The following is a 55,823-nucleotide window of genomic DNA, read 5'->3' on the forward strand; positions in this document are numbered from 1 at the left end:
TAATTATTGAACCGCCGTATACGAGACCCGTATGTACGGTGGTGTGAGAGGCGCACTCCGTTCCTAATTAGGGGCGGAGCCGTCTACTCGATTATAGGCAGGCTTTATTTTAATTTCATGGTTCTTCAATCATTAATAGATGTTTGCTTCACTGTGGTGTAGATTGAGCAAACGAGAACCCAAGTCTTTCATCTTTCCAATCGCATTGTGAAAGTTCTTCAATAAAAGGACAGCCACCCATACAAGTCTTTTGAAAGGCACATGAAGTGCAACCGTTGTTTAGAATATTATTTCTATACTTTTTGAAATAGGTGTTTTTCTGCCAAATATCAATCATCTTTTCCGTTCTTAAATCTCCATACCAATCGGTGTTGGTCATAAAAGAACAAGGCATCATCCTTAAATTTTCATCAACAAAAGCAGAAAACCTTCCTGCATCGCAACCCTCGTAAAATTCTGAATTCACATTCACATATTTTACTACTCCTGAAATACTGCAACTATCAAAGCCAATTTTCAAAGCACCTTTACTTTGATTTACTAAACCATAGAATTCTTTTAATTTTACCTTGTCTTTAAGTAACAATGTCATGTCGGGTTTTCTTCCGATTGGTTTATAGTTCAGGAATATCAGAGAATTTATTCCTTCCAAAAATGCTGGTGGATTTCTTAACCATTCAATTGCTGTATTGATAGTTTGACTATCTGTTACAAAGTGAACATTTGCTTTTATTCCATATTCAAATAGTTTTTCAAGATGTTTTCTGAACTCGGTGTATGGCTCGTAAGCACTAATAGCAACAGAGCCGCATAATTCTTTTGTTGCTTTCAAAATGTCAGGCGTAAGCCCTCTGCCATTTGTGGTGTAACATGGAACAATTCCATGTTCAACAGTAGTCTCAAGTATCTCTATAAAGTCGGGATGTTGATTTGGATTTCCACCGCCTAATGCAACTTGGAAAACATCCATTTCCTTTGCTTGCTCCATGATTAATTTGTAATCGCTAAGCGACATGTGATTTCCTTTTGGTGTTGATTTTCTATAACAAAAAGAACAACCTTGATCACACCAGTTAGTAATACTTATATCGAGTAATTCTGGGCCATGCATAGCCCAAAGAGGTTCGGGATAACCTTTTTCCTCTGCACGCACAAAATATCCAGTCTTTTTATTAAATAAAACTGAATAATGCTGATCTGCATATTTTCTATGAACTATATTTTTATTTTTACCAACCATCTTCTTGAGCATCGATATATAAATTACTACTTTCTATAATGAAATCATCGGTGCAAAAAAAGCATTCAGTTTCATCAGTATCACTACTCAGTTGACCTATATAAACGTTTTTGCCATTTTTTTCTGCTTCAAGAATTTTTGGCAATACTTCCTTGCCACTTTTCCAAAGTCTTTTTTCTATAAATTCTTCAAATGTTGAGTAGGCACCACCATAATGTTTTTCATAATACTCACGGGCTGGCTCCATGTCATCCTTGAAAGCATTAAACAAAGATTGGTAAATGTCAACAAACGTTGAATCATCTTTTACTCCAACTGCTTCAACGAAATCTTTGAAGTTAAATTCGCCATCGCTGATTATCACGAATGAAGTGGATGAACTGTTTGTTACAAAGTCATATCTTATTTTCATTTGCTTGAATTTTTAAGAGTTAATATTTCCATTACTCTGTCATACATTGTATCTGAAAATGTGAATTGGGCAATTCCATAATCACCGTATGAATTATCATCTTTTCTGTATAGTAGGCAGTCAGGATTGTTCTTTCGTTCTTCCATCAATTCAACAATGTGTTTTTCTTTAAGATTGTATTTTCTGTAAAGAAAACTTTCTATTGAGCTATACTCAAACGAATAGTATTTTTTATACTCTTTATCTACATCAATCAACTCAGATGTTACACTGTCATACATTCTTGAAAACATTCTCAATGAATAACCATCTTGAACGCCAGCTTTTTCAATAAAAATTTCCTTTGTCAAATTTTTATTAATCAATAGGAGAGATTTATAAAAGTCATAACTTAATTTCATACGAACTTATAAATTGTTTAATTGCGTTAGTCAATGTTTCATTTTTGCTTTCCAATGCTTTACTAAGGTGTATTTTCCCTTGTTCAGAATGTCGGAAAAAATATTTCTCATAGATAGATTGAATATTCCAACGATCTTTATTGGTGAACATGTAAATCAAGAGTTCAAAGAGTTTTTCATAATAAAATACATCGTCTGCTTCTCTCTTTTCCAAAATGTCATCAAATTGATTAACCAATTGTTCTTGATTTATCAATCTTGAATGTCCCCACCTGTCTGTTCCAAATTTGCTTACGAAACATTCAACATATTGCTTTGTGTCAAACTCACGCAACAACTCAAACAAAAATTCAATGCTTAGATTATTATAGTAGGTAATATCATATCGGATTATGAGATTCCAAATAATGGAATCACTATACCTTTCATTGCCTAACAGTTTTCCTTTAAGAACATTTTTATCCTCATTGGTTACTTGAGAATCTTTAAGAGAGAAAATGCATTTTGAAAATACTGCTTCAAACCAAGGTTGTTTGACAAGGATTTCGTGTAGTTGTTTATCTAAACCTTTCCTTGATACATAAAATAGAAAAGTGCTGCATCCTTCAAGTAATGGAGATTTTTCGTTGACCTGATTTTCAATAAACGAAGTAAATTCTTCTACTGATTTTTTGTAAAGAACTTCAACTAAGTATTGGGAGATTAAAAAATCTCGAAACTCATCAAATGTAAAATTAACAACTTCGGAAGAAGTGAAAATTCCCTTTTCATCAGTTTGAATATCTCTTTTAACAAGAATGTTTTCATCCAAAAATCGGACATACATTTCTCTATCACTAGAGTTGGCAATAATTCTATCCAGAGGAACATTAACATAGGTCTTTTCATGAATCATAAACTCTACAACACTTTGAATAAAATTCCTGATGTCAAAATTACCTGACACTTTAAATTCATCATTGGTTTTTAGCCGCTTGTTTATTTCATCACTTTTAGTTTCATAGTATTTTTCAAAGAGTTCTTGCTTGTAAATGTTTTCAATTCTTTCAAGTTTTTGGTTTTGATATGCCTCACAAAAAATCCTTAACAGAAGAAAATTTTCTACAAGTTGCTCATGTGCTTTGTTGGAAATCCCATTATGCTCAATTTTGAAATGATTGAAATAAATGCGGAGCAGTTTTTTCTTTAAATCATCATCTGGACGCTGACTTAGTAACGAAGTTATTTTTTTCGTCTCCTTTGCAAATGAAGATGCTTCAAGATTAGAAAAGTTTTGTTCGTAATATTCAGTTCGACAACTAAGAACAATTTTCACAAAATCATGTTCAAGCAATTCAGAAACGAAAGTTTCTAAATTCTGACTTAACAATTTTGAGTTATAGTTTTCATTAATGCCGTCAATAACTAAAACGAAAAATTTCCCCTGTTTATAGCAAAGTGTTTTAAGGTTATTTAGGAATTCTTCAAAAGTATAGTTTGGTGAATCGGGAAAAATTCTTTGCAGTAATGACTGTCTTAAATCATTTGGTTTGACTTCTGTTCCAGTAAGAAATGCAGTTGGTATTTCTCTTTTGACTAAAAAGTTTTCAGAAAAATCACAAAGAAAATTTGTCTTTCCCTGACCTGCTGTTTCTGTTATCAATGCAACTCTTGCTCTTAGGAATTCTAAATCATCAATCCTGTCCCTGAATTTGGATTCAAATTTATACTTCTCATTTGATCCAATTTTTATGTCTGTTATTTCTTGACGTTTGTTAACTAAGTAATTGTGCCACTTTGAAATTATTGCTGTGCAGTTGCTTACAGTCATTTCTCCATTCGCTGGCTTTAACTTTTCAAAATCATAATTGAATAGTGAGTGCCTTTTCTTTGCAAGGAAATTGTTGAAGTAGCGGAAATCAAGTATACTACTTTCATGAAAGCATTTTTCTGAATAGAATACTGAATCACATAAGTATCTCAAATTATCTTTTTGATCCCCCGTCTCAATGAAAGTATTTTGAAGGTATTTTCCAGAGTTGATCTGCTTTTTAATTTGTCTGTTTACCTGTGATTTTAATGCTTGTGAAATTTTATCAGGTGTAAGTTTCTTGCTCTCATTATCTGCAACCAAAGATTCAACAGAAGTTTTGATTGAGGCAGTATCCGTTTTTACAGATACAACAAGACCAATAACTTCTTCTATAGCTTGGCTAATATCAAAGATTTGGCTTTTGTAGTTCTCATCAATAAATAGTTTTTTTAAAACCTTGTCAGCATTTACCTTTTCTGTGAATAGCGAATAAAAATCTTCTAGGTCTTTTGGAGTAGGTTGAATGATTTTAGGGAATTTTTTGAAGTCGCCTTTGATTTCGTCTAGAGTCCCTTTTTTGAATAACACGTATAATGTTAAGTGTTCAAAGAATATTTGAGAATGGTAAAAAGGGAACATACCATTGGAACTATCGTATTTATGGTTTTGCTCAAAATCTTCAATGGTTTCGTAGATGATTTTTACTAGCTGTTTTTTGTACTTCTTTTCAGGGAATAGTAATTTTTTGAACCTGCCATAACCTTCCTCCTTAATAAATTGGTCAACACATTTAAGAGAGACATAAGTAATTATTGTAAGTGTTACTGGTTCCATTTAAGTGCGCTAGTTTTATAATTCATTGCTCTAGTGTCGTTTTTTTTGCTTGCCTATAACAATTGTATAATGAACATATGTTCATTATACCGCCAATTTAAGATATAATGAACATATGTTCATTATATCTTTTATATTATTTCGATAATTAAACCAGCTTCATTACAATACCAGAAGGTACCTTTTAAGGCTTTTGTGAGTTTTTCTTATGATGTGTTAAAATTCATTTGTGAAGCAAACATTATTTAAAGTTATCTTCAGTGTAATTTTTTACCGAACCGCAGTCTTAACTAATTATTATTTAATAGCTCTATAGATTTATAGGGAATCTTAACTTCTTTATGGATATTTCTTAGATTAATTGAGATAATACTTATATGTTCTAAATATATAAGATTTATTATCTAAGGAATATCTCGCCTTTGTAATGATTAGAGAAAACCGGCCGAGAAGTGTTGGTTGTTGACAAATGTCTTTAAAACTAATGGAGATAGGTGGTACTAATAAAACTCTTTAGCAACTTTTGATCAACTTCTTTGAAGAAATTCTAGTTGCTTTAATGTTGACACAATGTTTTTTGCTGATTACCTGACTTTGTTAGTTTTTTTTTAGGCAATCAACAAATCAACAATTTTAATCACTTTTAAAATACTCTTTACTAAATGTATAATGCCTTCCCTTATGTGATGTTTCTTCTACTATTGGTTTATTCAATGTAGAGTTAGAAATATGATACTTTATATAAGTGCTATTTTTAGTTTCTAAATTATACTTATTTTTTAGAAGATCAGAAATTTTGAAGGAGGAAACTCTAATATTGTTTTTAAGCAATTTATCCACTAAATCTCCTGCGGAATATTTTAGTTCTTCTTTTTCAAACATGTAAAATTCATCACTAATAATTTGCTCTAACTCTTTATGGAGGTAGGTCTTATTTCCATTCTTTAAAACTCTCAAAGCATCTGTGTAAATTTGATCTTTAGTAAACCACATTCTAGTTTTTTTAGGAGAAATAATTGATCTATTATTTATGAAATCTAAAAAGTAAGGTATTTCGGTATTTAAGTCATCCAATAAATTCGGGTTATCCTCTTCCAAATTAAATGGAATAATTTTTCTGACCCAGTACCTCGTTTCTTCAGCATCTATATATACAAAGTTCTCTTCATTATTAGAACATAATACAAATTTTCCAAAAAAACTGCCTTCTACTTTGTCTTTTCCTTTTGCTTCACTTTTATAAGTTTTAGCAGTTGCTAGATTCTTCAGGCGTTCACTATCTTCTCTTTTGTCGAGTAAGACTTCATCCACAGCAATTATTAATTTGGAAGCCCAATCAGAGTTAAACCTAGATCTAAAATCTTCATTATTATTAATAGTCATGTTATTTTGAAAAATAAGTTTCAACCAATTGATGAATGTTGTTTTACCAGTATTTCGTTCATTACTAACAAGACATAAGATTGGAAGTACCTGGGAGGGGTACTTCCAAAGTATACTTAAATAATCAAGAGCTAAATTGTATTGCTCCTCAAAAATATGTTTTAGAAATTTTTCGGTCTCTCTGAAATCTCCACTATTGGTTTTATGGTTTAATTCTTCGTATTTATTATAAAACCCATCAATTTCAGATTTATAATTAGTGTGAGATGGAATTAAGCAAAAGCCATCATATTTGTTGATACCCTTTATATATTCTTTACCGTGATCTGTACTTATTTCATTTTTAGACCAAGCAACTAAAGTTTTTATATGGTCTCCACTATGTAATGGTATTGTAACATCCTTATAATATGTTGTTCCTATTCTTAAATATTTTTGTTTCATAACTAAAGGTTTATTTTAAGGTGGCCCATTTTACTGTAATCAATAATTGGATTTTTATTTTCAAACAATAAGGCTATATTAACACCATGCATAGAGTGGTCTTCCTTGCACATTTTTATTATTTCTTGCTCTATATCATAAAGTGGGAGTCGAGGTAGATATTCAACTATTTCTATCATGATATTGACTTTTGTAATTAAAGCATTTATCATATTTCTATTAATCTGCTGGTATGTAGTAATGCTAATTAGATCCCGATATAATTCTCTCAGGTGGGTTTCTATTTTATATGTTATAAGTTTTTTATTATTTGACATGTATATTTTTTTTATAAATTATTATTTGGTTGGTGATATCAAAATATGCTCGGGCACCATCAGTTCTTGGCGGCATATTTTTTATAAGCGTCAATTTGCTAATACCAATATTTAATATTTTTTGAATATCGCCTTTAGTAGCAGGTTTGTTTTCTTCCTTAGTTAGTAGATTAGTTGCAATATTGGTAGCTAGGCTTCCTACCGCAGCATTCCCGATTCCAGACCAACTCATTTTGTCCTTTACGGATACTTCTTTTGGTTTTTTAAAGTCTGGTAAGTTTTCCTTTGCTTTTTTTCTTTTTGTAAAAGAGTTTACACGACAACTACTGGAACAGTATTTTTGCTTAAATCTTCTTTTTGGAGTGTATGCTTTTCCACAATATTCACAATTGTATGTATATCTATCCATTTCTCGTTATTTTAACGTTAGACTAACGCTTATTGAAATAGATTTTTTGCTAAATACTCATCTGCTTTTTCGTGAAGGGAAGATTTTGTTTCACGTTTCCCACTTTTTATCCAATCATTAATTTCGGATTTAAGGAAATAGAGTTTTCCTTTTTTGTGGTAGGGTATGGCGTTTTTATGGACAAGACCGTAAATACTTCCTTTAGTCATATTCAATAGTTTTGCCACTTCATCAATAGTTAAAAAAGGATCTTCATGGGTGCTCAACGGAGCTTGAAAATTGCTTCTTAAATTCTTGGAAATCTCATCAGCTAGTACTTTTATTTCCTCAGCTGTTAATCGATAATTTAAAATCATTATAATTTTTTTGTGATTAATAATATGATTCGAAATTAACGAGAGATGCTATCTTTTTAAATATGTGGTGGGTATTCTGGTGGGAAGTAGAATTCTTACTGCTTATGATTTAATATATTGATTATTAAGTTGTTATTGATTTTTTTTAATAGTAAATTCGCCTTTTTTAGCTTAAATTACTTATGTTTTTTAATTTAATTTCCTTAATTCCATTCTTAATTTAGTACTTGTTTGTGCTAATTTATATGGTTTTATTTTTTCTAATAAACTTTTAATCCATTCTCTTTGTATTTCCTTTTTTGCTCTAAACTTGTAGCCGTATAATAGAATTCTATACCCATCATGATTTTTATATTTATCGGTTAAAAGAATTTCATCATCAACGTTTGCGAGAGTAATTATTTTAGCAATTTCAACCATAGTTGGTTTTTTGCTTTCTTCAAAAAATGAAAAGAGTATATGAAGTAATAAGTATTTTTCATTCTTACTGAGTATATCAGTATCTATACTTTCGCTAGCCCTCTTTTCATTCGGAAATAAACTTTCATATGCAGATGTGTAGCCATCAATTTTGTTTTCGTAATCAAATTCGGTACTGAAATTAAAAGAGTCAAGCCTGTCTATAGTATACAGAGTATTTATTACTTTTTTAGAAGTTTCAAGCAATTCAATTACATTCTCTATTGCGACTTTTTTAGCTGTTTTCTGTAGGTAATCTGAATAATCAACAAACATTTTTTTACGCTTAATCTCCAAGTTTTCAAAACGTTCTTTTAAATCATTTTCCAGTACCTTTTTGGTATTATCTAGCTCGTATCTTCTATCTTTTCCTAATAACTCATAAGATGAATTAGAATCAAAAAATTCCCATGAAGAATCATCATGCCATTTTTGACTAGCTCTAAAAATTGATAATTTAAATGCATCCTTAAAAATCCTTGTCATTTCCTTAGAAGATTCTAAACTTTCAAAAGCTAATTTTTTAAATAGCTCATAATCCTTATGATATGCGTCATTATATGTTTGTAGGTAATCCATCTAAATCTAAATTAATACGGTTAGCAGCTTTTATTTTGTTTTTATCCATCACCTTGGTGTAGATCTGAGTTGTTGATAGGTTTTTATGTCCCAATAATTTTGATACGGTATAGATATCTGTGCCATTCGCTAGTTGCAGACTAGCATAGCTATGACGAAAATTATGAAAACTGATATTCTTATTTATTCCAGAAAGCTTTATCCACTCTTTTAAAGGTCTTGTTACCTGACTGTATTTGATATTAGTGAAAACTTGTCCATTGGTTGTATCTTGCTTTTTTAAAATTTCATAAGCATTTTTGGAAATTGGATGATTAGTCAGATTACCAGTTTTTTGTTCTTTTAACCTTATATAATGTCCTTGATGCTTATCATTATATACTGTTTCCCATTTAAGATTTATGATGTCACTAAAACGTAAACCAGTTAAAGCAGCAAAAATGGCCATGTGTTTTATTTTTTCTATTTTGATATTAGTTTTCCATAATAGGACTAGTTCTTCTTCTGTTAGATATTCCCTATGCGTTTGCTCTTCTTTTATATAAATAGCATCTTCTGCTAAGTTTGTAATTAATAAATTGTTTTTATAAGCCTTTTTTAGAACGGTTATAAAATGTTTAAAATAAGTCGAAGCCGTATTTCTTGCCAATTTCCTCGTGTCCTTCACTCGAAGATTATTCGTGTTTAGTAGAAATTCTCTGTAGTTGTCTACATGCTTTTGATTTAAATTGTGTGATTGAATTTTGGTTCCGAAAAATTCTAAAAAATATTTTAAAGACGATTTCCAAGCTAAGTAATTTGAGTGACCAACGGTGTTATGTTTTTCTTCCACTACAGTCTCATAGAAAGCTACAAAATTAATACTTAGGTTTACGTTGTCTTTAAGGCCGTATTCCTTATTTCTAATTTGAACGAGGCGCTTAGCCCTAACAATTTCTGCAAATTCAATGGTTTGTTTATTATGGGTTTTTTCTATTTGATCTTTAGGAGTTGCATGTATTTGTAATTTTAAAAATTCCCTTCTAGATTCTTTACCAGTTTTTGGATTTATAATTGGAGGGAAGTAGTCCAAATATAAGCTGTATTTATTATTAGCTAATTTCTTTTTGCGTACTGTGACATTTGCCATCGTTTAAAAATTTATGAAAGTAATTCGTTAATATCTGACTTTTTAACACGTGTTAATCTTTCAGAAAGATTAGAGGCCTTTAGCTTTCCTGTTTGAATTAATCTGTAAACAGACCTCTTTGAGATGCTTAATAATTTAGCGGTTTCATTTACGGTAAGATAGTCCTTAATCTGTATTATAGATATGGGCTGAGTTTCAATTTTTAAAGTCTTTGTATTTGATTGTTTAATCTTATTGCTACGCATCCTTTTTTTATATGCTCTTTTAGCACAATTATCACCACAAAATCTTGTAACAGTAGTTTTAGCAATGAAGGATGTATTGCAGTTTTCGCAAATTCTCTTTACTCTTATATTTGAGCTCATAATCTTTAAATGCTTACCTTATTATTGTATCGATAGTTATCATTATTGTAATATAAGATAATTTAGGTGCCATAATTTCTCCTAAAAAATCAAATATAATAATATGTGAGATAATGAGGTACAAAAAAGGTACAAAATATACTAAATTTTAAAAAAGTATATTGTATTTTTTAAAATTTATTTTGAGTTAAAGTGCTGATGTCTTGTATATTAGTTTATTTTGCTTTATTATGTTTTATTGCATTACTTTCCAATACAAAAGTTCGCGAAAATATTACCTAAAAGATCATCACTTGATATTTCTCCTGTGATTTCTCCGAAATGAAATAAGGCTTGACGAATATCTATAGCTAATAAATCTCCAGAAAAACCAGCATCCATTCCATATTGTACCTTTTGAATCTCTTCTAAAGCTTTTAAAAGGGAATTGTAATGTCTGGAGTTGGTCACTATCGTTTCGTTGTTTCTCAGCGCTCCTGTATTGATAAGCCCTAATAGTTCTCCTTTTAGATCTTCTACGCCTTCACCTGTTTTTGCAGCAATAAATATAGTTTTTAGCTGTGCAGATAATGTCTCCATTTCTGAAGAAATAAGCGTGGTGGTGTCAGGAGCTATTTTATCCGCTTTATTGATTAATAACAGAATAGATTTTTGAGGAAACTGATTCTTAATTTTTTCAATTTCTATCTTTAAGAGCGCAATTTCTTTGGTGCCTGTCATCAGAGAGCCATCAACCAAATATAAAACTACTTGTGCTTGCTTTATTTTCTCGAATGTCTTTTTTATCCCGATACCTTCAACGATATCTTGGGTTTCACGAATTCCGGCTGTATCAATAAATCGAAATCCGATACCTTCAATAGAAATTTCATCTTCAATGGTATCTCTAGTTGTTCCGGCAATATCAGATACGATAGCGCGATCTTCATTTAATAAGGAGTTTAATAAAGTCGATTTTCCAACATTAGGTTCTCCAACAATAGCTACTGGAATACCATTTTTAATCACATTTCCAACAGCAAAAGAATCAATCAACCGTTTTAAGACTAAGGTAATTCTATTGATAAGATCTTGAAATTGATCTCTATTGGCAAATTCTACATCTTCTTCCGAAAAATCTAATTCTAATTCAATTAAAGAAGCAAAATTCATTAATTCTGCTCGTAGTTCTTTTATTTCATTACTAAAGCCACCACGCATTTGCTGAATAGCAATTTGATGGCTAGCCGCATTATCGGAAGCGATAACATCGGCTACAGCTTCTGCCTGACTTAAATCTATTTTCCCATTTAAAAAGGCACGTAAAGTAAACTCTCCTGCGTCTGCAGTTCTACATCCATTTCTAAGAAATAATTGGATGATTTCCTGTTGTATATACGTAGATCCATGACAAGATATTTCTACGATGTTTTCTCCTGTATATGAATTGGGACCTTTAAATATAGAAACCAATACTTCATCTAAAACACGATTGCCATCTACAATATGTCCTAATACGATGGTATGCGTTTTCTGGTGTACTAATTTTTTACCTTTTCTAGACACAAAATGGTTTGAGGCAATGGTAATAGCATCTATACCAGAAAGGCGAATGATGGCAATGGCACCTGCACCAGAAGGTGTGGCAAGTGCTACTATAGTATCCTGTTGTATCATAATGCAAAAATATAAAATAGTATTTGGTAATCTACTACCAGACGCTAATAACTAGACAAACATTTACCATAGGGGAATATGACTGCAACATATGATTAATTACTCATATGTTGCAGTCAAAAGGTCATTTATGGTTACCAATTGAAATACCTGTAGCTAATTTTGAGAAAATAACTTAAAATTATACTATTATGAAAAAAATGAGTCCCCAAATTCCTTTTTTTGCAATCCTATTAGCGCTGGTAAGTTGTAGCACTAATGATAGCGATATAAATGTAGAAAAAGAAGATGCGATTGAAGCTGTTGTTACAGAAGAACAGCAATCCGAAGAAACTCAAGGAGATGTACGGAAAGGTGGTCCGTTTTTCAACGCAAATCAAAACCCATTACCCAATGGCAAGAAATGGGTAAAGGTAGAGGCTATGTCTGATGAATTTAATGACAGCTCTTTTAATGCCAACAAATGGAAAAATACCGATCCTAACCGATGGATAGGTAGACCTCCAGGACTTTTTATAGAAAGTACTGTATCTGAAAAAAATGGTAACCTTAGATTAACTTGCAAGAAGTTGCCTAGTCCTAGAGTAGTCAATGGAAAAACGTTTACACATGAAGGTTCTAACATAACTTCTCATACAGCAGGGCAAGTAGGCTATTATTTTGAAGCAAGAATGAAAGCAAATAAGACGTTTATGTCGTCTACATTTTGGTTAATTAACAATGCAAACGATACTAATGGCTGTGATAAAAGAACCATAGAATTAGACATTCAGGAATGTGTCGGTCAAATTGTTGGTACTGCAAATTTTGCACAAAACTTCAATAGAACCATACATTCTAATACGCATAGTAGAAATACAACCTGTGCAACAACACCAACAGGTTCTGTAGGAGGCAATAAAGAATTATATAATAAAGTGTATGAGTCTTACCATGTTTACGCAGCCTGGTGGAAAAGTAAAACAGAAATTGTGTTTTATCTAGACGGGAATGAAGTGTATAGTATTACTCCTAAAGCCGATTTTGACTTGCCATTGTACTTAAAATTGGTTACAGAAACCTATGATTGGAATCCTGTTCCATCAGATGGCGGTATGACAGGTACTTGGGGAGATCGCACGACGTTTTATGATTGGGTACGTACTTATAAGTTAGAAAACTTATAAAATTGAAATCTAAAATTACAAGTTTTGAATGCCACTTTATAAAAGTGGCATTTTTTTTTGTTATACCCATTTGTAGCTCGTTAAAAGAAGCGATGTATGGCAACATGCGCATTAAAAAATATTTATGATGGTGATTCATACTATTTTGTACATTCGCCGTCCATTAACAATTAAATTATATATGAATAAATTAGTAGTAGTAGCAGTAATTGCATTATTTTCTTTAGGAAAATCTTATGCACAAGAAACAGAACAAGTTAAAGATTCTATCGTAGTCGTAAAAGATATGATAAAGGAACAAGAAGAGTTAAAGCAGATAGAACAAGCCAAAGTAAAAGCTGCTGCAGTAAAAGCGGAGCAGAAAGCTGCTGCGAAAGAGCAGAAGCAATTAGCAAAAGAACAGAAAAAAGTAGAGAAAGAGCAAAAGAAGATTGAAAAGGAAGCTAAAACCAAAGCAAAAGAGGCTCAAAAGCAGGAAAAGTTAAAAAGTGCAATAGCAAGTAAGAATCAAGATATTCAGAAATGTGAAGACAAGATTGCTAAATATGAAATGAAGTTAGCCGAAGGTCAACGTAAAGGAAAACTTTCTCCTGTTGCTATTGATAAATTGAATGATAAAATTGCAAAAGAACAGATCAATATTTTAAAGGAGTCTGAAAAATTGAGAAAATTAGAGCGTAAACAATAATTCTTTTTTTTTGTAACATTTTGGTTTTTGAAGCGTCATATTAGTACATCAATCAAAAATCAAAATATCGTGCAAAAAGAAAACAAACAGTTATTAGTCATTACCCATTTGAGTCAGTTATTAGATGTTGTTACAGGTTTTGGAGGCTTTATCGTACCTTTAATTATATGGTTAACCCAAAAAGATACAGTAGTTAATATGGATGAAAATGGAAAGGCAATTATGAATTTTAGAATAAGTATGTTTCTCTATTTTATAATTTGTATTCCTATGATTTTATTATTTGGCTTAGGGCTATTAGGGTTTTTAGTATTAGGTATTCTAACGTTTGTATTTCCTATTGTAAATGCAGTAAGAGTTAGTAATGATGAACAGCCTTATTACCCTATGAGTATCAAATTTTTATAATCAAAAATAACGTAAAAGTAAAAAACCCCAATTACAATTGTAATTGGGGTTTTTCTATAAAAAAATCTGGTTGGTATTAATTATTAAGCATTACCGGCATAACAAGCATTGTTACCAATTCTCCTTCATCCAAACCATCTACAGGAGTTAAAATACCAGCTCTATTAGGTAAACTCATTTCTAATGATACATCATCAGAAGTTAAGTTCGCTAGCATTTCAACTAAAAATCTTGAGTTAAAACCAATTTGCATATCATCACCTTGGTAGGAGCATGTTAAACGCTCTTCTGCTTTATTACTGTAATCAATATCTTCAGCAGAAATATTAAGTTCTGCACCAGCAATCTTTAAACGGATTTGGTGCGTAGTTTTATTTGAGAATATAGAAACTCTACGAACAGAGCTCAATAATTGATTTCTAGAGATAGACAATACATTAGGGTTTTCCTTAGGAATCACCGCCTCGTAATTTGGATACTTACCATCAATTAAACGACAGATAAGTTCTGTATTTTCAAAGCTAAATTTAGCATTGCTTTCATTGTACTCTATAGTAACGTCAGACTCACTACCTCCCAAAATCCCTTTTAAAAGATTTAAAGGTTTTTTAGGCATGATAAATTCAGCAACCTGAGATGCTACAATATCTGTTCTTTGGTATTTTACTAATTTATGGGCATCTGTAGCTACAAACGTTAAGCTTTCTGGAGAAAACTGAAAAAAGATACCACTCATTACAGGTCTTAAATCATCATTTCCGGCAGCAAATATTGTTTTGTTAATAGCGGTTGCTAAAATATCTCCTATGATTGTCGTAGAACTAGGGTTAGCCAATTCTACCGCTTTAGGAAACTCAGCACCATCTGCATAGGCTAAAGCATATTTACCATGATTAGAACTGATCTCGACCGTATTGTTGTCTTCCACAACAAAAGTTAAAGGTTGCTCTGGAAAAGTTTTTAATATATCTAATAATAATTTTGCAGGCACGGCAATTAAACCTTCATTGTCAGAATCTACGTTTAATACAGAACTCATGGTAGTTTCTAAATCTGAAGCAGAAACAATTAATTCGTTTTGTTTTAAATCAAATAGAAAATTATCTAGAATTGGTAGGGTATTGCTGTTGTTAATTACGCCACCTAAAACTTGTAATTGTTTAAGTAAATACGTGCTAGATACTATAAATTTCATTCCTTATGTGTTTTATTTTCTCTTTATATCTCTCGTTGTACTAATAACTAAAAAACTGAATTCTGTTAATTACTAAGACTGTCGCAAGAAAAACAAAGATATTTTAATTGTTGTTTTTAATGAAACAAACTTATTAACAGTTATTGGCCTGCAAATCCCTACAAATATAGCACAATTATTATCTACTTTAAGGGTCTAAACCTACTGTTAATCAATGTAAATCTTTAAATATAAAATTTGCATTTTTCCAGTTTCTAGTTTTCTATTTTTTTTCAATGTTTATAAGTACCGTAAAATGCAGCACAATTTACTTAAAATCTATGGTGATAGTGTCTCTATAATCTAAACCTAGTAGGGTAGAAGCTCCTCCAACCGTATTTAAATCACTCTTATAAATTGCTAATTCTATATAATTAGAGGAATTAAAAAGTGCTAGAAGGTCACCAGGACCATTGCGTCTATCTTTCTCTAAATCAAAATTTATTATATCACTATACTTATTATAAATCTTAGTTATTTTTTTATTTCGAGCGTTTAAGACAAAATCTCTTCCTTTTCTATAGGCTTCAAAAGTATGCTTTTCAATATTCGTAATGACATTGCCAAAATTGTCAATATAAATTACACTACCCACAATACCGTTACCGTTTTCTGTAATTCTAGGGGCAAATTCGCGAATATCTTTTAATTTATTAAATAATTTACCAACAACTTCTAAGGTGCCGCCACGAGCAATATGGCAGGCCACTTTTACAAAGACATCTAATACAGGAAATGATCCGTGTTCTGGATTAGGAATGTTAATCTCTACGACCTTTTCTGGAGTTATTTCTGAAGTTATTAAACCTATAACGCCATTGTTAGCAGTGATAAAATAATGGCCATCAACTAATATGGCAATGTGTTGATTTTCAGGGGTTGGCTCAGAATCTACCCCCACAATATGTATGGTTCCTTTAGGGAAACTCTTGTAAGAATTTTTTAATATATAAGCACATTCGGGAATGTTAAACGGACTTATTTCATTAGAGATGTCAACAATTTTAGCATCGGCTAATTCTGAATATACAGCGCCTTTGATAACGCCAACAAAATGGTCTTTATATCCGAAATCAGTAGTTAATGTAATTATTGCCATGTAAGACTGTTAATATGTTTTTTACTTTATGAAACTGATTTTTACTTAAGTTTGTTTAACAAAATTACGCAAATTTTAAGGCAACTAAAATTAATATTCAATAGGCAAGTAATTAAATCCGATATTCTTTGAAAGAACTACTAATTGAACTCACAGAAATTAGTCCTAGAGATTTTTTTGGACAGCAAAATGAAAATATAGACGCGATAAAAAAGTATTTTCCAAAGCTAAAAATTGTAGCACGAGGAAGTAAAATACGAGTCTATGGCGATGATGAACTATTAGAAGAGTTCGACAGGCGCTTTAAGATGCTTACAGAGCACTACGTTAAGTATAATAAACTTGATGAGAACAGTATTGAACGTTTACTAATGAGTACTCCTAAAGATGATCTATCCTCATCTGAAAGTAGTGGCGAAGTAATTGTTCATGGTGTAAGTGGGCGTCTGATAAAAGCACAAACCGTTAACCAACGTAAATTGGTAGATGCAGTTCGTAAAACAGATATGGTTTTTGCTATAGGACCTGCAGGTACCGGAAAAACGTATACTGGAGTAGCACTCGCCGTAAAAGCGTTGAAAGATAAAAAGGTGAAACGGATTATTTTAACACGTCCGGCGGTAGAAGCAGGGGAAAATCTTGGTTTCTTACCAGGAGATTTAAAAGAAAAATTAGATCCGTATATGCAACCGCTTTATGATGCGTTACGAGATATGATTACTCCAGAAAAACTAGCTTTGTATATAGAGAATGGTACCATACAAATTGCTCCATTGGCTTTTATGCGTGGTAGAACTTTAGATCATGCTTTTGTTATTTTAGACGAAGGCCAAAATACAACGCATGCCCAGATGAAAATGTTCTTAACAAGAATGGGTAAAAATGCACAGTTTTTAATTACAGGAGATCCCGGTCAGATAGATTTGCCGAGAAGAACCGTTTCGGGGCTTAAAGAAGCATTGTTAGTCTTACAAAATGTCGAAGGAATTTCTATTATACATTTAGATGATAAAGATGTTATTCGCCATAAATTGGTTAAAAAAGTTATCGAAGCATATAAAGGATTAGAACACCAAAATTAAGTTCAATCTAAAAACATACTAATAGTCAACGCATTTAATCACAGCATGAACAATACAATTACAGATACAAATTTTAACTTTCCAGGGCAGCTTAGTATTTATAAAGGAAAAGTAAGAGAGGTATATACCTTAGAGAATGATATTATGGTGATGATTGCCACCGATAGACTTTCTGCTTTTGATGTGGTGATGCCTAAAGGAATTCCTTACAAAGGTCAAATTCTAAACCAGATTGCTACTAAAATGATGGCAGACACGGCTGATATTGTTCCTAATTGGTTATTAGCAACGCCAGATCCCAATGTGGCCATTGGTCACGCTTGTGAGCCTTTTAAAGTAGAAATGGTGATTCGTGGATATATGTCCGGACATGCAGCGCGGGAATATAAAGCAGGGAAAAGAATGATTTGCGGCGTAGCTTTACCAGAAGGCTTAATTGAGAACGATAAATTTCCAGAACCGATCATTACTCCTGCCACTAAAGCAGAAATGGGCGATCATGATGAAGATATCTCTAGAGAAGATATTTTGAAAAAAGGAATTGTATCTGCAGAAGATTATAACATCCTAGAGCAATATACCAAAGCACTTTTTCAACGTGGAACAGAAATAGCCGAAAAAAGAGGCTTAATTTTAGTAGATACTAAATATGAGTTTGGAAAAACAAAAGACGGTAAAATTGTATTGATAGATGAAATACATACACCAGATTCTTCGCGCTACTTTTATTTAGAAGGCTATAAAGAACGCCAACAAAAAGGGGAATCACAGAAACAACTTTCTAAAGAATTTGTGCGTCAGTGGTTAATCTCTAATGACTTTCAAGGATTAGAAGGGCAAAAAGTACCTGTAATGAGTGATGATTATATCACCACAGTTTCGGATCGCTATATAGAGCTCTACGAAAATATTGTAGGAGAACAATTTCATAAAGCAGACATCACCGCAATTCAAGAACGAATTGAAGCCAATATTTTAGCCTATTTAGACAAATAAGTAAGGTACTTGTTTAGTTTTTAGAATAAACAGCTGTAATGAGCTTATCTTTTTTTAAGGTAAGCTCTTTTTTATTGCTCTGATATTCGGTGTTTTTTATAGTAGGGTCTGACTCATTTTTTTGAGAGGCATTGTAATATAATGCAGTACCTATAAATGCGACTAAGAAGATTAGACTCTTAATTTTATGTGTATTTTTCATTTGGTCGGAGGTTTGTTTGATGAAAATAGTAAAATTTTCTTAAAACCATGTGTTTAATCTATATTTTTTACACATTATCGATATTTGTGATATTTCTAATCTTCTTTTAGCGGATTCTGAATTTTAGCTCCGCCTATTTTAAAAGATCCTTAAGCGTTACTTTTTTTCCGCTTTCCTGAAGTTTGTTTAAAATTTTCAGGAACAAGATAGCCGTGATATAAGCATCTCCCATAGCAGTATGCCTATCTTTTTTAGAAATGGTGAATTTGTCTGCCAATTCATCTAAAGTATAGTGCTCTTTTTTCGTAATGAGATTTGATTTTATAATCGTTTTTTTATACAGATGAGACGTATCTAGATAGGTGTTCTTAAGTTCCGGCAATCCATTTCTTAGTAGCGCATTGTTTATCATGTTTAAGTCAAAAATAGCATGGTGCGCAATAATGATGCTATTTCCGACATAATTCACAAACTGTTCTAAGGCTTCTAGTTCTGATAGTCTAGGGATAAGGCTATTTTTAAGAATCCCGTGAATAGGCGCTGCATCTTTGCCATATACCTGCTGAACTATAAATACTTCATACCCATCTTTGATCTCAATGCGGCGTTGTCTTAGATTGATGGCACCAATACATAAGATCCTATCTTTAGAATAATCAAAACCGGTGGTTTCAGTATCTAAGACACAAAAGGTTTTATCCTCTAAGTCGTCAGACATTTTATCCTTAAATTTTAATTCGTAGTCTTTCCAGAATTGAGGAAGCTCAGCCTTATTTTTTTTAAAAAATTGAAACATTACATGGATTTTAATTGAAATCTTAAGGTTACAAGTTCTTGAATTTCCTTGATAGTTTTAAAAGTACGCTTCAGTTTTATCTTTTCTTCTTTACTCAAGTTGTTTAATGCGATATAACGCCCAGAATCATTATTTGCCAATCCTTGCTTGGTTCTAAATTTTAATAAAGCTTTAGAGGCATAAGAACAGGCCATGTAAATTTCTTTATTATTAGGTTCTAATTCTGCGAGCTTTTCAAACCGTTCTGCGGTATTGTTTATAGATTTTATAGAATGAGATAATATCAGAACACGTGCTGCATCTGTTAATGGCCGCAAAGCTCTACTTTTAACATCAAAAGTATCTTTATGCGCCCCATCTTGTTCTACAAGAAATTTTCTAAAGAATCCTGTAGGAGAAGGGTTTTGTAGTGCTCCTTTTGCTAAGTGAACAAAGAATATAGGATACTTTTTAACCGTATAAAAGATATGTTCAGAGAGTCCGGCAACCAAACTAACATCACCATACACTAGGTTATAATCAAAAAAGATAGAAGAAAGTAGCACTTCATCAACACCAGGGTTTATAATCCAATGGGAGGTTGTTTTCTTCCATTCACTAAAACTTAAACACCATTGCGGATTTGAAGCCATCATTTCTGCAGGGCAGTATTCATAGCCTATTTCATTTAATCCTTGGGTAACCAAAGTAGAAAAAGCTAGAAAATACGTGGTAGTTTTTGGTAGCATTTCTTCAGAGACATCTTCAAAAATCAAAGCATTGTCTTGATCTGTATGTAGCATCTGCTCACTACGTCCTTGACTGCCTAAGGTTAACCAAGCAAATTTAACTGGAGGCTTGGTTTCCATTTTTTCTAAAGATATTTTAATCACTTGCTTCAGGCAAGCATCATTTAATTCAGATATAATTTTAGTGATTAAAGTCATGGGAATATTAGAAGCTAAATAGCCCTGCAAGAGCCCCATGATACTTTTTCGTACCGGTTTAAGATGTTTTACTTTTTTAGCTCTTTTAATAGCCTTAATTAATACGGCAGGATTGTTGCCTAAGGCCACCATTATATCATGCTTAGAAAGGATACCCACTAACTTCGTGTCTACCGTACCATCTTTCGTTAGGCATAAATGACTAATGTTACTTTTCATCATGGCCATTTGAGCCTGGGTAATAGTTAGGTTTTTAGGATATGTAATCACAGGAGTAGTCATAATTTTACTCACAGCCGTTGTAATAGGGTAGTCTCCCGTAACAATTTTATTCCGTAAATCTTTATCGGTAATAATTCCGATAGGTAAAAGGTCTTTAACAATAACAATAGCTCCAACGCGCTTGGTGGTCATAATTTCGGCAGCCTTTTTTACCGTAGTACGTGGTCCGCAAGAAATAATTTTTTTAGAGTAATGCACCGGTTGTAAATCTACAAGCGGTAATTCAGACGTGTTTTTATCAGATTCAGTACTATCACTGTATAGTTTTCCACGGTGGTTTTTAGAATAGGGATTTCTAGTATTCGATGCAAAACTTTCAATTAGAAAATTACCTACCGCGGTGTTGTGTAAGGCCAAAGGTTTAAAAATAGCGATGGGAATCGCATAAAGAATACTTTCTTCATGCGCTTTAGCTTCTAACTCATAATTTTCATTGGCCATCAAAGGCCGTAGACCAAAGATATCGCCCTCATCACACATGTCTACAATAGTGTTGTTTGTTTTTCTAGATAAGGAAACAGCACCTTTGTGTATTACATAGAAGTGATCATGACCTAGCTCTTTCTCCGTAAAAATGATACTGTCTTTCTCCTGGTATATGATCGTTATCTGCTCTGATAAGTGCTGTAAATCGTCATCTTTAAGTCCGTTAAAAGGAGGAAAGTTTTTTAAGAAATCCGCAACTCGTTGTGATATGGTATTTTTCATACATTGGTATTGTACAGTAAAAATAATGTATCTACATCAGAAGTAGATTTAAGAAGCTAGTTTTTTAGCTCTAATTATTGTGAATATGATTTAGTGGCGATTCTTTTTTTAATCAAATCAAAGGAATAGATCAGAAGTCAACTTTACATGAAACAGCATAGAGACTAGGCCTATATTTTAAGTTCAGGAGCATCGTTTTTTTAAAGTTGCACAGCTATTTCTACATACTTTGCTATTCTATCCTGAATAGAGATTCAATAGGGTATATTTGCAGTGTATTATTTATCCTTTCGCTTCACTTGAGCGAATTGCTGTGGCTTTTTTTATGAGCCCTTATTTTGATTTATGAAACGCTAGTGGCCAACTTAATGCCTGATTGCTAGTAAGTAACTATTTAATAGTTTTTAATCTTACGCATTGCTAATGTCATTGGTCTGCAATTCGTTTCAATTCAAAAAAAAAGCATGGTTTATATCAAAGCATTTTTACTATAGACAAGACGGTCCTTACATAAGACCTAATTCTTAGATGATATCATCAAAAGAAAAGATATCCCTATCCTAATAGAAAGCAAAAGGGCATTTTGTTGTTTTTGTCTTTTCTGGCTCGGGCGTGACCTTACTGCTGAAAAAAGATCAGCAGTAAGGTCGGGCTTTTCGTTTCAATTCCTCGCACCGCTCCCGAAACATCGGAATCGGGCTGCGGGATTTACACTGCAATCCCTCACGCATTCCTTTCTTATTACAGGCATAATTGAGTAAACATTAGTCCGTACACACTTTAAATTTTAACTATGAACACAGCTATAAAGATTAGCAAGCCAGAGCCTATTGTAATACAAACATCATTAGAATTATTTCATAGAGCAACGGATATAAAGCGCACAATTAAAACGCTAGAATCAGGTAATCCTGTGCTTATAACAGCTTTTTATAGTAATGGACTCGTTCTTCTAAAAGAATTAAAACATTATCTTCAAAAAAAGTTTCCAAATGATTCTTTTCAAGAACAACGCGAATTTCGTGCTGCGTACCAAAAACTATCCAATCTAATTCTAGTAGAAATTGTCGCTCATAAATTGACGGTAAAAAAAGCACCGTCTATTGGTTGGTTAGAAAAGTTGTATCTAGAAATAAGTGATTTTCTATTACCTTTGCCTCAAGTACAAGGATTAAATAGTGCTTGGCAATGGTATAAAAACGGAATTTCGGTTCCCGTATTGAGAAATAAAATGCATCCGTATTACGGCGTTTATTTTCCAACGCGTTTTGATCATTTATTACTTTTTGATCAGTGGTTAAAACGCTATGATGGCGCTAAAAAATCTGCGATAGATATTGGAATAGGCAGTGGTATATTATCGCTTCAAATGATTAAGTATGGTTTTCAAAATGTTTTCGGAACGGATACCAATCCTAATGCAATTGTTGGGTTAACAGAGTTTATGGGCACTACAAAATTGTCTAGAAAAATAACCTTAGACCAGGGTTCATTATTTGGGAAATTTGAAAAACAGACAGAACTTATTGTTTTTAATCCGCCTTGGTTGCCGCAAGCAGATAATTTAGACCGCATTGATGAAGCTATTTATTATCCTAAAAATCTGTTCTCAGACTTTTTTACAGCAGCAAAAAAACAGCTATTACCCCAAGGTAAGCTAGTGGTCTTATTTTCAAACTTAGGACAAATAACAGCAGCAACAAAAGAGCATCCTGTAGAAATGGAACTAGCAAATGGTGGAAGGTTTCAATTGGAGAAGTGCTATAAAAAATCAGTAAAAGTAGCCTCAGATAAAACAAAGAGAACGCAACATTGGCGCACGTTAGAGGAAGTAGAATTATGGGTGTTAACCCATATATATACTGAAATTACCCGTTCATCAGAAAGATAGACAGAAATACATAAATTATCAAGTAATAATTAGCATGTCATTACCAAATTTAGAAGTAATAGAAGAGAACAACGATTATATTGTTGTGAATAAAGCGGCAGGGTACATCAGTGAAAAAAACCAGTATGAAAATAATACGATGGAAGATCAGGTTTTTGCGCACTTAGTGAAGCGTAAATCAAAACAGTATATAGGTGTCATTCATCGCTTAGATAGAGTTACCAGCGGGGTATTAATCTTCTCAAAGAAAAAAAAGGTCTTAGTGGCCTTTAATGAATTGTTTAGTAGCCGAAAAGTTCAGAAAACATATTTGGCAATTGTAAAAGATAAACCCGCAAAAGATACCGGTGTTTTGATCAATTTTTTAGTAAAAAACAACCTAGAAAAAAGGGCTGATATTGTCGCTGTAAAATCAAAACAGTCGCTAGATTGTAACCTTAGTTATAAACTTATGGCTAAAAACGACTTTGGTTATCTGTTAGAAGTAAAACCTAAAACAGGAAGGTTTCATCAAATTAGAGCACAATTAGCCCATCTTGGAATACCGATTATCGGCGATGAAAAATATGGATCAGATCAAACCTATTTTCCGCTATCGGTAGGACTTCATGCTTGGAAATTAACTTATCAAATAGAGGGCTCTAAGGAAACTAAAACCTTCGTAGCCTCTTTGCCAAATAATAAATTTTGGAATTTTGACATCTAAAATGTTCGTAGGTAGGTAGCGCTGTTGGTGCTCTTTTCTATTTTATAAGGACATTATACCTATAGATTTCATCTCAGTATGGTTACTTTTGCGGCTTAATTTGTAATAAGTTTTAATGGGTAATACTAAGTTAGATTATGTTGTAATAGGAGGAGCACAAGCAGGCTTGGCCATGGGGTACCATTTACAGCAAATAAACAAAAACTTTTTAGTGGTAGATGGTGAAGAAGAAATTGGAGCTTCTTGGCTAAATAGATGGGATTCTTTAAAACTATTTACATCTACAGAATACAATCACCTACCTGGGTTAAAATTTGATGCGCCCAAAGGCCATTACCCTACGAAATTTGAAGTGGCCAATTATTTTAAAACCTACGTAAAGAAATTCAATATTCCCGTACAATTAAACACCTTAATAACGGCGGTACGTAAGACCGATAAAGGTTTTTCTGTAGCACATAAAGATGGGGTTATTCAGGCCAATAATGTGATTATAGCCACAGGACCTTTTCATATTCCTTATACGCCCCCTTGTCATACCAAGGTTTCAGATCGAATTCTGCAAATGCACAGTAATTACTACAAAGAAGTGAGTCAATTACAAGAAGGAGATGCTTTAGTAGTGGGTGGTGGCGATTCTGGATATCAAATTTTAAACGAACTCTCTAAAGATAAAAGTAGAACGGTTTATTTTTCCGGAGATACTACCGTAAAATCAATTCCGCAGCAATTTCTAGGAAAAACAATATGGTGGTGGTTTACCTTCATTGGGTTCTTGAGTTATACTAAGTATAGTTGGATTGGAAAAAAAATTAATGCTTCTAAACAACCGGTTATCGGTACAGATGTAAAAGAAATTCTTTCAAGGGAAAATGTTATCCCAGTAGGGAGAACAAAAGATGCATTAAAAGAAGAAATTATTTTTGAATCTAAGAAAATTTCAAGTATTAAAAATATAATCTGGTCTACAGGGTACAGGCCCAATTTTAAATGGATAGAAGGCTTAGAATTAGATGCAAATAATTATCCTAAGAATTACAGGGGTGTAAGTAATATAGAGGGACTTTACTTTATTGGTCTGCCATGGATGTATACGCGTGGTTCTGCAACCTTAGGAGGTGTATCAAAAGATGCAATCTATCTAGCGAAGACTATAAGTGAACAATCTTAATGGTTTTTAGTTGCGAGTTATTTTCTTATTCCAATACATTAATGCAGCTAGTATTGCAGTAGGTATAATTACACAAATAACAACAGAGGCCTGTACATAATTTAGGCCCACTTGAGAAAAAGAATTTAGAAAATTAACAGACCCTTCAAATAACGTCGTAGCAAACTTCTCAAAATCAGGAATTACGAAAACAACAAATAATTGAAAGATGATAAACCCAATAAGCAATTATTTTGATTTAAGGATCTTACTGATAAGAAAGATGAAGAGCGTAGGGACTACCATATAATATACAATTATGTTTACCTCATGATAGGTAAGACCCGAGATTTCAGAAATCATTTTAAGATTTTATAGACGACTTGAAATATACGATCCATGGAATTTTGTATATGCTAGTAGTTTCTAAATAGTGATTTGTTAATAGGCACTAGGTTCTGTTATATTGCAAGTATTCGTAAGGCTATATACTTTTTACGAATTTTAAAAACACTTCTTTGTGACGTTGTAAATCTAAATCAGGAGAAAGAGACGCCCTAACAATGTAGTCTTTGTCCCCCTCTTTAGTAGTCCCTTGGGTAGAAGTAGCAGGTACAGTCCAATAACAACCTTTTAATTGTCCGTAGCTGACACAAAACTTACTTTCGTCAGGGATTTCGGTAATCATCAAATTGATTAATTTCAAATTTAACGCTCTCTTATAATCTTCCTTTTCTTTATCCGTAGTTCCTTTGGTAGGTAAGTCTAATGAAAAAACAGAAGGCGTAAACCCTTGGGCAGCTAATGCTTCTGAGACAAAATTTATTTTAGCGGCTGGTAAAGTCGTTTGTATAAAATTTACAAATTCGCGTGTATTTTTATAGGCAGCACTAATTCTTTGATTCATAGAAGGCAGCTGAGTAGCCAATAGTTTATATTGAAGTCGCGTGGCTTCATTATCACACAACATGAGATGTCTTTCTATTTTTTCAAGCAGCGCATCAGATTTGACGTTAGCTACGCAATAACCCGCCGTACATTGACCACCACTAGGAAATTTTGAGCCGCTAACATACGAAATGGTTCTAACAGAAGATAGAATTTTACCTTCTCCTAAGAAGAGCACATTCGGACAAAAAGTTTGATCTAAAATAAAAACGGGATCTATAGCAATGCCTCCAGTTGCGGTTTTGCGCTCCTTTGTTAAAACAGCCTTTAATTGTTGAAGATCAGGAACTTCTACTCTGGGGTTTGTAGGGATTTCTGCTATGATATAAGGTACTGCATCTTTTTTTGCAAGATCATCTAAAATAGCATCAATACTATGTATCATATTATGACCACCATCTACAGGTAAATCTACTACTTCAACATTGTCAAGACAAGCAGCAACACGCCTAGCTTGGTCATTTGTTCCGCCATAACAATTAGGTGGCACGATAAATTTGATCAGTTTTCCCGGGTGTTTGGCTTGGGCATCATCAACCAGCCCCATCATAATAGCATATTGAATGGAAAGCCCACTAGAGGCAACCAAGGCTTTAGAGGTAGTACCTGTAACGCTCGCAATTAATTGGAGAACTTCTGCTTTATTTTTAGCAACGATACTTGTACTATTTTCTAAGGGAGCTTTAGCGACCAGCGCCTTTAATGCTTTAAGAGAATTTGATGGCGTCATCGCAATAGTTTCTCTTCTTCTTACATGCTGTATGTCTGAAATATAAGCTTCATTTTTTTTGTCGTGTACTACGAGTATACTCCCCAGTTCTGCATGAAGACTAACAATGAAATCGATATTTGGATGGCTAATTGTTGTGCCTAATTCCTGCTCTGCCAGCAAGATTGTACTGCCTTCAAAAGCAGTTATTTCTGCTACAGTTTTAATGTTGGTGAACTCAAAAGTATATCCGTAAACATTTTTTATAAGCTCCGCATCAAAACAAGAGGGGAGTGCTCCTAAGAATACAATCCTAGTTTTTTTGTGTGCTAGTAGATTTTTTCTCAGAATGGCAAGTATTGGCATAGTCTTCGACGAAAAACTGATGACATTTTCTGATTTTAAATTGTGTAATTTGGCAATAGTCCATTCTAAAACACAAGATAATGGGTGTCCTAAACGGATGTAATCATAGGCCGTAGGTAATGCCTCTAAAGCAGAAGGACTTGCCATATTAGCTTGAAATAAGGCTTCAAATTGTATTAAAAATTCAGTTTTAGCCAATTTTTCGTCGTAGATATCTAATCGGTGCGTGGTTGTGGTCAACCATGCTTTTGGCATCTGTTCTAAAACCGCTTTTATAAATGTAACTACTTTCATGTCCTTCATAATGTATTCCTTCAGATGGCGCTCTAATTTACGTCAATTAGATGTATTATGGGGCCATTCTAAGAAGTTTTATGAGATGAGCTTCAGGACAAATACGGATAGCAAAGTGCAGAAAATTTCGTTTGATTCTTCGTATAAAGATTACTCCAATCCTTTTTTATCGGGATTCCAAAAAGGTTTTGTTTTTATCTGTTTTGGATTCCATCCTAGTTCATTTTTGAAGAAAGAATGTGCCGCAATGCAAACCCTACTATCACCAGCAATGTATACCATTTGATAGCCTTTTAGTGTAGGTGCTATGTCCTTAATTTTGGCAATAATTTCTTCAGTTGATACTTGCAGTAACTCTTGTACTTCAAAAGGATAGTTTCCGTCAATATCAGGAAAAAATTCATTTTTTGGGATGTTATATAGTATGCTAGCTATCTGTTTGTCTGCTCCAACAGCTCTATTAATCACATAGAGGTGAGAAAGTGCAGAAAGGTCTCCTATCAGAAGGTAACTATCGGCAGTAGCATCCGCTATAAAATTTCCTTTTTTTAACTTGTAATACACAGCATCTCCTTCTTGGCACTCTATAGCCCATTTACTTCCGATACCTCCACTATGGGTGGCAATTGCTAGGTCTAGATAGCCACTGGAGCTATTAATATTCCATATGCTATAGCTTCTAATTTTATCGTTCATGGACAATTCTTCTTTGCCAATGCCTATTCCTAACCGCAGGAAAGCGCCAGGGATAAAACTTATATTTTTAATGCTATCACTTTGAAGTCTAATTTTAAAAGCAGTCTTAGAAAGTGCAACTTTTTCTGTGATAATAGCTTCGTCTAATACTACGGTTTTTAAAATACGTTCTAAAATGCTCACGAGGATCTATTTTATTTTTGAGGGTGATTTTGCGAGTAGTTTTCTATCATTTTTAAGAGCGATTTATGGGATCTTCCAGCTGCTCTAACATAATCTGAAGGAACATCATTGGCGCCATTTCTTATGCCTTCATAAATACCTGCAATGACAGTTCCCATAAAATCTCCTAAAGCTTTTTTTCTTTCTTGTGCATACGCAGCAACAGATACAGCCGTGTAGGTTAGATGGGTGTGGTAAATGGTATTAATGGCTTCGGCAAGTTGTGTTTGTGTTACTGCTTCTCCAATAAGATTGTAAATCTGGCCATTGTGCTTTTCTTCCGTTAACATTTGGGCATATCCATACCCTAATTCTTCTCTACTTGTATAAGCACACTTGCCGTCTGCCGCGCAATTGCTTATTTCACCTTCTTTTAGGTAGGTTGGTAGATACTCTAAGTCGGGTTCAATGTATATTCCGTTTCTTCCAATCACCCAATGAAGTCCAGAGTTTTTAACGTCTTCTTCAGTCTGTCGATTACTTTGAACGACGGGACTGAAAGCATTTTTGTCTTCACTACCAATGATACTCGTATATACAATTTTTTGAACACCTTGAGTTTTTGCAGCTTCAATGACATTTTGATGTTGCGCTATTCTTTTCTGAGGCTCGTCCATTCCAGAAACTAGTAGTACGGTAGATACGCCTTGAAGGGCCTTATTAAAATCTTCTCTATTATTATAATCCCCTTTTCTAATTTCTACCCCTAAATGCTTCGCTTTTTCTGGGGTTCTTGCTATACCAATAACCTGATCTTTTCCTACTAATGCAATGAGATGATTTACTATGGAAGCACCTAATTGTCCGCTTGCTGAGGTAACTGCTATTTTCATATGATGTAATTTTATGTTTAAGTTACGCTATTCTAACCTTCTTTTTCTAAATGCTATAATTGATGCTTTGATAAGAGGTATTCGGAGTATAAAACCTAAGCCTACAATGATGGCGTAGATAATCCATGTTTTATCTAAAATAGCGACGTGTAAAATGCTTAATAGTACAATGATATATGCCAAACTCTGAAGCTTTTTCCATTTGCTTTTTAGCCGTCTCATAGCTTTTCTGTTTGAGGTAACTAAAAGAGGTACTAATAACAACACGGCTAGAAACCCCGCCATATAATTTACTTGTGTGAACGTTTCAAGAAACCCTTCCGCAGCACAAAAAATTATAAAATGAATAATACTCCAAATGGCCGTTGCAATACCCATGGCTTGTCGTACATAAAGATTGGTAACCCCAAATAGAATAAAAAATGGGGTGCAACTAAGTACGGCCGTCATCCATCGTATAGCAAATTCTCCAGAAATGTGATACAATAGTTCTATAGTGCTTTGGTCACTGTTTTCAGCGCTTTCTTTTAAGCTGACGGCAAAACCTGATGCGTATTCAACTTCTAAGAAATTTGCTAAAATAAATAAAGGGAGAATGGCTAAAACAGTTACGATAAACCAGCCATAGTTCTTTTTTATAAACCTCATTTTAATTTAAGGCCTTCAATTCTTGAACTTCTTTTTCTAAGGCTTCAGCTTTCTGTTTAAATTTTTCCATAGCTTTTTTAAGCTGACCAATTTTTTTTAAAGCCTCTTCATCCTGAACTGCAGAATACGTAATGTGACCGTCTTTTTCCTTTATTTTAGAAATGCTACCGCAAGTGGGGCATTTTGCTACATCGCTCATAAGTTATTTTTTAAACAAAGATCGCGATAGGTGCAAAGTTCTAAAAGGTAAAAGCTTGACTAAAAATGGTAAATATGACACCGCTATAATAAAGAAATGTTAACATTGATAAATCTTGTTTTTGCAGAAAAAAAAGATAAAACTTCAGCTGCACGGCATAAATTTTTGGCTATGCGCTTTATGTAACACATAGCCAAAAATATACTGGTATTTACTTGTTAATAGTTTTTTAAAAATTGTTCTTTAAACCACGTTGTCAATAATTTCTTGAACCACTTCTGGGTTTAGTAAGGTACTCGTGTCTCCTAAATTAGAAACATCATTGCTTGCAATCTTACGTAGAATACGACGCATAATTTTTCCGCTTCGAGTTTTTGGTAAACCGGAAACAAACTGAATCTTATCTAACTTAGCAATAGGACCAATATGTTCTGTGATTTGCTGGTTAATCTCGTTTCTTAAATTATCGCGATCTCTAGTTTCCCCAGTTTCTTTTAGAATAACATAACCGTAAAGGGCATTCCCTTTTACATCATGTGGGAAACCTACAATAGCAGATTCTGCTACCGCTGGATGCTCGTTTATAGCATCTTCAATTGGTGCTGTTCCTAGATTGTGTCCAGAAACAATAATAACATCATCTACACGCCCTGTAATTCGGTAATAACCTACAGCATCGCGTAGCGCACCATCGCCGGTAAAGTAATTATTTTTATAAGCCGTAAAATAAGTATCTCTATAGCGGTCGTGATCTCCCCAAATAGTTCTTGCCATTGAAGGCCAAGGGAATTTAATACACAACCTGCCCTCTACTTGGTTGCCCATGATCTCATGGCCTTCTTCATCCATTAATGCCGGTTGTATACCTATAAAAGGCAAGGTAGCATATGTAGGTGTAGTAGGGGTTACGTAGGGAATAGGAGTAATCATAATTCCCCCTGTTTCTGTTTGCCACCAAGTATCTACAATGGGACTTTTCTTTTTCCCTACGTTGTTATTATACCAATGCCAAGCTTCTTCATTTATAGGTTCTCCTACAGAGCCCAATACTTTTAAACTAGATAAATCATGATTTTCTACAAACTCTAGATTTTGTTTTGCTAAAGCGCGAATAGCAGTAGGAGCCGTGTAAAACTGATTAACTTTATGTTTTTCTATGACCTCCCAAAAACGACCAAAATCTGGATAGGAGGGTACCCCTTCAAACATGACCGTAGTGGCGCCATTGGCTAATGGGCCGTACACGATATAAGAGTGTCCCGTAATCCAACCGATATCTGCTGTACACCAATACACATCATTTTCGCGGTATTGAAAGACATTTTTAAAAGTGTAAGCGGTATAGACCATGTAGCCTCCCGTAGTATGTACCATCCCTTTAGGTCTCCCAGTAGAGCCAGAGGTGTATAATATAAATAATGGATCTTCAGCATCCATAATTTCGGGCACACAGTCGCCATAAGCGGCATCTAAAAGAGGTTGTAGCCATTCATCACGACCATTCTTCATTTCAATAGTACTCTTGGTGCGTTTTGCTACTAATACATGGGCTACACCAGGACATTCTTCTAAAGCTTTGTCTACGATTCCTTTTAAATCTATTGATTTATTCCCGCGATAAGAACCGTCTGAAGTAATTACTATTTTACAATCAGAATCATTTATTCTGGTAGCTAAAGCATTGGAAGAAAAGCCGGCAAACACGACAGAATGTATGGCGCCAATTCTTGCACATGCAAGAATAGTAACCGCTAATTCTGGAATCATAGGCAAGTACACACATACCCGATCTCCTTTTTGTATACCCTTTTCTTTCAATACATTGGCCATACGGCAAACCTTATCGTGTAATTGATAATAGCTAATATGCTGCGCTTCTTCCTCCGGGTTATTGGGTTCAAAAATAATGGCTGTTTTCTCTCCTCTTGTCGCCAAATGTCGGTCAATGCAATTCTCTGTAATGTTTAGTTGTGCCCCTTCAAACCATGTTACTTCTGGTTTAGAAAAATCCCAACTTAATACTTTGTCCCATTTTTTACGCCATAAAAAATGCTCTTCGGCTATTTCCTCCCAAAAAGCTTCAGGATTGCGGACAGATTTTCTATAGACTTGAAAATATTCTTCTAAATGTTTGATGTGATAATTACTCATTGCACTGCCTATTTTAATTTTTTATTACACTTTTGGGGTTTTCAGTCTTTGCGTATTTGTATGTTTTATGGTTAGGTCTGAACTATATGTTACAATGCCCGATAGTTTATGAACAGCTATTCAGCAAAAAAGTACCACTATAACCTTGGGGAGTTTTTTAAGTTATAAATTTAATTAATAAATGTATTTTAATGAAATTGAGCTTTAATTATTTATAAATATCTTAAGATATTAGTTTATATACATGATAATAGGCAAAATTTTAACTTGGTAGGTACATTACGCCACTACAAGAATCTTTTTTGGCTCCCGTCACAGAACACAATACATTCGTTTGTTTTTGGATACGAAGCACGCCCATTAAGGCAAAAATTAAGGCCTCTTTATAGGCTATAATTGTTTGTGAAGGGATAACGATTTCTACGGTATCACCTAGCTTTTCTTGTAGCTTTTCAATTAAAAAAGTGTTTAAAGCCCCCCCTCCAGTAACTAATAAAGTACTTTTTGGTTTCGTAGTATTTTGAAGGATATCTGCCGCAACTTTTTCGCAAACGTGTAGTACCGAGGTGTGCAGAATATTTTCAATTGTATCGTCTGTAGCATCTATAATAGGCTTTACTTTTTCAACAAACCATTCATACCCAATAGATTTTGGAAAAGGTAAATCATAAAATTCTAAACTATTAAGCGCTTTAAGCATTGGCTGGTTAACCTTGCCTTTTCTGGCTAATTTACCCCCGTCATCATATGCAAAACCAGCCTTTCTAGTGCGGTAGTTGAGTCCCATGTTGGCAAGGCCTATATCGTAGGCTACTCTTTTTTGATCAAGGTTAAAAGAAACATTACTAATGCCGCCAAGGTTTAAGCAAAAGTCATAAGCATGAAATAGTAATTGATCTCCAATAGGTACTAATGGTGCTCCTTGACCACCTAGCGCGACGTCATTTGTTCTAAAATCACATATAACTTCAATTCCACTTTCATTGGCAATATGCTGTCCAGATCCAATTTGATAGGTAAGTCCCCTTTGTGGTTGATGATGCGTCGTATGGCCATGGCTAGCAATATAATCTACCGCTAAATTACGTTCTTCAATAAAGGCTTTTGCTTGTTGGCCTAGCCAAGTACCGTAAGTGTTATGAAATTCTAATAGTTCTGTCGCAGGCAAGAAAATGGCATCTTTAAGTTTTAACTCCATTTCCGGAGTATACGGAACATTTTTAGTGGCCTGTATAACAAACTGCCAGGTATTATTTGCTTCCCAGATATGGCAATAGGCTAAGTCTAAACCGTCTAAAGAAGTGCCAGACATTACCCCTATAATTTTAAATATTTTCATCTTAAAGTTTGTTTTTAATGGCAACAGGTATTTTTCCTTCTGCGGTATGTTTTCCTAGAAAATGCTGCGCAGCATTTTCTTGAAACACCTCAAAATTTTGATAAGCAATTATTACAGCTTTTGCCTTTTCTATAGATATATGATTTAATACGTATGGATTTCCAAAAAGATAGAGTATTACATTTTTTGTTGCCATAAGTGTCTGTATAAGTGCAATATCTTCTTCAGTAAGATCAAATAAATTGGCAGGTTTCGCCTTTGGCGGATATAAGGCAATCAAAACATGATCATATGCAGATACTTGTGATGCATCTTGAATGCTTTCAATGGTATCAAAATTTAGTTCTTTAGCAATACTATTAAAGAAAGTATGTTTTGTTGCGCCCAATGCTATTCCGATGAATTTTTGTGATTTGAAATCAGCCAATCCGCCTTTGTAAAGCGTTAGGCTTTCTTTTGCAATTAACGCATTTAAAGGAGCAGCATCGGATAACTCGATCTTTTCACTGTTCTTCTTGATTGCTTTTTCTTTTAATGCCCAAATCCGCTTGAAACTTTCTTCAATTTGTACTGCGGTAGCATTTTGTAAAATGGTTTGTACCCCTGCGGTTACATTCTCTGAAAAACATAATACATCATTACCGGCATCAAAAGCTACCCATTCTAATGCTCCTTTGGTTGGGTAATTCATAGCTACAGCATGCATATTTAAGGCATCAGAAATAACAACCCCTTTAAATTTCATTTCACCCCGCAATAGATCTTTCAACATTTTTTTAGATAAACTAGAGGGGATCGTATCTCCATCTGCTAAAGCAGGAATAGATAAGTGCCCCGCCATAATACTATCTACCCCTTCATGAATCAATTGTTGAAAAGGAAACAATTCATTCTTTATGAGTTCTTCCTTAGATTTATCTATTAATGGCAACCCTAAGTGTGAATCTACAGCGGTATCACCATGGCCAGGAAAATGTTTGATGCAGGTAAGTACGCCCTCTATTTCTGTGCCTTTGATAAAAGCTGCTGCTTTTAAGGTTGCCAAAAATTTGTTCTCACCAAAAGAACGGTAACCAATAACAGGATTGTTGGCATTGTTATTAATATCTACTACGGGAGCTAAATTCCAATGGATTCCTGCGGCTTTGCAATCGTTAGCTATTTGTTTACCTAGTGTAAAAATTAAATCTTCATTATGTTGTAATGCACCTAAGGTAATGGCATAAGGATACTGCGGTGTATTTTCAATACGCATTGCCAAGCCCCACTCTGCATCTATGCTAATTAAAAGTGGATATTTTGCTATGTTTTGATAGCGTTGGATTAGTTTTTTTAAGGTTTGAAAGCTATTCTCATTGTAGACAATTTTTTTCTGTCCCTCAAAATTTGTTGCGGCACTAGCGCGACTATGAAAAAAGCATAAGCCTCCGATACCATCCTCTAAAATGCTTTTTTCTATTCGTTTAATTTCTTCTTCCGTGTCATTGATGAATGCAGCAGGCATAAAAAACTGCCCTACTTTTTCTGATATAGAAAGTGCTGTTGTAGCGTTGTGATAACTGATCATGTTATTCATGTTCTAAGGCATCTTTTTTTCCGAAATCTGCCGGATATTTTAAATATTTCAATAAAAATAAAGAGGGAAGCGCCGCTATGACTACCCAAATAAAGAATCCGCCGTAGCCAAGCCAACTTTGCATAAATCCGCTAATCATTCCAGGGAGCATCATTCCTAATGCCATAAATCCTGTTGCAATAGCATAGTGAGAGGTTTTAGATTTTCCGCTAGCGATATAAATTAAGTACATAAGAAAGGCTGCGAAACCAAATCCGTATCCAAATTTTTCCAATACAATGGTAGCAGATACGGCGACAATATTAGTGGTTTTTGTTACCGCAAGAATAGCGTAGAAAAAGTTAGGCACGTTTAAGGATAATACCATGGGGAGCATCCATTTTTTTAGCCCATCTTTAGAAATAAGTATTCCGCCTAAGATACCGCCCACCGTAAGGGCTACAACTCCAATGGTTCCTAAGACAATTCCTAGTTCTTTTGTAGTAAAGCCTAAGCCTCCTTTTTCAACAGTATCGAGTAGAAAAGGAGAAGACATTTTTACCAACTGTGATTCCCCCAATCGATAGGTAAGAATAAATGCCAAAGCAATACCTATTTGTGGTTTTTTAAAAAAGCTTTTGAAAATCTCTAGGAAACCTTCCGGTTTTTCAAGGTGCTCTTCTGTGGCCGATTCGTATTTGGGACTTGCAAAAAAGTTAGCAACTGTTAATGCAAGCATTAATACCGCTGTAGCGGTCATGGTTATACTCCAAGCTTTGGCAGAATCGCCATATTTTTCTTCTAAAAATCCTGCTCCAAAAACAATTAGTCCTTCTCCGGTAACCATCGCAAGGCGGTAAAAAGTACTTCTTAGACCAACAAAAAAGGATTGTTTTTTTTCGGTTAATCCCAACATATAGTACCCATCTGATGCTATATCATTAGTTGCTGATGCAAAAGCAGCCATCCAAAAACAGGCTAGGGTAGTGGTGAAAAACATATTGGTAGGAATACTTAGGCCTACACCGAAAAGTGCCAAGGCAATAAGCAATTGCATGCCTAGAAACCAATTTCGCTTAGTGCTTTTTAAATCGACTAACGGACTCCAGAATGGTTTTAAAACCCATGGAAGGTATAGTAAACTGGTATATAAACCAATATCTTCATTACTGACGCCTAACTTTTTGTACATGATGACAGAAACCGTTACCACTAAAACATAAGGTAACCCTTGTGTAAAATATAAAATAGGTACCCAAGCCCATGCTCCTTTGTCTTTTTTAATCATGCTGTATTGTTTGGTCTAAATTTAAAATAATAGGTAGTGATTCTTGTCCGAATTTATTGATAAAAACTAAAGCCGTTTTCTTTTTTATCAGGTTTTTAGGAAGCACTAAAGAATTTAAGGAAAGCGGAATTTTAGCACTGACTAACTTTGTTAATTTGATTATTGGATCTTTGGTTTTTTTAACGTCATACACCAAAGCATATCTATAGTCCTCTAAGTTACTGCAGTAAACGTTTGCAACAGCATTTTCAAGAACTATACGCTCTATTTTTGGAGTATTGATGGTACGGGTAATTTGGTTAGTTGTACTGGGATTTAAAGCGATCTGTTGGTAATATTTCTTTTTTAATATTTTCACAATATCCTCATGATCATTCATAAGGCTTTTTGCGCTGAAAAAGGCATTTCCTTGTATGTTTGTAGTTGCTCTACCTAGTTTAATTTGATTTGGGAGTTCTTTTTTATGATCCCATGCCTTATCACTGTTATTTCTTATTTTATAAGGACCGTTGCCCATGTATAGATTAGTATTTAGAGTGTTTTCTGCCCACCATTCCATAATTGTTTTGTGTGATGCTACAGGTAGACTTATGCTCCAATAAGCCTGTGGAATAATATAATCTGTCCAACCTTTTTGCATCCATAGTAATGGATCAGCGTAAAGGTCATCATATGTGGTTTGTCCTGCTTGAGTTTCAGATCCTCTGGGGTCTGTAGTGCTATTTTTCCATACACCAAATGGACTAACACCAAATTGTACCCAAGGTTTTTCTTTTTTTATAGCCAGATGAGCTTTTTGAATTAGAGAATCTATAGAGCTTCGTCTCCAATCCTCTAAAGTTTGTTGGGGCAGTTTGTAAGTGTTGAAAGTCTCTGTATCATCAAAAATTTCGTCGGCTATTTTATAAGGATAAAAATAATCATCAAAATGAATAGCATCTATAGTATAGTTTGTAACAATTTCTTGGATGATGGCAGTCATATGGTCTTGTACCTCAGGTATTCCTGGGTTGTAATAGTACTTCTTACCATATTTTAACATCCAATCCGGATGCAAAAAAAAGTCATGCTGTTTATCTAAAAGGTTGGTTTTCAAATCAAATGTTGCTCTGTATGGATTTAGCCAAGCGTGAAATTCCATACCTCTTTCATGTGTTTCAGCAATCATCCATGCTAAAATGTTTTCGTCGGTATTTGGTGCGAGACCTTGTTTTCCTGTTAAGTATGCAGACCAAGGAGCAAAATCAGAAGGATAAAAAGCATCTCCAGCAGTTCGTATTTGAACGATGGCCGCATTAAAATTAAGCTCATCGTAAAAGTCTAATATTTTTAGAAAATCTTCTTTTTTCTTCTCTATGGCATCAGTTCCATTTTTTGGCCAATCGATATTGACAACCGTAGCCACCCAAAAACCTCTAAATTCTTTCTCTGGTAATTTAGACTTGCGAGAAGCGCAGGAGGTAAGTAGTAAGAATAGTATTAATAATGCTATTTTATTCATTCCATGATTTATAAGCTAAGCTAAGGTATTCTAATTTTTTAAAAAACCCAGCACAACTAGGTTGTGACTGGGCATCTTTAAAAATCAACTCACAAAACACTAATTATTATTATGAAGTAGGATTATCTGGAGTGTTGGTATTATTATCTCTCTCAGAATTAGGATAAGGGTAATAGTCCCTATTGCGTTCTGCATCCGCAGCTGTAGCCCCAGGTCTATTAAACCTTCTCGAATCCTCTAAAGAAAGTCCAGTTAAATATAATTCTACTCTTCTATTTCTGTATATTTCGTCTAGTATGGCTTCTTTGGTCAATGCGCCTGCATATGCGGGTAGATTAGCTCCTAAGCCAAAAGCATCAGTAGCGGCAGTTTTTGTTAAAACTTTATTTAGCTCTATTACTGCATTGGTCAAATCATCTTCTCTAGCATAGGCTTCTGCTTTAATTAAGAGGATCTCTCCAGGAAGGTATACAGGAATTTCATCCAGGTTATTCAGAAAAAAGCCAACAGCTTGGTAATCTGGATTAGCCGCATTTAAGTCTTCGGCCGTAACATAAAAAGAGACACGTTCGTCATCATTATCCGGTAATAAATCGGAGGGTAAACCAAAGGTCAAATCTTTAGCCTGAGTAACATTTTGTGAGCCAAACCAAAATGCTAAGGGGTTGGGTACTGAAGCATCATACTCCCAAGTAGAGGATACTGTTAAATCTATTTCATTTGCAGCATCTATAGCAGCTAAATAAGCACCATTCATCAAATTAAAACGTGCTAACAATGCATTAACAGAATTCTCTAAATCTACAGAATCAAACACTCCTGCGGTAACCGAAGTTGATAAACCAGAATTTATGTAACTTTTTGCTTCAGTTAAATCTGCAATGGCGTTATCTAAAACAATAGTTTTAGTAGAAAAAGTACCATTTTCTATTATTTCCAAAGGAAACTGCTCAAAGTACTGTATTAAGGTTCCGTGAGATAATGCTCTGTAAAACAATCCATATGCTTTTAATGAGTTGGCAATTTGAGTATCATCAGTAGCTACGTCAGCCGCTTCAATTACGGTTGTAGCTTCTTTTCTGCAGAGCATGATATTGGTCCAAATGTTTATGAGTAGTTCATTACCTCCGTTTACATTATTCCCTCCTAAATCAATCTCAGCTTCTCCTAGGTTTCCTGGATTTAGTAATCGTAATTCCCCAGTGTTAAGCCCCGATATACTTGTGTAAGTATACACAGCTCCACTACGGTCAGAACTCCATCTTTTTTGAACACCATTCAGTAATTCGATTAAATTATCGGTATTATTTACCACATCAGGTTCTAGTGTAGAATTAGGATCTAAATACTCTGTATTACATGCCGATACACTAACTAGCAGTAGTATAAAAGTGATATGTTTTATTAAATTTTTCATGACTTATTGGTTTAAAAGTTAGTGCTAAGAGACAAAGAAAAAGTACTAGGAATTGGAACATTCCCGAAGTTTACAGATCTTAATAAATTAGATTGACCACCAGCATTAGTTTCAGGATCATAACTAAAGAAGTTATCAATAGAAATTAAGTTTCTACCAATAAGAGATACTTTTACATTTTTTAAGCTATCATTAAGAATAGATCCTAAATCGTAACTAATAGACACTTCTCTTAATTTTACAAAAGAACCATCTTCTATTCTAAATTCTTCAATAGGATAAATACCTGCGATATAGCCTCTAGGTAATTCTCCAGATAGCTCTTGTTGTGCTAAGCTTCCTAAGCCCACACCTTGTCTAGTTCTTTTATCAGCATCAAAAACATCAGAACCTTGAACAGATTCCCATAACATTGAGAATGAAAATTGCTTGTACGTTAAATCGGTTCCAATGCCTAAAATATAATCAGGATTAGGATCTCCAATAACTTTTCTAAGTACTTCACCTGTAGGTTGGCCGTTGGCGTCTCGTTGCGCTACTCCAGTAGCTAAATCACCACGTTCTACTTGTGGTACACCTTCTGGAGCTCCTGTTTTAGACGTCCCTGATAAAATTAAATTGCCACTTTCATCTTTTGCATAATAAGTGCCATAGAAAACACCAAGTGCTTCACCTTCTCTAACAATAGGCGTCGCTCCAGTAACACTTGCAACCGTAATATCTCCTCCAATCGTAGAAAGTACTTTGTTCTTGTTACTGCTGAAATTGAAATTTAAATCCCATTGTAAATGATCTGTTTTGATAGGAGTAATACTCGTGTAAAATTCAATACCGTTATTGCGCATAGTTCCTACATTCTCAGTTCTAGTTGAACCACCAATAGAAGGAGATAAGATTCTACTTACAATCAAATCTTCTATATTTTGTCTATAAAAGGTAAATAATACAGAGGCTCTATTATTAAAAAAACTAAGGTCTGTTCCTACTTCAAATTCTTTAGTTCTTTCTGGCTTTAAATTTTCATTTCCTAATCTGCTATTTTGCGCTAAAGTAGTTTCTCCAAGAAAGTCATTTGAACTATAACTTCCGAATCTTTCATAAGGTGATATAGCCGTTAGGTTACCAGCTTCACCGTATGATAGTCTTAATCTAGCTGAATTTACAGCACCCTCTGTATTCCAAAAAGGTTCTCTTGAAAGCACATAAGACCCCGATACTTTCGGGTAAAAATTGAAGCGGTTATCTTTATCAAAATTAGTAGCACCATCTACTCGTCCTGCTACGGTAAGGAATAATTTGTCATCATACGATACTGTTTCTTGTAAGTAGAAACCAAAGATGTCTAAATTGGTATCTATTGGTTGGGTTTGAAGATCAACAGTAGGAATGTTGTTTGCATCTAAATCGCGACCTTGAGTGGCATCAAACTCTAATTTACTTGCTTGAAAACTATAACCTGCAGTAGTATTTGAATTTAATTTTTCATTAAAATCAAAATCGTAGGTAGCATTAATATCGTAATTCCAGTTAAAGACTTTAGCTTCAGCAGTACTGATAAATCCTTGGTCAAAATAGGCAGGGTTCACATCGGCATATGGGTAGCTAGGAATATAGATATCTCCTTTTTGATTGTAGGTATCTATGCCTATAATTTGATCAATTGTAAAATTTTCAAAGGGCGTAATTTTTACGTGTGCATTTGGAATAAAGTGATTTACATTCTGCGTGATGTCAAAAGTTTCTATAATAGAAAGCGGATTAACTCTTGTAGGTTCTACGGCTAATAAGTTACCATTGCTATCTCTTTGTGTAATATCATAAATGTTATTTGTAATGTTCATAGCATTTATAGGACTCCAAAAAACGTTTCCATCTGGTTTTTCATCAGATCTACTATTAGCATAATACAAACCAACACCATAAGATAACCAATCTGTAACAGCATGATTAAAATTTACACGTGCAGAGAATCTGTTAAATTCTGTATTTTTAATGATTCCTTCATTACTTAAATAACCAACAGAAGCACTATAATTCATGGTGTCATTTCCGTCTCTCATGGAGAAATAATTATCCGTTCCTATCCCGGTCTGAAAAATTTCATCTTGGTAATCATAACGAGTTACATCAAATTTATTCGTGGATAAATTACTGTATGTCGTTAATTCTCCTGTGCCGGGGTCAAATCCAAAAATAGGCCATAAACGCCCTGATAAGGCGCTATTTGCTACTGTTTCAAACTGTTCTCCTTGTAAATTTAGATCTAATTTTTTTCTAAGGGTATTGACGCTAAAGGTAGATTTGTAAAATAGGTCTGGACCATCTTCAAAATTACCACCCTTCTTGGTGGTTATAACGACCACTCCGTTAGAGGCTCTTGAACCGTAAATAGCGGCGGCGGCAGCACCATTTAAAATATTGATATTTTCAATATCGTTTGGATTGATATCTACCATTCTATTTTGTCCAGGCTGAGCATCACCAGCACTAACATTTAGATTGGTAACATTAGTGGTTAAATTGCTCGTAATAACACCATCTATAACATATAAAGGTTCAGAAGATCCCTTAATAGTGCTAGGACCTCTTAATCGAATAGAAAAACCACCTGAAGGATCACCAGAATTTTGAGTGATTTGAGCTCCAGGAACTTTACCTTGTAGAGAAGATGTAATATTAACAGGAGCCGCTTTAACAAGTGCAACAGATTTTACGGTAGTAATAGCATTACCTAATTTTTTTCTTGATTGAGAAACGGAAGAACCAACAATAACTACTTCATCTAATGAGTTGGCATCTTCGGTCAAGACAATAATTAAGTTCTGGTTTAATCCCTTTAATGCTATTTCTTTGGATTTATAGCCAATGTAGCTCACGACTAAGGTTGTAGCAGTAGCATTTGGTATAGACAAGCTGAAATTACCATCAAAATCTGATACACCACCGATAGCGGTACCTTTAACTATAATACTTGCTCCCGGCAGCGGAACCCCATCGGAAGCATTTACTGTACCTGATACTACGGTAGTTTGCGCAAGCAGGCCTTGAGCAAATAAGAGCATCAGAAAAAATGAGAATACGAGTTGCATTTTTTTCATCATAAAAGTGAGTTAGTTAGTTAATATTAAAATTTATAGCGAACAAAGCTTTCCATGGCTTCATATTCTGCAAGGCCTAAGGCATTATATTTTCTTGCGGTTTCTTTATTTCTTTGTTCGGCACGTTGCCAGAATTCGCGTTCATCATTTCCAGGGAACATGGCTGCATCTTTTTGAGATTGATGTTTGAAAATGGCATTCTTTTTACGCTGCATGTCTTTGGGACCAATAGGAATAGTCATCTCCATATCAGCAATATCCCATTCTTGCCACGCTCCACGATATAACCACAGGAAACAATCGTTAATCCATTCTACTTTATCTTTCTTAAGTTGAGAAAGGGCTTCAAAAACAACCTTTAGACATACTCTATGTGTACCATGGGGATCAGATAAATCTCCAGCGGCAAAAACTTGAGTAGGCTTTATTTTATTTAGTAAATCGTAAGTTAGTTGAATGTCTTCTTGAGAATGTGGTTTTTTCTTTACGGTTCCTGTTTCGTAAAAGGGAAGATTTTGAAAATGTGCATTTTCTTCAAGAACACCACAGTATCTGCAAGCAGATAGTGCCTCACCTTTTCTAATGAGTCCTTTTATACGTTGTATTTCTGGGCTGTCAATTTCTCCTGGCTTTTTATTTTTTAGAAAGCCTCTTATTTTATCAAACTGTACTTGTAGTTCTTTGTTCTCTGGCTGTACTTCTAGGGCAAAATCAAGAAAACGAATTACTTCATCATCAAAAACAGCTATGTTTCCCGACGTTTGGTAGGCTACATGTACATGATGACCTTGATCGACCAAACGTAATAATGTTCCTCCCATAGAGATAACATCATCATCTGGGTGTGGACTGAAGATTAACGAAGTTTTTGGGTAAGGATCTTTACGTTCTGGTCTATTACTATCGTCAGCATTTGGTTTGCCACCAGGCCAACCGGTTATGGTGCTTTGTAAAGTGTTGAATACTTTTAGGTTAATATTTTCTGCGGAGCCTATATCAGCCACCAAACTTCCCATGCCGTGTTCACTATAATCTTCGTTGGTGAGTTTCAGGATAGCTTTGTCTAATTTCTCAGAAAGCCAGATGGTTGCTTTCTTAATTAAATCATCGGTCCATGTACACTCACTCACCAACCATGGATTGTGCATTCTGGTAAGTGCAGATGCTGCAGCGCTGTCTAAAATAAAATCACAATTACCGTGTTGCTGTAAGAATGTTGCAGGAATAGATTCTCTAATTTCTCCTTCCACAGCTTGCTTTATAATCTGTGCTTTTCCTTCTCCCCAGGCCATTAATATAATTCTTCTTGCGGCCATAATGGTACCCACACCCATAGTTATGGCTTTAGAAGGTACATTTTCTAACCCAAAAAAATCACTTGCAGCATCTAATAGAGTAACTCTATCTAATCTAACTACACGTGTTTTACTAGAGAGAGAGGAGCCCGGTTCATTAAATCCTATGTGTCCTGTTCTCCCAATTCCTAATATTTGAATATCTATTCCGCCAGATTTTTCGATTTTTTCTTCATAAGCTTCACAAAACGCTTTTACATTTTCTAAAGTTTTGGTTCCGTCTGGTATATGAACATTTTCTTTTTTAATATCAATATGATCAAATAAATGCTCATTCATGAAACGCACATAGCTGTGAATAGAATCTGCATGCATCGGGAAATACTCATCTAAATTAAACGTAATTACATTACTAAAACTCAGACCGTCTTCTTTGTGAGCTTGTACTAAGTAGTCATAAACTTTGGTAGGCGTAGAACCAGTAGCTAGTCCTAGTACAACAGTTTTGCCTTCTTTTTGCCTTTCTTTGATAAGATTGATAATCTCTTTGGAAACATATAAAGAGGCATCTTCAGAGCTGTCATGGATTATTGTATTGATTTTTTCAAATTTGATAAGGTCAGTATCTTTTTCGGGTGTTGCAGGCATAATTTGTCGGGCTTTAATTGTCTTTGTTAAAATATATTTTATTAGCGTGTCACCCAAAATTAAACAAAAAAATTGAATTTGCTGTTTTTTGCTGTTTTTTATTTTAAATTAATTTTAATTGCATAAAACAGCAAAATTGTATTTATATTTGTCGTATCTTTTCACAGATTAAAACCATTAATTAACATGTTAAAAGAAGAACGTCACAAGTTTATTCTTAATGAAGTAGCGCTGCACAATCGTGTGCTGCTTACAGATATTGCAGAACAATTAGGAGTCTCTATTGATACCATTCGAAGAGATGTAAAAGAACTAGATGCAGAGGAGCAGTTAAAAAAAGTTCATGGGGGCGCTATCGCATTGGGGTTTACTAATTATGCCACCACTAACAAAAATATTTATGCTCAAGAGGATAAAATAATAATAGCAAAAAAGGCCTTGTCCTTGATAAGTTCAGGAAGTACTATTCTTATTCATGGAGGAACTACTTGTTTGGAACTCGCTAAGGCTATCCCTAATAAATTAGAGCTTACGTGTTTTACTACAAGCCTCGCTGTAGCCATGGAACTGTTAACTAAGAAGGGGGTAGATGTATTATTTATCGGTGGAAGGTTATCAAAAGAATCTCAATTAGCTATTGGAGCGAGTGCTATTCATCAGTTATCGGAAATTACCTTAGATTATAGTTTTATTGGTACCGGTTATGTAGCTGTAGATTATGGTTTAACAGAATTTGACCTAGAAAGCGTGCAAGTAAAAAAAGCAATCATAAAAGCTTCAAAGAAAACTGTACTTTTGCTGATATCAGAAAAACTAAATTCTAAACATCGGTATAAAACGTGTGAGATTAATGCGATTAACACAATGATTACAGAGATTGACCCCAAACATACTTTATTAGACAATTTTAGAAAACAAGACATTCGTTTGTTATAAACCTATGAATTATAAAAAAATTACAGAAACAGCTTCAAATTATGATAATTTGGAGCAAATGGATACTCAATCATTATTAGAGAATATTAACCGAGAAGATCAAAAAGTAGCTGCTGCTGTTCATTTAGTTATTCCTGCAATAATCAAATTAGTAGATGAACTTGCCTTGCGTTTTGAAAAAGGTGGGCGCTTATTTTATATAGGAGCAGGTACCAGCGGAAGATTAGGGATATTGGATGCCTCAGAAATACCCCCAACATTTGGTATGCCCCATGAAAGGGTTGTGGGTATTATTGCGGGTGGTGATATTGCTATTCGTAAAGCCGTAGAAAATGCGGAAGATAATGCAGAGCAAGCATGGTTAGACCTTAAAGAACATGAAATTACGAAAGACGATGTTTTAGTAGGTATTGCAGCCTCAGGAACTACACCCTATGTTATAGGTGGTATTTATGAAGCCAGAGCTAATGGTATCTTGACCGCTTGTATAACAAACAATCCAGGTTCTCCCTTAGTGGAAGCGGCAGAAATTCCTATAGCGGTTAATGTTGGGCCAGAGTTTGTAACGGGAAGTACCCGAATGAAAAGTGGTACCTCTCAGAAATTAGTGCTAAATATGATTTCTACAGCATTGATGATTAAAATTGGTCGAGTGCGTGGAAATAAAATGGTAAACATGCAACTAAGTAATGACAAGCTAGTAGATAGAGGTACAAGATACCTAGTGGAAGCATTAGCTATTTCATATGAGGAAGCAGAAAAACTACTTAAAATACATGGCTCTGTTCATGATGCTACAGAGGCTTATAAAGTAAAATAATTTACGTGAATTGCTGTATTTCAGGTGCAGAGATTAAAATCCTTAAGTTATTTCATAGACGTTCATAAAGTTGTTTTATTATATTTGATAAAACATGTTTATGAACGTTTTTTGTTTGTAACTCTTCTTCCAATATCCTAATTATCTATTCAAAGCTTCTTACCCTACAAGTAGCTGTCTTTCGTGTCTATTAGCACAGTCATTTTCATAATCAGGACATCTAGTTATCCTAATGGACCAAGCTAAATAGTGTAGAAAATTTCATTTTTTAAGATTTTGAACTTAAAAAGTCCTTTTGAACGTACTAAACGGTTTATCTACCGCTAGCGAGTGCTAGTCTACCCAATGAAATAAGTGTTTCATCGATAAACGACCTTAGCTGCTGCATAGGTTTTTTTCGATTTTAGGCCTTGTTTACTGGCTTTGTAGCATACTGATACGTAGCGTTACATCGATAAAATAGCATTGAATAATACTATTTTTCATACCTTGGCGTTTAAGCTATATATAAGGAATTAAAGTTCATTTTAAAGAAAAACAGAAATATTAAGTATAAACTATTACACATACGATTATTGTTGATCCCAAGTCTTACAATTTTCACAAATAACCTACGTAACTATGCTATCCAAAAAATCAAGAAAATCTTGGTACTTTTTAGTACTACTTGTTTTCTTTTTCGTTTTCTCTTCAATATTGGCTGAGACCAAAATTTTTAACTATATCGGTGAATTCTCTGCGGATATAGTTTCTTCTATTGAAGAAAGTTTTACTAAAAAGGAAGCTCAAGACCAGAATCAATCACAACTTAATTCTGAACAAACAGGAAATGCTCTCGCAGCAGCACCTTTCTTTGCAACCGTCGTAGCAAATGCAGATGAAACCGTAACCTGTTCAAATGACGGAGCTACTTTAGCACGTTTTAATTTATGCGGTAATTTTGATACGCGTGTAATTGTATTAGACCAGCCGTATGGTTCATATTCTTGGGAACGCTTAACGGTAGGGTCTTGTTCTAGTTTTAATGCAGATGTGCAATGTCCTACTTATACCTGTTCAGGATCATGGGCGTCAGCAGGATCGGGAGCTACATTAACGATAGATCCAAATTCAATCCCAGCAGGTACAGGAGCAGAATTTAGAGTAAGTGTTAATGGAGGTACTCCATACTATATTAAGGTAAAGAAAAGTACCATTAGTCAAACATATGTAAAGCGCGATTATATTTGTGGCGTTGCAGGTAGAATACAAGTAACTAATTTATCTAGTGCCTATGAGTATGCCATTAATGATGGTGGTGGTTTTGGCGCATGGCAAGGGGCAATCTTTGATGATTTAACACCAGGTATTTATACCGTTAAGGCTAGATTAAAAAATACGCCAAATACCTGTGAGTATCCATACGAGCCAATAGAAATAGAATCTAGAGAAATAGATATTGATGTTACGGTGGGTGATGCTCAATGTTTTGGAGAAAATGGTAGTATTTCGGTTCAGGTAAACGATGTTCCTGGTCCTTATAAATATACCTTATTAGATAGTAGTGGAATTCCACAAGAATTTACGTCGTTTATTGCGAGTGATACTTATAATTTCGCTGCGGTAGGTTTTGGTACTTATAGTGTGCAAGTAGAAACACAACAATGTAAAGCAGATATCGCCAATGGTATTTCTGCTCCTAGACAAGATTTGGACACTAGCGGAAATCCTATTGTTATTGGAGATGGTTTGGTTGCTTTGTCAGCCTCTACTGAAGTAAATAGTAGCTTTGGTTGTGCAGATATTACGAGTGTAGATGTAATTGTGCGTACTTCAGGTGGTGCATCACCTTACACATTTACTGTAAATGGTGGCGCCACAGTGAGTCCGTCATATACAGGACAGACCACCTATACGGTTACGGCTTCGGGTGATTACAATTTTTTAATTACAGATAGCAATGGCTGTACCATAACGGCTTCAGCAAACGTAAAAGAATTAACCCCACCTGTGGTTTCGGCTTCAGGTGTAGATGGTACTTGTACCAATGGCGGGGCTAAAATAAATTTCAATGTCACCGATGCTAAAGGATATAATTTGTCTTTTAGAACGCAAACAACAGATCCTTGGGTAGCTTCTACTCAAATTTCAGTAGTAGATGGTACTTATAATAACTTAGAAGTTAGGTATGAGCAGGGAAGCTTTTCTTGTACTATGACTTTACCCTCAGTATCCGTAACAAGTGATGCTAGTATTACGGGAACAGCAACAAAATTAGGAGATGAAACGTGTGATGGAATAGGAGGCACCGACGGCGGTAGCATTCAATTTGGAGCAGCAGGTGGCGGTTCTGGTAGCGGATATGAATATAGTGTAGATGGTGTTAATTTTACCACAACACAACTCTATTCTGACTTAGCAGCAGGAACGTATACACCTATCATAAGAGATAACAGTGGTTGTAGATTAGAACTGACGCCAATTGTAATAGATCAAGTAGATCCACCAACAAATTTAGATTTTCTTCAAAGTAATATTAATTGTGCTTCTGGAACAACAGATCTTCAATTAACACCTACGAGTGGTGTAGCTATAACCAATTATAGTATTATAAGTCCTAGTACTGTAAATAATGGAGGTAGTAATACGTTCACAGGGTTAAGTACGTCTACAACGTATACGTTTAGAATTACAGATGCTAACGGGTGTATTTATACAGAAAGTTTTACTCCAGTAGTTATCAGCTCAATTAGAGCACGTGCAAAAGCAGGAGGAGATCTAAAAGTGTGTAATGGTGCTAGTGATGGTAGTGGCGCATTTATTATTGATGGATTTAGTACTAATTATACTTACCAAATAAATGCAGAACCTGTTAGTGCTCTACAAAGTGATGCGCAAGTAGATATTTCATCTAGAGGCGCAGGTACGTATACGATTACCGTTACAGATGGTGATACAGGTTGTACAGATACCGCTTCAGTAACTGTAGAAGAATCTGCAGCAATTACCTTAACACCAACAGTAACAGCCATGAGTTGTGCTAATGGTAATATAGGCCGTGTAGTAGCAAATACTACAGGGGGGTGGGGTAGCTATAGATATACTTTAGAAAGTCCGAATGGCGCAATAACAGGACCAACGTCTAATAGAACCTTTGGTAATTTAACGCAGGCATCAACGCCAACTACACCTTATATTTTATCTGTAGAAGATGCAGAAGGTTGTACTACTACATTTGAATTTCAATTAACACCACTTACTTCTCCAACTATTTCTATAGCATCTTCAAGTTTATGTTATGAGCCTGTTGCCGGAGCTTCTGCTACCGTAGCAGCTACTGGAGGAGGAGGTAGTTATGAATATAGAATTAATAATGGCACCTATCAAGCGAGTCCAAGTTTTGCAAACTTAACTCCAGGTACGCATACTTTTGAAGTAAGAGATGCCAATAACTGTACAGGTACCGTACAGCTTACCATCAATGCACAATTAAGAGTGAGCATTGCTGTAGAAACGGAGATTCCTTGTGGAGGAGCGCCAGGAGAAATCCGCGTGAATATTTCTAATGGCTATTTATCTAATGCATCGCCAAAGCAATACCAAGTGAGTGCTGATAATGGAGCTACTTTTGGAGCCTTCCAACCATTTACTTCAAATTCATTCTTATATCCTGTAACAGCAGGAGGAGATTATATCTTTAGAGTATCAGATAATGAAGGTTGTATTGCGGTTTCTGAGCCTTTAGAGGTAGAAGATCCTGCAAATATTATAGCAACTGATTCGGTAATACCAGCAAGTTGTGGGGATCCAAATAGTGGAGGAGTACAAATTATTCCTGATGCCACAAGTGGAATACCTCCTTTTGAAATTGATTTTGGAAACACAGGAACATATACATCTCAAACTGTATATACAGGATTAACTGCAGGAAGTACGTATGATTATACCGTACGTGATGCAAGAGGTTGTGTTACTTTAGGAAACTCAGTAACCATTCCAACAGCAATTAGTGCTGCTCCAGAAGCAACGGTAACGGCAACCAATACTACTTGTAGCCCGGCGGGAGTTAGTTCAGGAACTATTGAAATTACCGGTGTAACTAATGGTACTCCAGAGTTTACCTATATTGTTTATAATAGTTTTGGAGTAGAAATTTTAAGAGTAGGACCAACAACAAGTACGGTGGAAACAATTTCAGATCCATTATTAGTTGCCGGAGATTACACGGTTAGAACCGTAGATGCTTTAGGCTGTAGTGATGTAGATGCGGTAACCATAGAACAATTAGATGTTTCTGTGGTGCCCGATCCTGTTCCTACTCCTGTATGTAATGTAGCAGGTTTTTCTAATACGGTAACAATTATTGGAGGAACAGGACCATTCTTAATCCGATTGGCTAGTGATACCGCTGCACCAGTTGCTCCAAATGTGCCTCCAAGGAGACATACATTTAACGGAATGCAATTTGGAGTTACCTATATTGTAGAAATTACAGATACAGCTACGGGATGTATTTATTTTGAAGAAATTCCTCCTATTGCAGGACCAACACCTTTAGATATTGTAGCAACATCGCCTACGGCATTTTGTGATGATGCAGGGAATGGTAGAACAGAATTTACAGTAACCGAATTTACAGGACCTAATATTACGATAGATTTAATAGATCCATTGACAGATACTGTTTTACAAACAGATGCTCAAACAGGATTAACTGGTGGAGTAGGATCTTCATATTCCGGAGCTTTTGATATTGCGCCAGGCAGATATACCATACGGGTAACCGATGCTGATACGTGTACAGATGCCACGATTATAGATGTTATATTAAACATGCCTAATCTTGATATTGTTTCCAATATACCAGCAAACTGTAACGCCTTAGGTCAATTGACTGTGCGTGGTAGTGGCGGTGCAGGCGGACCTTATAGTTACGCATTTGTACCTGCAGGAACTACTCCAGATAAAGATGGAACATTAACTCCAGGTGATACTTCAGATGACTTTACGACCGCCAATACGGCAGTATTACCAGGTAGTTTAGCCGGTATTGCTTATGATATTTGGGTGATTGATTCTAGAGGATGTACGTTTAACGTATCCGAAGATATCATCTTATTACAACCACCATTACCAGCACCAATAGCAATTGTAAATAATCAGTGTGCAGCAACAGCTTCATCATTTGATATTACAGTGACTATGCCGGCAGCTACAGATGCACCAAACTTTACCTTAAATGGAGAAAGTCAGTTTGGCGTATTCAATGCTACAGATAATGTATGGGAAGCACATTATACGGTAAATACGCCAGGTTCTTATCCTATTAGTGTTGTAGATGCTAATGGATGTACGGGTGTAGGTACTGCAGATGTTTATGAGTTCTTATCAGGAACAGGTGAGTTTACTGCTATACCATTATGTAATAATAACGATGGTACGATTGAAATAACAACCAATGGAGGTAGTGGTAATTTTACTTTTGAATTACAAGATGATCTTGGAAATCCTATTGGTGGCGTTCCAGTAAACGCAACAGGAATTTTTGTAAATCAAAGTCCAGGAGAATATCGAGTGTTAATTACAGATGATATTGTTGGAGATGGTACCCGTTTGTGTACCACTTTAGTGCCTGTAAATTTAGATATCGCTGTTCCTCCATTAATTGATAGTCAGTTTTCAGATGATATTAGTTGTAGTGGCGCTAATGATGGTAGCATTACCATTATTTTACAATCAGGAACAGATGTAGACGGGCCTATTGATTATATTTTAAGAAATACAGCTACAGCTGCGGAAGTTACTAGAAATAATTCTGGAGTATTCAATGGTCTTAGCGAAGGTACGTACCAAGTTGAGGTATTGACAGAGCGAAACTGTAGTGTACTTTCTAGCGTATTTACGATAACAAATCCAGATGTATTTGAAATAACAGCATCCAACACAGATTTTACCTGTGAAATTGGTGCCAACCGTTTTAGTTCTTCTGTAATTACAGTAAATATTGTAAGTGTAGGTACAGTAGGGAGTGGATATCAATACAGTATTTCGGGGTATGAAAATTACCAAGATTCAAATACTTTTGAAATTATTGATAATGGATCTCCACAAGTAATTACCGTGTATGCCATAGACGGTAACGGGTGTAGAGATGAATTTACGCTACCAGCGATAGCACCACCGTCTGAAGTGCAAAGTGTTTTAACTGTACAGTCTCCTTTAAATTGTGAGGATCCTGAAACGGTAAGAATTACCATAACAGGTACTACGGACTTTACGATAGAAACAACTTCGGCAGTAGCTGTAGCAGATGTTACAAACTCAGGAGGAAATCAATTTGTAGATATTAATTTACCTGCAGCTGGTGAGTACTTATTTGTAGTACGTGATAATGTTACCGGATGTTTATATCCAATGCCAAGACATGATGTGGTGGATCCAATAAATCCACTTGCAACAATTTCTGAAGCAAAACCAGTACAATGTTTCGGAGATTCTAATGGAGAACTATTCATAAGTGTCATAAACTATACAGGAGTATATGAGTATACAGTATATAGAAGTGACGATTTAACACAGTCGACTCCAATAACAACAGGTACTTTTGATACGGCTAATTTCCCAGATGCTGTAACAGGCGAGGATGCGCGTATTACTGGTTTACCAGGTGGAAATTTCTATGTAAGGGTTAGAGCATTAGATGTTCCTAAATGTATTGATGATAGTAATGTTACTAATATTCGTACACCAAACGGAGCTTTACAAGTGCCATCTGTAGAAATAGACAATGTAAGTTGCGAGAATAACACGGGTAAAATTGTATCTACAGGCCAAGGTGGATGGGATTCATCACCTTATAACTATAGATTATTGAGAGAAGATGCTGCGGGAACTGTAGTTGTTGGGGGCGTTAATTATACAGAAGTTGTCCCTTATGGTTTGGCTAATGAATTTGAAAATTTATCTAGCGGCGATTATCGCGTAGAAATACAAGATGTAGAGTTATGTTCTAATTTCTTTGATACCACTTTAAACCCAATTGATCCTATTGTTGTAGGAATTAGAGAGCCGCAAGGTTTAGTTTGTCCTGATGGTAATGATGCTGTTTTAGAGGCTTATGATACCACTACAGGAGATAGTGTAACCGCTACGGCTGGTGCTAGTGGTGGTGTTCCTGGAGCAGGCTATAAATATCAATTGTTGTACTTAAATAGTGATGATAATACAGATATAAGTTCTAGAAGTGGTTTACAAGATACTCCAACATTTGACGGTGTTGCTGGCGGATTTATAAGTGAAGGATGGTACGCTATAGAAGTTTCTTCTAGCTATGCATGTGTGGGTGTATCTATCCCTTATTATGTAGTGGCACCACCACCATTGGATCCTAAATTAGTTCAAGTGACCGCACCTGGTTGTGGTGGCGATGGTCAAATGAGGTTAAGTGTAGAAAACCCTCAAGCAGGATTTACGTATGAATATCGCTCTATTGATGCCTTAGCAACAGATCCTTTTATTCCAATGTCAGGAACGTCTGTTCTAATTGATGGCGGTCAAGGTTTCTATCAATATGATGTGCGTAAAGTTGGTGGAGCAGGAGCTTGTACAAGTTTACGATCTGAAGGAATTACTTTGGTAGATGCTCAGGCAATTGATTTAGTAGCAAACTTACCAGATGATATTTCTTGTGCGACAGAAAATGATGGTAGAATAGAATCATTCTCTTCTGGAGGTGTGGGTAATGAAATGTATACTTTATACTTAGGAGACCCAACGCCATTAGGATCACCATACACAGGGTTTAATCCTGATCCAGCGGCAACCGTAGTTAGAGCGGCACAAACCGATGGTACTTTTGAAGGCTTAGCAGATGGTACGTACTACATTGCTGTGGTAAGCGGACTTACCTGTTATGATGTTGAAGGACCATTAGTAATTAGAAGACCGGAAGCTATCGTCTATACTATTACGACGACCAATGTATTGTGTAATGGGGATGATAACGGAACCATAACTGTTGAGGTACTTAGTGGTGGTGAAGGCTTATTACAATTTGCTATCAATCCTAACTTTAATGAGTTCTTTAGTGATCCAGCAAACCCTGGAGTATATACTTTTGAGAATTTAGCAGCAGGATCTGATTATGAAATCTTAATTCAAGATACGCAAGGATGTGGTGAGTTAGTATTAGTGTCACCAATTACGGAACCTGAGCAGTTAGCTATTTCAGATGTGGTAACACAACCAGAAATATGTTTAAATGCCTATGATGGAGAAGCTAGATTAACTATCACAGGAGGTACGCCTTTTACAGATGCACTTACTTTTGCTCAGTATTATGAAACAAGAATAGAAGGTATAAATATTCCTTTACCAGACCCTGCAGATCCAACAGAAGGATTTGTGAGAAATGACGACTTGATATTCCCTAATTTACAAGGGGGAGAATCATACACTATATATGTTCGTGATTTCAATAACTGTACAACAGAGAGAGTCGTAAATGTTGGGCTGGGTGTTAATTTAGAATCAGAAGCTATCCCACAATACGGTTGTGAAGGTATTTTCCCGAACAGTACCGTCACTGTAGAAATGACAGATACCTCTATTATATCAGAATTGTTATTTAGTTTAGATGTAGATGATATGACCCTAGCTACAAGTACAAGAACCTTTGGAGATTTACCAGCAGGAGATCATACGGTATACATTTATCATAGTAATGGTTGTATGGATCAAGTAAGTTTCACTATTGATGCGTACATGCCATTAACCTTATCGGTTACGAAGACAGGACCAGATGAAATTACAGCTGTTGCCACTGGTGGATATGGAAACTATGAGTATTCTTTCCAAGGGCAATCTCAGGGTGCAGACAATACATTTAACCTTATTGTAGATGCTACTGTAGATGTTCGTGTAGAAGATGAAAGAGGTTGTGTTGCCTTAGTGAAAATACCATTCAACTTTGATTCAATGGTAGATATCCCTAATTTCTTTACTCCAAATGGTGACGGTGAAGGAGATACATGGGCACCTACTAATCGTGAATACTTCCCATATATTGATGTGAAAATTTATGATCGATATGGTAGAGTAGTGGCCGTTCTTGATCAAGTTAAATCTTGGGACGGAATGTATGAAGGCAATGAGTTACCAACTGGAGATTACTGGTATGTAGTCAATGCAAATGATGCTGATAAACAACAGTATGTAGGTCATTTTACCTTATACAGATAAGCCTTAATTTATAGGAATAAAAAAGACATCTAGAAATAGATGTCTTTTTTTTGTTTTTATAGCTTGTTATGTTAAGTATTGTTGTATATTTGCAGTCCGAAAATAAGGATGTTTAAGACATCATTTTCGGGGTGTAGCGTAGCCCGGTTATCGCGCCGCGTTTGGGACGCGGAGGTCGCAGGTTCGAATCCTGCCACCCCGACGAACCTAGAGATAGGTTGTATTAAAACACTGTTAATCGTATGATTAACAGTGTTTTTCGTTTTTAAGGGTATCAGATGATATCAAAGAATAACAGATAAAAGGTGTGCAATTAGGTGTGCACACTTTAAGCCTAATTGTCGTAAATTTAAGGAGCATTTAAAAGCAATTTGACTTTCGTTTTTTCAAAATAATGTCAAACTAAAACCTTTAAAAATGCAGACAAACAGCACTTTTTCCGTTATTTTCTTCACAAGAAAATCAAGAAGTACATCGAATAAGTTATCGATCTATGTTCGTATTACCGTAAGTGGAGGACGTTCAGAAATT

The 55,823-nt window shown here is 34.9% G+C and carries 42 protein-coding genes and 1 tRNA gene; 13 read left to right on the plus strand and 30 right to left on the minus strand.

The features are described from left to right. Positions 1–148: 148 nt before the first annotated feature. Genes BLQ19_RS19095 through BLQ19_RS19110 form a run of 4 tightly spaced genes read right to left on the minus strand, consistent with a single transcriptional unit; the run spans position 149 to position 4,679 of the window. Positions 149–1,252, minus strand: a complete 1,104-nt coding sequence (locus BLQ19_RS19095) for a radical SAM protein (protein WP_074539395.1) — start codon at positions 1,250–1,252, stop codon at positions 149–151. Then, positions 1,230–1,652, minus strand: coding sequence for a hypothetical protein (locus tag BLQ19_RS19100; RefSeq protein ID WP_074539396.1), 423 nt, complete (start codon positions 1,650–1,652; stop codon positions 1,230–1,232). Before BLQ19_RS19100 ends, BLQ19_RS19095 begins: the two co-directional genes overlap by 23 nt. Next, positions 1,649–2,053, minus strand: coding sequence for a hypothetical protein (locus tag BLQ19_RS19105; RefSeq protein WP_074539397.1), 405 nt, complete (start codon positions 2,051–2,053; stop codon positions 1,649–1,651). Before BLQ19_RS19105 ends, BLQ19_RS19100 begins: the two co-directional genes overlap by 4 nt. Further along, a complete protein-coding gene (locus tag BLQ19_RS19110; protein WP_074539398.1) occupies positions 2,037–4,679 on the minus strand; it encodes an NACHT domain-containing protein in 2,643 nt (880 codons plus the stop codon). The genes BLQ19_RS19105 and BLQ19_RS19110 overlap by 17 nt, the downstream gene beginning before the upstream one ends. A gap of 126 nt (positions 4,680–4,805) precedes the next feature. On the opposite strand from BLQ19_RS19110, the gene BLQ19_RS21830 reads away from it, so the two are divergent. Continuing rightward, positions 4,806–4,928 carry a hypothetical protein gene (locus BLQ19_RS21830; protein ID WP_139150291.1) on the plus strand — a complete coding sequence of 41 codons (123 nt, stop codon included), beginning with the start codon at positions 4,806–4,808 and terminating at the stop codon, positions 4,926–4,928. A 384-nt stretch (positions 4,929–5,312) separates the two neighbouring features. Here the strand turns inward: BLQ19_RS21830 and BLQ19_RS19115 are convergent, their stop codons facing one another. The 8 genes from BLQ19_RS19115 to mnmE form a co-directional block, all read right to left on the minus strand. Beyond that, positions 5,313–6,506, minus strand: a complete 1,194-nt coding sequence (locus BLQ19_RS19115; protein WP_074539399.1) for a primase-helicase family protein — start codon at positions 6,504–6,506, stop codon at positions 5,313–5,315. 2 nt (positions 6,507–6,508) lie between these two features. Next, complete coding sequence (locus BLQ19_RS19120; RefSeq protein ID WP_074539400.1) at positions 6,509–6,823, minus strand: hypothetical protein; 315 nt, start codon at positions 6,821–6,823, stop codon at positions 6,509–6,511. After that, positions 6,813–7,232 carry a hypothetical protein gene (locus BLQ19_RS19125; protein WP_034667628.1) on the minus strand — a complete coding sequence of 140 codons (420 nt, stop codon included), beginning with the start codon at positions 7,230–7,232 and terminating at the stop codon, positions 6,813–6,815. Before BLQ19_RS19125 ends, BLQ19_RS19120 begins: the two co-directional genes overlap by 11 nt. A 29-nt stretch (positions 7,233–7,261) precedes the next feature. Continuing rightward, positions 7,262–7,588 (minus strand): helix-turn-helix domain-containing protein, encoded by a 327-nt coding sequence (locus BLQ19_RS19130; protein WP_024480425.1) that lies wholly within the window; start codon positions 7,586–7,588, stop codon positions 7,262–7,264. 189 nt (positions 7,589–7,777) lie between these two features. After that, on the minus strand, positions 7,778–8,626 hold the full coding sequence (locus BLQ19_RS19135; RefSeq protein WP_074539401.1) for a hypothetical protein: 849 nt from the start codon (positions 8,624–8,626) through the stop codon (positions 7,778–7,780). Further along, entirely contained in the window at positions 8,604–9,755 is a 1,152-nt protein-coding gene (locus BLQ19_RS19140) for a tyrosine-type recombinase/integrase (RefSeq protein WP_074539402.1), read from the minus strand. The genes BLQ19_RS19135 and BLQ19_RS19140 overlap by 23 nt, the downstream gene beginning before the upstream one ends. Before the next feature lie 11 nt (positions 9,756–9,766). Further along, a complete protein-coding gene (locus BLQ19_RS19145) occupies positions 9,767–10,120 on the minus strand; it encodes a helix-turn-helix domain-containing protein (protein ID WP_074539403.1) in 354 nt (117 codons plus the stop codon). 243 nt (positions 10,121–10,363) lie between these two features. Beyond that, on the minus strand, positions 10,364–11,776 hold the full coding sequence (gene mnmE, locus BLQ19_RS19150) for a tRNA uridine-5-carboxymethylaminomethyl(34) synthesis GTPase MnmE (protein ID WP_074539404.1): 1,413 nt from the start codon (positions 11,774–11,776) through the stop codon (positions 10,364–10,366). A gap of 191 nt (positions 11,777–11,967) precedes the next feature. On the opposite strand from mnmE, the gene BLQ19_RS19155 reads away from it, so the two are divergent. The 3 genes from BLQ19_RS19155 (at position 11,968) to BLQ19_RS19165 (ending at position 14,038) form a co-directional block, all read left to right on the plus strand. Further along, positions 11,968–12,942 (plus strand): LamG domain-containing protein, encoded by a 975-nt coding sequence (locus BLQ19_RS19155; protein WP_254788443.1) that lies wholly within the window; start codon positions 11,968–11,970, stop codon positions 12,940–12,942. 181 nt (positions 12,943–13,123) lie between these two features. Then, a complete protein-coding gene (locus BLQ19_RS19160) occupies positions 13,124–13,630 on the plus strand; it encodes a hypothetical protein (RefSeq protein WP_139150290.1) in 507 nt (168 codons plus the stop codon). A 69-nt stretch (positions 13,631–13,699) separates the two neighbouring features. Further along, the gene (locus BLQ19_RS19165) at positions 13,700–14,038 is read left to right on the plus strand and encodes a DUF4870 domain-containing protein (protein WP_024480432.1); all 339 of its coding nucleotides are present in this window, start codon (positions 13,700–13,702) and stop codon (positions 14,036–14,038) included. 76 nt (positions 14,039–14,114) lie between these two features. Here BLQ19_RS19165 and dnaN read toward each other — a convergent pair whose 3' ends face one another. Beyond that, a complete protein-coding gene (dnaN, locus tag BLQ19_RS19170; RefSeq protein WP_024480433.1) occupies positions 14,115–15,233 on the minus strand; it encodes a DNA polymerase III subunit beta in 1,119 nt (372 codons plus the stop codon). 307 nt (positions 15,234–15,540) lie between these two features. Then, entirely contained in the window at positions 15,541–16,371 is an 831-nt protein-coding gene (locus BLQ19_RS19175; protein WP_074539407.1) for an SAM hydrolase/SAM-dependent halogenase family protein, read from the minus strand. Positions 16,372–16,499: 128 nt separating this feature from the next. On the opposite strand from BLQ19_RS19175, the gene BLQ19_RS19180 reads away from it, so the two are divergent. Next, on the plus strand, positions 16,500–17,453 hold the full coding sequence (locus BLQ19_RS19180) for a PhoH family protein (protein WP_024480435.1): 954 nt from the start codon (positions 16,500–16,502) through the stop codon (positions 17,451–17,453). Positions 17,454–17,498: 45 nt separating this feature from the next. Further along, positions 17,499–18,449 carry a phosphoribosylaminoimidazolesuccinocarboxamide synthase gene (locus BLQ19_RS19185; RefSeq protein ID WP_074539408.1) on the plus strand — a complete coding sequence of 317 codons (951 nt, stop codon included), beginning with the start codon at positions 17,499–17,501 and terminating at the stop codon, positions 18,447–18,449. Between the two features lie 13 nt (positions 18,450–18,462). On the opposite strand, the gene BLQ19_RS19190 is transcribed toward BLQ19_RS19185, so the two are convergent. From BLQ19_RS19190 to BLQ19_RS19200, 3 genes are all read right to left on the minus strand, one after another. Further along, positions 18,463–18,651 carry a hypothetical protein gene (locus BLQ19_RS19190; protein WP_024480437.1) on the minus strand — a complete coding sequence of 63 codons (189 nt, stop codon included), beginning with the start codon at positions 18,649–18,651 and terminating at the stop codon, positions 18,463–18,465. Between the two features lie 133 nt (positions 18,652–18,784). Beyond that, positions 18,785–19,447, minus strand: coding sequence for a 3'-5' exonuclease (locus BLQ19_RS19195; RefSeq protein WP_074539409.1), 663 nt, complete (start codon positions 19,445–19,447; stop codon positions 18,785–18,787). Then, complete coding sequence (locus BLQ19_RS19200; RefSeq protein ID WP_074539410.1) at positions 19,447–21,363, minus strand: DUF294 nucleotidyltransferase-like domain-containing protein; 1,917 nt, start codon at positions 21,361–21,363, stop codon at positions 19,447–19,449. Before BLQ19_RS19200 ends, BLQ19_RS19195 begins: the two co-directional genes overlap by 1 nt. A gap of 793 nt (positions 21,364–22,156) precedes the next feature. Here BLQ19_RS19200 and BLQ19_RS19205 point away from each other — a divergent pair. The 3 genes from BLQ19_RS19205 to BLQ19_RS19215 all read left to right on the plus strand — a co-directional run bounded on the left by BLQ19_RS19205 (position 22,157) and on the right by BLQ19_RS19215 (position 25,131). Continuing rightward, the gene (locus tag BLQ19_RS19205) at positions 22,157–23,254 is read left to right on the plus strand and encodes a methyltransferase (RefSeq protein ID WP_074539411.1); all 1,098 of its coding nucleotides are present in this window, start codon (positions 22,157–22,159) and stop codon (positions 23,252–23,254) included. A gap of 34 nt (positions 23,255–23,288) precedes the next feature. Beyond that, positions 23,289–23,960 carry an RluA family pseudouridine synthase gene (locus BLQ19_RS19210; protein WP_074539412.1) on the plus strand — a complete coding sequence of 224 codons (672 nt, stop codon included), beginning with the start codon at positions 23,289–23,291 and terminating at the stop codon, positions 23,958–23,960. Between the two features lie 115 nt (positions 23,961–24,075). Next, positions 24,076–25,131 (plus strand): flavin-containing monooxygenase, encoded by a 1,056-nt coding sequence (locus BLQ19_RS19215; RefSeq protein ID WP_074539413.1) that lies wholly within the window; start codon positions 24,076–24,078, stop codon positions 25,129–25,131. A gap of 463 nt (positions 25,132–25,594) precedes the next feature. Here the strand turns inward: BLQ19_RS19215 and BLQ19_RS19225 are convergent, their stop codons facing one another. The 13 genes from BLQ19_RS19225 to nagB form a co-directional block, all read right to left on the minus strand. Further along, on the minus strand, positions 25,595–27,436 hold the full coding sequence (locus BLQ19_RS19225; RefSeq protein ID WP_074539415.1) for a PLP-dependent aminotransferase family protein: 1,842 nt from the start codon (positions 27,434–27,436) through the stop codon (positions 25,595–25,597). Positions 27,437–27,577: 141 nt separating this feature from the next. Beyond that, a complete protein-coding gene (locus BLQ19_RS19230) occupies positions 27,578–28,306 on the minus strand; it encodes an SIP domain-containing protein (protein ID WP_074539416.1) in 729 nt (242 codons plus the stop codon). A gap of 11 nt (positions 28,307–28,317) precedes the next feature. Then, entirely contained in the window at positions 28,318–29,178 is an 861-nt protein-coding gene (locus BLQ19_RS19235) for an SDR family oxidoreductase (protein WP_074539417.1), read from the minus strand. Positions 29,179–29,205: 27 nt separating this feature from the next. Further along, a complete protein-coding gene (locus BLQ19_RS19240) occupies positions 29,206–29,826 on the minus strand; it encodes a ferric reductase-like transmembrane domain-containing protein (RefSeq protein ID WP_074539418.1) in 621 nt (206 codons plus the stop codon). A gap of 1 nt (position 29,827) precedes the next feature. After that, a complete protein-coding gene (locus BLQ19_RS19245; RefSeq protein WP_024480448.1) occupies positions 29,828–30,025 on the minus strand; it encodes a hypothetical protein in 198 nt (65 codons plus the stop codon). 243 nt (positions 30,026–30,268) lie between these two features. Beyond that, a complete protein-coding gene (gene acs / locus BLQ19_RS19250; protein WP_024480449.1) occupies positions 30,269–32,176 on the minus strand; it encodes an acetate--CoA ligase in 1,908 nt (635 codons plus the stop codon). Between the two features lie 262 nt (positions 32,177–32,438). After that, the gene (locus BLQ19_RS19255) at positions 32,439–33,515 is read right to left on the minus strand and encodes an anhydro-N-acetylmuramic acid kinase (RefSeq protein ID WP_074539419.1); all 1,077 of its coding nucleotides are present in this window, start codon (positions 33,513–33,515) and stop codon (positions 32,439–32,441) included. A 1-nt stretch (position 33,516) separates the two neighbouring features. Continuing rightward, positions 33,517–35,091, minus strand: coding sequence for a glycoside hydrolase family 3 protein (locus BLQ19_RS19260; RefSeq protein ID WP_074539420.1), 1,575 nt, complete (start codon positions 35,089–35,091; stop codon positions 33,517–33,519). Then, positions 35,084–36,358 (minus strand): AmpG family muropeptide MFS transporter, encoded by a 1,275-nt coding sequence (locus BLQ19_RS19265; protein WP_029448907.1) that lies wholly within the window; start codon positions 36,356–36,358, stop codon positions 35,084–35,086. The genes BLQ19_RS19260 and BLQ19_RS19265 overlap by 8 nt, the downstream gene beginning before the upstream one ends. Beyond that, on the minus strand, positions 36,351–37,859 hold the full coding sequence (locus BLQ19_RS19270) for a glycoside hydrolase family 10-like protein (protein WP_074539421.1): 1,509 nt from the start codon (positions 37,857–37,859) through the stop codon (positions 36,351–36,353). The genes BLQ19_RS19265 and BLQ19_RS19270 overlap by 8 nt, the downstream gene beginning before the upstream one ends. A 109-nt stretch (positions 37,860–37,968) precedes the next feature. Continuing rightward, positions 37,969–39,276 carry a RagB/SusD family nutrient uptake outer membrane protein gene (locus tag BLQ19_RS19275; protein ID WP_074539422.1) on the minus strand — a complete coding sequence of 436 codons (1,308 nt, stop codon included), beginning with the start codon at positions 39,274–39,276 and terminating at the stop codon, positions 37,969–37,971. Positions 39,277–39,287: 11 nt separating this feature from the next. Beyond that, a complete protein-coding gene (locus tag BLQ19_RS19280) occupies positions 39,288–42,377 on the minus strand; it encodes a SusC/RagA family TonB-linked outer membrane protein (protein WP_074539423.1) in 3,090 nt (1,029 codons plus the stop codon). Positions 42,378–42,400: 23 nt separating this feature from the next. Further along, a complete protein-coding gene (gene nagB / locus BLQ19_RS19285; RefSeq protein ID WP_302846557.1) occupies positions 42,401–44,335 on the minus strand; it encodes a glucosamine-6-phosphate deaminase in 1,935 nt (644 codons plus the stop codon). 168 nt (positions 44,336–44,503) lie between these two features. Between nagB and BLQ19_RS19290 the strand changes: the two genes are divergently transcribed. From BLQ19_RS19290 to BLQ19_RS19305, 4 genes are all read left to right on the plus strand, one after another. Next, positions 44,504–45,253 (plus strand): DeoR/GlpR family DNA-binding transcription regulator, encoded by a 750-nt coding sequence (locus tag BLQ19_RS19290; RefSeq protein ID WP_024480457.1) that lies wholly within the window; start codon positions 44,504–44,506, stop codon positions 45,251–45,253. A 4-nt stretch (positions 45,254–45,257) separates the two neighbouring features. After that, positions 45,258–46,073, plus strand: coding sequence for an N-acetylmuramic acid 6-phosphate etherase (gene murQ, locus BLQ19_RS19295; protein WP_074539425.1), 816 nt, complete (start codon positions 45,258–45,260; stop codon positions 46,071–46,073). A 696-nt stretch (positions 46,074–46,769) separates the two neighbouring features. After that, entirely contained in the window at positions 46,770–55,292 is an 8,523-nt protein-coding gene (locus BLQ19_RS19300; protein WP_254788446.1) for a T9SS type B sorting domain-containing protein, read from the plus strand. Positions 55,293–55,419: 127 nt separating this feature from the next. Further along, a tRNA-Pro gene (locus tag BLQ19_RS19305) sits at positions 55,420–55,494 on the plus strand. The last annotated feature ends 329 nt before the right edge of the window (positions 55,495–55,823 follow it).

The organism is Cellulophaga baltica (genome assembly GCF_900102165.1).
In the GTDB taxonomy this organism is placed as follows: Bacteria; Bacteroidota; Bacteroidia; order Flavobacteriales; family Flavobacteriaceae; genus Cellulophaga; species Cellulophaga baltica.

Excerpts from the sequence above, each read along its gene's own strand:
- BLQ19_RS19095 (WP_074539395.1), bottom strand. The coding sequence starts at position 1,252 with ATGCTCAAGAAGATGGTTGGTAAAAATAAAAATATAGTTCATAGAAAA.
- BLQ19_RS19100 (WP_074539396.1), bottom strand. The coding sequence starts at position 1,652 with ATGAAAATAAGATATGACTTTGTAACAAACAGTTCATCCACTTCATTC.
- BLQ19_RS19105 (WP_074539397.1), bottom strand. The coding sequence starts at position 2,053 with ATGAAATTAAGTTATGACTTTTATAAATCTCTCCTATTGATTAATAAA.
- BLQ19_RS19110 (WP_074539398.1), bottom strand. The coding sequence starts at position 4,679 with ATGGAACCAGTAACACTTACAATAATTACTTATGTCTCTCTTAAATGT.
- BLQ19_RS19115 (WP_074539399.1), bottom strand. The coding sequence starts at position 6,506 with ATGAAACAAAAATATTTAAGAATAGGAACAACATATTATAAGGATGTT.
- BLQ19_RS19120 (WP_074539400.1), bottom strand. The coding sequence starts at position 6,823 with ATGTCAAATAATAAAAAACTTATAACATATAAAATAGAAACCCACCTG.
- BLQ19_RS19125 (WP_034667628.1), bottom strand. The coding sequence starts at position 7,232 with ATGGATAGATATACATACAATTGTGAATATTGTGGAAAAGCATACACT.
- BLQ19_RS19130 (WP_024480425.1), bottom strand. The coding sequence starts at position 7,588 with ATGATTTTAAATTATCGATTAACAGCTGAGGAAATAAAAGTACTAGCT.
- BLQ19_RS19135 (WP_074539401.1), bottom strand. The coding sequence starts at position 8,626 with ATGGATTACCTACAAACATATAATGACGCATATCATAAGGATTATGAG.
- BLQ19_RS19140 (WP_074539402.1), bottom strand. The coding sequence starts at position 9,755 with ATGGCAAATGTCACAGTACGCAAAAAGAAATTAGCTAATAATAAATAC.
- BLQ19_RS19145 (WP_074539403.1), bottom strand. The coding sequence starts at position 10,120 with ATGAGCTCAAATATAAGAGTAAAGAGAATTTGCGAAAACTGCAATACA.
- mnmE (WP_074539404.1), bottom strand. The coding sequence starts at position 11,776 with ATGATACAACAGGATACTATAGTAGCACTTGCCACACCTTCTGGTGCA.
- BLQ19_RS19155 (WP_254788443.1), top strand. The coding sequence starts at position 11,968 with ATGAAAAAAATGAGTCCCCAAATTCCTTTTTTTGCAATCCTATTAGCG.
- BLQ19_RS19160 (WP_139150290.1), top strand. The coding sequence starts at position 13,124 with ATGAATAAATTAGTAGTAGTAGCAGTAATTGCATTATTTTCTTTAGGA.
- dnaN (WP_024480433.1), bottom strand. The coding sequence starts at position 15,233 with ATGAAATTTATAGTATCTAGCACGTATTTACTTAAACAATTACAAGTT.
- BLQ19_RS19175 (WP_074539407.1), bottom strand. The coding sequence starts at position 16,371 with ATGGCAATAATTACATTAACTACTGATTTCGGATATAAAGACCATTTT.
- BLQ19_RS19185 (WP_074539408.1), top strand. The coding sequence starts at position 17,499 with ATGAACAATACAATTACAGATACAAATTTTAACTTTCCAGGGCAGCTT.
- BLQ19_RS19190 (WP_024480437.1), bottom strand. The coding sequence starts at position 18,651 with ATGAAAAATACACATAAAATTAAGAGTCTAATCTTCTTAGTCGCATTT.
- BLQ19_RS19195 (WP_074539409.1), bottom strand. The coding sequence starts at position 19,447 with ATGTTTCAATTTTTTAAAAAAAATAAGGCTGAGCTTCCTCAATTCTGG.
- BLQ19_RS19200 (WP_074539410.1), bottom strand. The coding sequence starts at position 21,363 with ATGAAAAATACCATATCACAACGAGTTGCGGATTTCTTAAAAAACTTT.
- BLQ19_RS19205 (WP_074539411.1), top strand. The coding sequence starts at position 22,157 with ATGAACACAGCTATAAAGATTAGCAAGCCAGAGCCTATTGTAATACAA.
- BLQ19_RS19210 (WP_074539412.1), top strand. The coding sequence starts at position 23,289 with ATGTCATTACCAAATTTAGAAGTAATAGAAGAGAACAACGATTATATT.
- BLQ19_RS19215 (WP_074539413.1), top strand. The coding sequence starts at position 24,076 with ATGGGTAATACTAAGTTAGATTATGTTGTAATAGGAGGAGCACAAGCA.
- BLQ19_RS19225 (WP_074539415.1), bottom strand. The coding sequence starts at position 27,436 with ATGAAGGACATGAAAGTAGTTACATTTATAAAAGCGGTTTTAGAACAG.
- BLQ19_RS19235 (WP_074539417.1), bottom strand. The coding sequence starts at position 29,178 with ATGAAAATAGCAGTTACCTCAGCAAGCGGACAATTAGGTGCTTCCATA.
- BLQ19_RS19240 (WP_074539418.1), bottom strand. The coding sequence starts at position 29,826 with ATGAGGTTTATAAAAAAGAACTATGGCTGGTTTATCGTAACTGTTTTA.
- BLQ19_RS19245 (WP_024480448.1), bottom strand. The coding sequence starts at position 30,025 with ATGAGCGATGTAGCAAAATGCCCCACTTGCGGTAGCATTTCTAAAATA.
- acs (WP_024480449.1), bottom strand. The coding sequence starts at position 32,176 with ATGAGTAATTATCACATCAAACATTTAGAAGAATATTTTCAAGTCTAT.
- BLQ19_RS19255 (WP_074539419.1), bottom strand. The coding sequence starts at position 33,515 with ATGAAAATATTTAAAATTATAGGGGTAATGTCTGGCACTTCTTTAGAC.
- BLQ19_RS19260 (WP_074539420.1), bottom strand. The coding sequence starts at position 35,091 with ATGAATAACATGATCAGTTATCACAACGCTACAACAGCACTTTCTATA.
- BLQ19_RS19265 (WP_029448907.1), bottom strand. The coding sequence starts at position 36,358 with ATGATTAAAAAAGACAAAGGAGCATGGGCTTGGGTACCTATTTTATAT.
- BLQ19_RS19270 (WP_074539421.1), bottom strand. The coding sequence starts at position 37,859 with ATGAATAAAATAGCATTATTAATACTATTCTTACTACTTACCTCCTGC.
- BLQ19_RS19275 (WP_074539422.1), bottom strand. The coding sequence starts at position 39,276 with ATGAAAAATTTAATAAAACATATCACTTTTATACTACTGCTAGTTAGT.
- BLQ19_RS19280 (WP_074539423.1), bottom strand. The coding sequence starts at position 42,377 with ATGATGAAAAAAATGCAACTCGTATTCTCATTTTTTCTGATGCTCTTA.
- BLQ19_RS19290 (WP_024480457.1), top strand. The coding sequence starts at position 44,504 with ATGTTAAAAGAAGAACGTCACAAGTTTATTCTTAATGAAGTAGCGCTG.
- murQ (WP_074539425.1), top strand. The coding sequence starts at position 45,258 with ATGAATTATAAAAAAATTACAGAAACAGCTTCAAATTATGATAATTTG.